The 54,688-nt window shown below is 72.1% G+C and carries 53 protein-coding genes (1 of these 53 cut by a window edge); 18 read left to right on the forward strand and 35 right to left on the reverse strand.

The features are described from left to right. Nucleotides 1-451: 451 nt before the first annotated feature. From ACGFQ9_RS36500 to ACGFQ9_RS36515, 4 genes are all read right to left on the reverse strand, one after another. Nucleotides 452-1,102, reverse strand: a complete 651-nt coding sequence (locus ACGFQ9_RS36500) for a hypothetical protein (RefSeq protein ID WP_393580022.1) — start codon at nucleotides 1,100-1,102, stop codon at nucleotides 452-454. Between the two features lie 10 nt (nucleotides 1,103-1,112). Next, complete coding sequence (gene mqnC / locus ACGFQ9_RS36505) at nucleotides 1,113-2,312, reverse strand: cyclic dehypoxanthinyl futalosine synthase (protein WP_393580024.1); 1,200 nt, start codon at nucleotides 2,310-2,312, stop codon at nucleotides 1,113-1,115. 63 nt (nucleotides 2,313-2,375) lie between these two features. After that, on the reverse strand, nucleotides 2,376-4,364 hold the full coding sequence (locus ACGFQ9_RS36510) for a serine/threonine-protein kinase (protein WP_393580026.1): 1,989 nt from the start codon (nucleotides 4,362-4,364) through the stop codon (nucleotides 2,376-2,378). 277 nt (nucleotides 4,365-4,641) lie between these two features. Beyond that, the gene (locus ACGFQ9_RS36515; RefSeq protein ID WP_393580027.1) at nucleotides 4,642-5,496 is read right to left on the reverse strand and encodes a menaquinone biosynthetic enzyme MqnA/MqnD family protein; all 855 of its coding nucleotides are present in this window, start codon (nucleotides 5,494-5,496) and stop codon (nucleotides 4,642-4,644) included. 237 nt (nucleotides 5,497-5,733) lie between these two features. On the opposite strand from ACGFQ9_RS36515, the gene ACGFQ9_RS36520 reads away from it, so the two are divergent. Next, nucleotides 5,734-5,937 (forward strand): cold-shock protein, encoded by a 204-nt coding sequence (locus ACGFQ9_RS36520; RefSeq protein WP_027749613.1) that lies wholly within the window; start codon nucleotides 5,734-5,736, stop codon nucleotides 5,935-5,937. Nucleotides 5,938-6,102: 165 nt separating this feature from the next. Here ACGFQ9_RS36520 and ACGFQ9_RS36525 read toward each other — a convergent pair whose 3' ends face one another. Together ACGFQ9_RS36525 and ACGFQ9_RS36530 are read right to left on the reverse strand one after the other, a co-directional pair. Further along, nucleotides 6,103-7,818: a lytic transglycosylase domain-containing protein gene (locus ACGFQ9_RS36525; RefSeq protein ID WP_393580029.1), complete on the reverse strand. Its 1,716-nt coding sequence runs from the start codon at nucleotides 7,816-7,818 to the stop codon at nucleotides 6,103-6,105. A 213-nt stretch (nucleotides 7,819-8,031) separates the two neighbouring features. Beyond that, nucleotides 8,032-9,402, reverse strand: coding sequence for an alpha/beta hydrolase (locus ACGFQ9_RS36530; RefSeq protein WP_393580031.1), 1,371 nt, complete (start codon nucleotides 9,400-9,402; stop codon nucleotides 8,032-8,034). Nucleotides 9,403-9,897: 495 nt separating this feature from the next. On the opposite strand from ACGFQ9_RS36530, the gene ACGFQ9_RS36535 reads away from it, so the two are divergent. Next, nucleotides 9,898-10,569 (forward strand): DUF4097 family beta strand repeat-containing protein, encoded by a 672-nt coding sequence (locus ACGFQ9_RS36535; RefSeq protein ID WP_393580033.1) that lies wholly within the window; start codon nucleotides 9,898-9,900, stop codon nucleotides 10,567-10,569. Nucleotides 10,570-10,625: 56 nt separating this feature from the next. Next, nucleotides 10,626-11,792: a serine hydrolase domain-containing protein gene (locus ACGFQ9_RS36540; protein WP_393580034.1), complete on the forward strand. Its 1,167-nt coding sequence runs from the start codon at nucleotides 10,626-10,628 to the stop codon at nucleotides 11,790-11,792. Between the two features lie 47 nt (nucleotides 11,793-11,839). Here the strand turns inward: ACGFQ9_RS36540 and ACGFQ9_RS36545 are convergent, their stop codons facing one another. After that, entirely contained in the window at nucleotides 11,840-13,678 is a 1,839-nt protein-coding gene (locus ACGFQ9_RS36545; RefSeq protein ID WP_393580035.1) for an AMP-dependent synthetase/ligase, read from the reverse strand. A 291-nt stretch (nucleotides 13,679-13,969) separates the two neighbouring features. Here ACGFQ9_RS36545 and ACGFQ9_RS36550 point away from each other — a divergent pair, with 291 nt between their 5' ends. Genes ACGFQ9_RS36550 through ACGFQ9_RS36560 form a run of 3 tightly spaced genes read left to right on the forward strand, consistent with a single transcriptional unit; the run spans nucleotide 13,970 to nucleotide 16,162 of the window. After that, nucleotides 13,970-14,428: a hypothetical protein gene (locus ACGFQ9_RS36550; RefSeq protein WP_393580036.1), complete on the forward strand. Its 459-nt coding sequence runs from the start codon at nucleotides 13,970-13,972 to the stop codon at nucleotides 14,426-14,428. Further along, nucleotides 14,425-15,825, forward strand: a complete 1,401-nt coding sequence (locus ACGFQ9_RS36555) for a hypothetical protein (RefSeq protein ID WP_393580038.1) — start codon at nucleotides 14,425-14,427, stop codon at nucleotides 15,823-15,825. Before ACGFQ9_RS36550 ends, ACGFQ9_RS36555 begins: the two co-directional genes overlap by 4 nt. A 28-nt stretch (nucleotides 15,826-15,853) precedes the next feature. Further along, complete coding sequence (locus ACGFQ9_RS36560) at nucleotides 15,854-16,162, forward strand: hypothetical protein (RefSeq protein WP_393580039.1); 309 nt, start codon at nucleotides 15,854-15,856, stop codon at nucleotides 16,160-16,162. Nucleotides 16,163-16,234: 72 nt separating this feature from the next. Here ACGFQ9_RS36560 and ACGFQ9_RS36565 read toward each other — a convergent pair whose 3' ends face one another. From ACGFQ9_RS36565 to ACGFQ9_RS36585, 5 genes are all read right to left on the reverse strand, one after another. Continuing rightward, complete coding sequence (locus ACGFQ9_RS36565; protein ID WP_393580041.1) at nucleotides 16,235-17,560, reverse strand: dicarboxylate/amino acid:cation symporter; 1,326 nt, start codon at nucleotides 17,558-17,560, stop codon at nucleotides 16,235-16,237. 418 nt (nucleotides 17,561-17,978) lie between these two features. Continuing rightward, on the reverse strand, nucleotides 17,979-18,290 hold the full coding sequence (locus ACGFQ9_RS36570) for a DUF4229 domain-containing protein (protein ID WP_393580043.1): 312 nt from the start codon (nucleotides 18,288-18,290) through the stop codon (nucleotides 17,979-17,981). Nucleotides 18,291-18,350: 60 nt separating this feature from the next. Continuing rightward, nucleotides 18,351-18,902, reverse strand: a complete 552-nt coding sequence (locus tag ACGFQ9_RS36575) for a GNAT family N-acetyltransferase (RefSeq protein ID WP_393580044.1) — start codon at nucleotides 18,900-18,902, stop codon at nucleotides 18,351-18,353. A gap of 112 nt (nucleotides 18,903-19,014) precedes the next feature. Then, a complete protein-coding gene (gene mqnE / locus ACGFQ9_RS36580) occupies nucleotides 19,015-20,178 on the reverse strand; it encodes an aminofutalosine synthase MqnE (RefSeq protein WP_393580045.1) in 1,164 nt (387 codons plus the stop codon). A gap of 82 nt (nucleotides 20,179-20,260) precedes the next feature. Beyond that, the gene (locus ACGFQ9_RS36585) at nucleotides 20,261-20,716 is read right to left on the reverse strand and encodes an Lrp/AsnC family transcriptional regulator (protein ID WP_393580046.1); all 456 of its coding nucleotides are present in this window, start codon (nucleotides 20,714-20,716) and stop codon (nucleotides 20,261-20,263) included. A gap of 122 nt (nucleotides 20,717-20,838) precedes the next feature. On the opposite strand from ACGFQ9_RS36585, the gene ACGFQ9_RS36590 reads away from it, so the two are divergent. Beyond that, entirely contained in the window at nucleotides 20,839-20,976 is a 138-nt protein-coding gene (locus tag ACGFQ9_RS36590) for a hypothetical protein (protein ID WP_393580174.1), read from the forward strand. Here ACGFQ9_RS36590 and ACGFQ9_RS36595 read toward each other — a convergent pair. Beyond that, nucleotides 20,973-21,641, reverse strand: a complete 669-nt coding sequence (locus ACGFQ9_RS36595; RefSeq protein WP_393580047.1) for a UbiX family flavin prenyltransferase — start codon at nucleotides 21,639-21,641, stop codon at nucleotides 20,973-20,975. The two genes, ACGFQ9_RS36590 and ACGFQ9_RS36595, sit on opposite strands and share 4 nt — an antisense overlap. Before the next feature lie 88 nt (nucleotides 21,642-21,729). Between ACGFQ9_RS36595 and ACGFQ9_RS36600 the strand changes: the two genes are divergently transcribed. Continuing rightward, nucleotides 21,730-22,344, forward strand: a complete 615-nt coding sequence (locus ACGFQ9_RS36600; protein ID WP_393580049.1) for a rhomboid family intramembrane serine protease — start codon at nucleotides 21,730-21,732, stop codon at nucleotides 22,342-22,344. Here ACGFQ9_RS36600 and ACGFQ9_RS36605 read toward each other — a convergent pair. The 4 genes from ACGFQ9_RS36605 to ACGFQ9_RS36620 are packed head-to-tail and all read right to left on the reverse strand — an operon-like array spanning nucleotide 22,341 to nucleotide 25,835. Beyond that, complete coding sequence (locus tag ACGFQ9_RS36605; protein WP_393580051.1) at nucleotides 22,341-22,931, reverse strand: Uma2 family endonuclease; 591 nt, start codon at nucleotides 22,929-22,931, stop codon at nucleotides 22,341-22,343. The genes ACGFQ9_RS36600 and ACGFQ9_RS36605 overlap by 4 nt on opposite strands. A gap of 26 nt (nucleotides 22,932-22,957) precedes the next feature. Next, a complete protein-coding gene (gene mqnP / locus ACGFQ9_RS36610; protein ID WP_393580052.1) occupies nucleotides 22,958-23,887 on the reverse strand; it encodes a menaquinone biosynthesis prenyltransferase MqnP in 930 nt (309 codons plus the stop codon). After that, the gene (locus ACGFQ9_RS36615) at nucleotides 23,887-24,381 is read right to left on the reverse strand and encodes a hypothetical protein (RefSeq protein WP_393580054.1); all 495 of its coding nucleotides are present in this window, start codon (nucleotides 24,379-24,381) and stop codon (nucleotides 23,887-23,889) included. Before ACGFQ9_RS36615 ends, mqnP begins: the two co-directional genes overlap by 1 nt. Beyond that, a complete protein-coding gene (locus ACGFQ9_RS36620; protein WP_393580055.1) occupies nucleotides 24,378-25,835 on the reverse strand; it encodes a menaquinone biosynthesis decarboxylase in 1,458 nt (485 codons plus the stop codon). The genes ACGFQ9_RS36615 and ACGFQ9_RS36620 overlap by 4 nt, the downstream gene beginning before the upstream one ends. 88 nt (nucleotides 25,836-25,923) lie before the next feature. On the opposite strand from ACGFQ9_RS36620, the gene ACGFQ9_RS36625 reads away from it, so the two are divergent. Further along, nucleotides 25,924-26,289, forward strand: a complete 366-nt coding sequence (locus tag ACGFQ9_RS36625) for a PLDc N-terminal domain-containing protein (RefSeq protein ID WP_393580056.1) — start codon at nucleotides 25,924-25,926, stop codon at nucleotides 26,287-26,289. Between the two features lie 15 nt (nucleotides 26,290-26,304). On the opposite strand, the gene ACGFQ9_RS36630 is transcribed toward ACGFQ9_RS36625, so the two are convergent. Further along, on the reverse strand, nucleotides 26,305-27,414 hold the full coding sequence (locus tag ACGFQ9_RS36630) for a hypothetical protein (RefSeq protein WP_393580058.1): 1,110 nt from the start codon (nucleotides 27,412-27,414) through the stop codon (nucleotides 26,305-26,307). Between the two features lie 15 nt (nucleotides 27,415-27,429). Further along, entirely contained in the window at nucleotides 27,430-28,395 is a 966-nt protein-coding gene (locus ACGFQ9_RS36635; RefSeq protein ID WP_393580060.1) for a LysR family transcriptional regulator, read from the reverse strand. A gap of 113 nt (nucleotides 28,396-28,508) precedes the next feature. Between ACGFQ9_RS36635 and ACGFQ9_RS36640 the strand changes: the two genes are divergently transcribed. After that, entirely contained in the window at nucleotides 28,509-29,960 is a 1,452-nt protein-coding gene (locus ACGFQ9_RS36640) for an MFS transporter (RefSeq protein ID WP_393580062.1), read from the forward strand. 10 nt (nucleotides 29,961-29,970) lie between these two features. Here ACGFQ9_RS36640 and ACGFQ9_RS36645 read toward each other — a convergent pair whose 3' ends face one another. Further along, nucleotides 29,971-30,345, reverse strand: coding sequence for a cupin domain-containing protein (locus ACGFQ9_RS36645; RefSeq protein WP_393580063.1), 375 nt, complete (start codon nucleotides 30,343-30,345; stop codon nucleotides 29,971-29,973). A gap of 108 nt (nucleotides 30,346-30,453) precedes the next feature. Here ACGFQ9_RS36645 and ACGFQ9_RS36650 point away from each other — a divergent pair, with 108 nt between their 5' ends. Then, complete coding sequence (locus ACGFQ9_RS36650) at nucleotides 30,454-30,930, forward strand: MarR family winged helix-turn-helix transcriptional regulator (protein ID WP_393580065.1); 477 nt, start codon at nucleotides 30,454-30,456, stop codon at nucleotides 30,928-30,930. A gap of 255 nt (nucleotides 30,931-31,185) precedes the next feature. Here ACGFQ9_RS36650 and ACGFQ9_RS36655 read toward each other — a convergent pair whose 3' ends face one another. From ACGFQ9_RS36655 to hemL, 8 genes are all read right to left on the reverse strand, one after another. After that, complete coding sequence (locus tag ACGFQ9_RS36655; RefSeq protein WP_393580067.1) at nucleotides 31,186-31,692, reverse strand: SRPBCC domain-containing protein; 507 nt, start codon at nucleotides 31,690-31,692, stop codon at nucleotides 31,186-31,188. Nucleotides 31,693-31,717: 25 nt separating this feature from the next. Next, nucleotides 31,718-32,800: a c-type cytochrome biogenesis protein CcsB gene (gene ccsB, locus ACGFQ9_RS36660; protein WP_393580068.1), complete on the reverse strand. Its 1,083-nt coding sequence runs from the start codon at nucleotides 32,798-32,800 to the stop codon at nucleotides 31,718-31,720. Next, nucleotides 32,797-34,596 (reverse strand): cytochrome c biogenesis protein ResB, encoded by a 1,800-nt coding sequence (locus tag ACGFQ9_RS36665; protein ID WP_393580070.1) that lies wholly within the window; start codon nucleotides 34,594-34,596, stop codon nucleotides 32,797-32,799. The genes ccsB and ACGFQ9_RS36665 overlap by 4 nt, the downstream gene beginning before the upstream one ends. A gap of 13 nt (nucleotides 34,597-34,609) precedes the next feature. Continuing rightward, nucleotides 34,610-35,374 (reverse strand): cytochrome c biogenesis CcdA family protein, encoded by a 765-nt coding sequence (locus ACGFQ9_RS36670; RefSeq protein WP_393580166.1) that lies wholly within the window; start codon nucleotides 35,372-35,374, stop codon nucleotides 34,610-34,612. An 18-nt stretch (nucleotides 35,375-35,392) separates the two neighbouring features. After that, the gene (locus tag ACGFQ9_RS36675; protein WP_393580072.1) at nucleotides 35,393-35,983 is read right to left on the reverse strand and encodes a TlpA family protein disulfide reductase; all 591 of its coding nucleotides are present in this window, start codon (nucleotides 35,981-35,983) and stop codon (nucleotides 35,393-35,395) included. Nucleotides 35,984-36,049: 66 nt separating this feature from the next. Then, nucleotides 36,050-37,282: a hypothetical protein gene (locus ACGFQ9_RS36680; RefSeq protein WP_393580073.1), complete on the reverse strand. Its 1,233-nt coding sequence runs from the start codon at nucleotides 37,280-37,282 to the stop codon at nucleotides 36,050-36,052. A gap of 173 nt (nucleotides 37,283-37,455) precedes the next feature. After that, the gene (locus tag ACGFQ9_RS36685; protein WP_393580075.1) at nucleotides 37,456-38,151 is read right to left on the reverse strand and encodes a histidine phosphatase family protein; all 696 of its coding nucleotides are present in this window, start codon (nucleotides 38,149-38,151) and stop codon (nucleotides 37,456-37,458) included. Further along, a complete protein-coding gene (gene hemL, locus ACGFQ9_RS36690) occupies nucleotides 38,148-39,470 on the reverse strand; it encodes a glutamate-1-semialdehyde 2,1-aminomutase (protein WP_393580077.1) in 1,323 nt (440 codons plus the stop codon). Before hemL ends, ACGFQ9_RS36685 begins: the two co-directional genes overlap by 4 nt. A gap of 223 nt (nucleotides 39,471-39,693) precedes the next feature. Between hemL and ACGFQ9_RS36695 the strand changes: the two genes are divergently transcribed. After that, nucleotides 39,694-40,371 (forward strand): hypothetical protein, encoded by a 678-nt coding sequence (locus tag ACGFQ9_RS36695; RefSeq protein ID WP_393580079.1) that lies wholly within the window; start codon nucleotides 39,694-39,696, stop codon nucleotides 40,369-40,371. A 101-nt stretch (nucleotides 40,372-40,472) separates the two neighbouring features. Here ACGFQ9_RS36695 and ACGFQ9_RS36700 read toward each other — a convergent pair whose 3' ends face one another. From ACGFQ9_RS36700 to ACGFQ9_RS36715, 4 genes are all read right to left on the reverse strand, one after another. Then, nucleotides 40,473-41,537, reverse strand: a complete 1,065-nt coding sequence (locus ACGFQ9_RS36700; RefSeq protein WP_393580080.1) for a hypothetical protein — start codon at nucleotides 41,535-41,537, stop codon at nucleotides 40,473-40,475. A gap of 284 nt (nucleotides 41,538-41,821) precedes the next feature. Further along, complete coding sequence (locus ACGFQ9_RS36705) at nucleotides 41,822-43,285, reverse strand: hypothetical protein (protein WP_393580082.1); 1,464 nt, start codon at nucleotides 43,283-43,285, stop codon at nucleotides 41,822-41,824. Between the two features lie 267 nt (nucleotides 43,286-43,552). Next, nucleotides 43,553-45,685, reverse strand: coding sequence for a hypothetical protein (locus tag ACGFQ9_RS36710; protein WP_393580083.1), 2,133 nt, complete (start codon nucleotides 45,683-45,685; stop codon nucleotides 43,553-43,555). Between the two features lie 219 nt (nucleotides 45,686-45,904). Continuing rightward, on the reverse strand, nucleotides 45,905-46,801 hold the full coding sequence (locus ACGFQ9_RS36715) for an NADP-dependent oxidoreductase (protein WP_393580168.1): 897 nt from the start codon (nucleotides 46,799-46,801) through the stop codon (nucleotides 45,905-45,907). A gap of 172 nt (nucleotides 46,802-46,973) precedes the next feature. Here ACGFQ9_RS36715 and ACGFQ9_RS36720 point away from each other — a divergent pair, with 172 nt between their 5' ends. The 3 genes from ACGFQ9_RS36720 to ACGFQ9_RS36730 all read left to right on the forward strand — a co-directional run bounded on the left by ACGFQ9_RS36720 (nucleotide 46,974) and on the right by ACGFQ9_RS36730 (nucleotide 50,313). Then, a complete protein-coding gene (locus ACGFQ9_RS36720) occupies nucleotides 46,974-47,408 on the forward strand; it encodes a winged helix-turn-helix transcriptional regulator (RefSeq protein WP_393580085.1) in 435 nt (144 codons plus the stop codon). A 64-nt stretch (nucleotides 47,409-47,472) separates the two neighbouring features. Further along, nucleotides 47,473-48,225, forward strand: a complete 753-nt coding sequence (locus ACGFQ9_RS36725) for a Mut7-C RNAse domain-containing protein (RefSeq protein ID WP_393580087.1) — start codon at nucleotides 47,473-47,475, stop codon at nucleotides 48,223-48,225. 606 nt (nucleotides 48,226-48,831) lie between these two features. Beyond that, a complete protein-coding gene (locus tag ACGFQ9_RS36730; protein WP_393580089.1) occupies nucleotides 48,832-50,313 on the forward strand; it encodes an FAD-dependent monooxygenase in 1,482 nt (493 codons plus the stop codon). Between the two features lie 36 nt (nucleotides 50,314-50,349). On the opposite strand, the gene ACGFQ9_RS36735 is transcribed toward ACGFQ9_RS36730, so the two are convergent. Further along, nucleotides 50,350-50,868 carry a hypothetical protein gene (locus tag ACGFQ9_RS36735; RefSeq protein ID WP_393580091.1) on the reverse strand — a complete coding sequence of 173 codons (519 nt, stop codon included), beginning with the start codon at nucleotides 50,866-50,868 and terminating at the stop codon, nucleotides 50,350-50,352. Between the two features lie 139 nt (nucleotides 50,869-51,007). Between ACGFQ9_RS36735 and ACGFQ9_RS36740 the strand changes: the two genes are divergently transcribed. Next, the gene (locus tag ACGFQ9_RS36740; protein ID WP_393580092.1) at nucleotides 51,008-51,343 is read left to right on the forward strand and encodes a YnfA family protein; all 336 of its coding nucleotides are present in this window, start codon (nucleotides 51,008-51,010) and stop codon (nucleotides 51,341-51,343) included. Nucleotides 51,344-51,441: 98 nt separating this feature from the next. Beyond that, nucleotides 51,442-52,203 (forward strand): SDR family NAD(P)-dependent oxidoreductase, encoded by a 762-nt coding sequence (locus ACGFQ9_RS36745; protein WP_393580094.1) that lies wholly within the window; start codon nucleotides 51,442-51,444, stop codon nucleotides 52,201-52,203. Nucleotides 52,204-52,261: 58 nt separating this feature from the next. Here ACGFQ9_RS36745 and ACGFQ9_RS36750 read toward each other — a convergent pair whose 3' ends face one another. Continuing rightward, the gene (locus tag ACGFQ9_RS36750; protein WP_393580096.1) at nucleotides 52,262-52,936 is read right to left on the reverse strand and encodes a polysaccharide deacetylase family protein; all 675 of its coding nucleotides are present in this window, start codon (nucleotides 52,934-52,936) and stop codon (nucleotides 52,262-52,264) included. 160 nt (nucleotides 52,937-53,096) lie between these two features. Here ACGFQ9_RS36750 and ACGFQ9_RS36755 point away from each other — a divergent pair, with 160 nt between their 5' ends. Further along, a complete protein-coding gene (locus ACGFQ9_RS36755; RefSeq protein ID WP_393580098.1) occupies nucleotides 53,097-53,687 on the forward strand; it encodes a Uma2 family endonuclease in 591 nt (196 codons plus the stop codon). Between the two features lie 88 nt (nucleotides 53,688-53,775). Here the strand turns inward: ACGFQ9_RS36755 and ACGFQ9_RS36760 are convergent, their stop codons facing one another. After that, on the reverse strand, nucleotides 53,776-54,688 hold the 3' portion of the coding sequence (locus tag ACGFQ9_RS36760) for an RtcB family protein (protein WP_393580099.1). 281 nt of this gene lie beyond the right edge of the window; the window shows 913 of its 1,194 coding nt (coding positions 282-1,194); the start codon falls outside the window, past its right edge; its stop codon occupies nucleotides 53,776-53,778.

Consider the following 54,688-nt stretch of genomic DNA (forward strand, 5'->3'; position numbering starts at 1 on the left):
CGTGTGGGCAGGCGTGCCGCAGGGCGGCACGGGTGGGCACACGGCACACCGGCCCGCGCCGGTTCGCGCAGCGTGTGCCTGCGCCCCGACCCCGCTGACGGGGTCGGACCCCGCTCCGGCGGAGCTCCGCTCCCGGCGGTGCCGGGGCCGGCGAAGCCCCGCCCGGGCACGGGGCAGCGGCTGCGGCCGGGCCCGGCCATCGCTTCGGTGGGGCAGGAGCGTTGCCTGCGTAGCGGCGTTCCGGTGTGCCCACCCGTTCCGCCCTGCGGAACGCCTGCCCACACCTCCGGCGGAGCCGCCCCCCACACCTCGGCGGTGCCGCGTCCCGGCCAGGGCGGGGCAAAGCCCTGCGGAACGCCTGCCCACACCCTCCGCTGAGTCGCGCCCCGGCCAGGGCGGGAAACCTGCCCGCGCCATCGGCTGAGCCGCGGGCAGGGCTCCGCGGAGCGGGTCAGCGGCGGCGGTGGAGGAGGCGGCCGCCGATGACCGTGGCCACGCAGGTCGTCGCGCCCTCGGCCAGGAGGGAGGCTTCGTCGGGGACCGCGAAGGCGGCGAAGCGCGCCGGGGCGCCGGGTTCCAGGCTGCCGTGGTACGCCTCGGCGGCCGCCGTACGGCCCGCGAAGGGGTCCAGCGAGGCGGCGGCGCCCGTGGCCGCGCCCCCCGCCGGCGGGACCACGGTCAGGCCCGAGCGGACCACCGCCGTCCGCACCGCCGGGACGGTGAACCGCCCCGCCACCGCGACCACGCCCCGCGCCAGCAGCTTCTGCGTGCCGCGCCGGGCGCTGTGCCCCCAGCGGGCCTCGGTCAGCTTCAGGTCGTCCAGCGCCGTGCCGGTGATCGGTTCCCCGCCGAGCTCGGTGACCTCGTACGGGTCGTCCGGGTAGTACGTGCGCTCCAGCAGCTCCTCGCCGGACCGCACCAGCATCCCCGGCGTCAGCAGCCCCGGCCAGCGCCGGGCCCGGGCGTGCGGGTAGGCGACGGCCAGGTCCTCGTACGGGCCGACCCGGGAGATCCGGTCGCCTTCGACGAGGACCGCCCCGCCGGCCAGCGGTACGGCGCCGGCCGCGGTCACCAGCAGGTCGGCGGTGTGCAGCGTGAGCATCGGCGGCGGCTCAGTTCGCGGAGATCAGCTTCAGCTCGGGGTGGGCCGTGCCGCCCTCGATGGCGATGGACGAGATGTGCGAGACGACGCGGTGGTCGGCCGGGTCGTTCGCCGGGTCCTCGTGCACCGCGAGGTGCTCGTACGTGGTGGCGCGCTGGGCCGGCACCCGGCCGGCCTTGCGGATCAGGTCGATGATCTCGTGCCGGTTGGAGCGGTGCTTGGCACCGGCGGAGGAGACCACGTTCTCCTCCAGCATGATCGAGCCCAGGTCGTCGGCGCCGTAGTGCAGCGACAGCTGGCCGGCCTCCTTGCCGACGGTCAGCCAGGAGCCCTGGATGTGCGCGACGTTGTCGAGGAAGAGCCGGGCCACCGCGATGATCCGCAGGTACTCGAAGATCGTCGCCTGGGTGCGGCCCTTGAGGTGGTTGTTCTCGGGCTGGTACGTGTACGGGATGAAGGCCCGGAAGCCGCCCGACCGGTCCTGCACGTCACGGATCATGCGGAGGTGCTCGATCCGCTCGGCGTTGGTCTCGCCGGTGCCCATCAGCATGGTGGAGGTGGACTCCACGCCGAGGCCGTGCGCGATCTCCATGATCTCCAGCCAGCGCTCGCCGGACTCCTTGAGCGGAGCGATGGCCTTCCGCGGCCGGGCGGGCAGCAGTTCGGCGCCGGCGCCCGCGAAGGAGTCCAGGCCCGCTGCGTGGATCCGCTGGATCGCCTCCTCCACGCTCACCTTGGAGATCCGGGCCATGTGCTCGACCTCGGACGCGCCGAGGGAGTGGATGACCAGCTGCGGGAACGCCTTCTTGATGGCGGAGAAGTGCTCCTCGTAGTACTCGACGCCGAAGTCGGGGTGGTGGCCGCCCTGGAACATGATCTGGGTGCCGCCGAGCTCCACGGTCTCCGCGCAGCGGCGCAGGATGTCGTCGAGGTCCCGGGTCCAGCCCTTCCTGGTGTCCTTGGGCGCCGCGTAGAAGGCGCAGAACTTGCAGGCCGTCACGCACACGTTGGTGTAGTTGATGTTCCGCTCGATGATGTACGTCGCGATGTGCTCGGTACCCGCGTAGCGGCGGCGGCGCACGGTGTCGGCGGCCGAGCCCAGCGCGTGCAGCGGCGCGTGGCGGTAGAGGTCGAGGGCCTCCTCCGCGGAGATCCGGCCCCCCGCGGCGGCACGGTCGAGGACAGACTGGAGAGCGGCCTGGTCGGTCACCGGTGCGTCACCCTTCGGCGGTGTGTCAAGAGGTCCGGACCGGGCCAGCCTACGCCAGTGCCGTCACAGCACGCGGATGAGGTCTCCCTCCGGGTTCCCGGCAGCCGCGTCACCGGACTTGTAGTGCAGGGTGCCGTTCGGGTTGAGGGTGAAGCGTTCGTCGGCCGAACCGTTCGAGCAGATCCCCGGGGCCGGGTTGGGTCCGCCGGCGGTGTCGAGGACGAGCGAGGTGTCGGTGGCGGAGGCGAGCTTCCAGTCCCCGCTGCAGTCGGTGCCGATCACGTCGAGGACGGACTTGTCCCGGCCGACCACCTCGCCCACCTTGCCCTTGCGGATGGTGATCTCGAAGACGGAGGGGACGCCGAGCCGGGAGGTGGTGACGGTGCCCTTCCAGGTGCCGACGAGTGCCTGGGGCACGTCGGTGCGGGTTCCCGCGGTGGCGCCCGGAGACGGGGAGGAGCTCTGCCCGCCGGTCGGGGAGGTGCTCGGGTCGGGGCGCGACTGGTCGGTCCCGCCCTTGGGCGGAGTGGCGGCCGGGGTGCCGCCGTGGCTGTCGCTCGCGGTGTCCCGGCGGTCCCCTCCGGTGCCGGGCAGCAGCTCCATGCTGTAGAGCCCGCCGGCCAGGGCGGCGAGCACGGCCGCCGCTGCCACCACCACGGTGCAGCTGAACCGCCGGCCGGCGGCCCGGAGCGTCACCCGGCGGCCCTCACCGCCGGCCCCGTCGGCGGCCGTCCCGTACGGACCGCCGGCCGTCCCGCCGCCGGCCCCGGCCGAGGTCTGCGTGGGCGAGCCGTACGGGCCGACCGCGGGGCCGCCGTACGACGGGTCGGGCGTGCCGAAACCGACCCCGGCACCCGATCCGCCGGGGCCGCCCGCCCCGGCCGGGCCCCCGTAGGTCGGGGTGGCCGCGCCGGGGTAGCCGTACCCGGGGGTGGGGGTGGGGCCGGGGGCGGGCACCGCGCCGGCGGCCGCGAGGCCGCCCGGTCCGCCGTGGGACGCGGCGGTGAACGGCACGGGCCCGGAGGCCGGACCGGCGGGGCCGAAGGCCCCCGGGCCGCCGGACTGCCCACCGGACCCTCCGTACGCCGGGGCCGGGGCCGCGGCGCCGGGGCCCCAGGCGGCACCCGCACCGCCCTCATCGGCGCCGGAGACATCAGAACCGTCGGAAGCGTCGAGGTCGAGCAGCCGGACCGCCGCCCGGCTGGCCTCCTCCACCAGCGGCGCGGGCAGCCAGCCCGGCACCGCCAGCGCGTCCTCCAGGGCCGCCGCGACGGCGGCCGGGGCCGGACGGTCGCCCGGCGCCTTGGCCAGGCAGGCCGCGGCCAGCTCCCGCAGTCCGCCCGCCGGGAGCCCGCTCAGGTCCGGCTCCTCGTGCACCACCTTGTAGAGGAGCGTCGCGGAGTTGTCGCCACTGAAAGGCGGCCGCCCGGTCGCCGCGAAGACCATCACCGCGCCCAGCGAGAAGACGTCCGCCGCCCCCGTCACTCCCTTGCCGAGGATCTGCTCCGGCGACATGTAGCCCGGCGAACCGATCGAGACGCCCGTCGAGGTCAGCGAGGCCGTGCCGTCCGTGGCCCGGGCGATCCCGAAGTCGATCAGCCGGGGCCCGTCCAGGGTCAGCAGCACGTTCGAGGGCTTCACGTCCCGGTGCACCAGGCCCAGCCCGTGCACCGCCACCAGCGCCTGCGCCAGCCCCAGGCCGACCGCCCGCACCGCCGCCCCGGGCAGCGGTCCGTGCGAGGCCACCGCCCGGTCCAGCGAGGGGCCGGCCACGTAGCCGGTGGCCACCCACGGCACGGGGGCTTCCGGGTCGGCGTCCAGCACCGGGGCCGTCCACTCGCCGCCGACCCGCCGTGCGGCCGCCACCTCGCGCCGGAACCGCTCGCGGAACTCGTCGTCGGAGGCGAAATGCGGGTGCACGATCTTCACCGCGACCGTCCGGCCGCCCTCGCTGCGGCCCAGGTAGACCCGGCCCATGCCCCCCGCACCGAGTCTGCCCAGCAGCCGGTACGCCCCGATGGTCCGCGGCTCCCCGGGCTCCAGCGGCTGCATGACGTCCCCTCCCCGAAACGACGAACCGGTCGTCCCGCACAGTAGTGCCACCCCGGCGGTCACGCCCGGGTCCCCGGCGGCGCGGCCCAAGCGGAACGACCGCCCCCGGGCACCGGCTCACGCTGCTTCTCCCGGCGGCTCCCCGGAAGGCTGCCCCGCGGAAGGCTGCCCCGTGGAATTCCGCTTCACGCCGCCCCGCGAAACGCCCCACCCCCAGGGCGGCGAAGTCCACGGAACACCGAAAGACAGAATTACATATGAGGAATTAACCCGCAGTTCACGGATTGCGGCTGAGCAGCGCCACCCGGACATCCGACGGGAAGCCCGTCGTCGGCCCGGTCAAACGCGCGAATTCCCTTACCCCGGCGAGCTGATCCGGACCGAATCGGAAGTCGAGCGTGGTGAAGTACCGCTCCAGCAGCTCCGCGTCGAACGCCTCCCAGCGGGCGGCCTGTTCGGCCACCTTGCCGACCTCCTCCAGCGAGAGGTCCCGGGAGGCGAGGAACGCCTCGTGCACCTTCTCGACCACCAGCGGTTCCCGTTCCAGATATTCCCGGCGGGCGGCCCAGACCGCGAAGACGAACGGAAGTCCGGTCCATTCCTTCCACATCTGCCCGAGGTCGTGGACGGTGAGGCCGAGCCGGGGCGCATCGTGCAGCGAGGCGCGCAGTGCGGCGTCCCCGATCAGCACCGCCGCCTCCGCTTCCTGCATCATCAGCCCCAGGTCGGGAGGGCAGCTGTAGTAGTCCGGCCGTACGCCGTACTGCTCGGCCAGCAGCAACTGCGCCAGCCGGACGGACGTACGGGAGGTGGAACCGAGGGCGACGCGTGCGCCGTCGAGCTGCTCCAGGGGAAGCTGCGAAACGATCACGCAGGACATGACCGGGCCGTCGCAGCCGACGGCAAGATCAGGGAATGCGACGAGCTCGTCGGCGTTCTTGAGGAACTCCACGAGGGTGATCGGACCCATGTCCAGGTCCCCGTCGACCAGCAGCCGGCTGAGCTTTTCGGGGGTGTCCTTGGTCAGCTCCAGATCGAGCAGCGTGCCGGTCCGGGCCAGGCCCCAGTAGAGCGGCAGGCAGTTCAGGAACTGAATGTGGCCGACCCGGGGCCGGCTGCGATAGGGGTCCACATCGCGAGACTAGCGGCCGGAGCCTCGTCAGCATCGCTCAGGGTCTCAAACGTCCGGGTGACGTGATCTTTCCCTCTGGTCTCCCGCGGACTGTGCGTGCTAGGCTCGACGCAAGTTGCAGTTTGGTTTCCCTTGCAGTACGAAGCCTGCGGAGCATGTAACCCGCAGGCTTTTGTAGTTTTCAGACTTCTTAGCAGGTTCTGGAGCAGGGCGACCCTTTGGCCCATAGGAGGGCTCATGGCTACCGGAACCGTGAAGTGGTTCAACGCTGAAAAGGGCTTCGGCTTCATCGCCCAGGACGGCGGCGGCCCGGATGTCTTCGTCCACTACTCCGCGATCAACGCGACCGGCTTCCGCTCCCTCGAGGAGAACCAGCAGGTCAACTTCGACGTCACGCAGGGCCCGAAGGGCCCGCAGGCCGAGAACGTCACGCCGGCCTAATCGCCCACCGGCCGGATCGCGGCTGGATCTAGCAGTACCCAAGGGGCCCCGACGCCTCCGTGTAAGCGGAGGCACCGGGGCTCCTGCCTTTTGTCCGCGAGCAGCGGAGAACACGGAAGGGCCGCGAGCAGCGCTCGCGGCCCTTCCGCCGTAACCGTCCCGGGCTCAGCCCTCGTTCGGCGTCCCGCCCGGCGCCTCGTTCGGTGCCTCGCTCGGCGCCTCGTTCGGCTTAACCTTCAGGTCGAGGATCAGTTCGAGGCCCTCGGCGGTGGTCACCCGGAGGTGGTACGTCACCGGCTCCTTCGGGGTGAGGCCCTTCGTCAGGATCCACGGCAGGGTGACCTGGCCGTCCTGGTCCGTGGCGGGCAGTTCCAGGGTGCGGAGCTGCTTGCCGTCCTTGCCCTCGAAGTACGGGCCCTTCGCGTCCTCCGCGACCGGCACCCACTCGCCCTTGTCGTTCTTCTTGACCATGGCGGCGGTCAGCACGGACCCGGCGACCGGCTTGCCGTCGGCCCCCGTGACGAGCAGCTTCTGCTCGTGGAAGCTGGCGCCCGCGAGCACCTCCAGCGGCGTGTCACCCACCCGGGTGATCGCCGGCTTCTCGGTCACCTTGCCGTCGAAGGTCACCGAGAACACCCGGGTGCCGTAGAGCTTGGCCTTCAGGGTGTACGTGCCGGCCTCCGGGCCCGCCTTGATCTTCGGCACGGCGGCGAAGCCCTCGCCGTCGGTCTGGACGACGATGTGGTTCTTGCCCTCCTTGGCGAAGACCGTGCCGCCGGTGGTGTCACCCTTCTCGATCTCGAAGACCACGACCTGACGAACGGCGGGCTTGCCGTCGCTCAGGACCGCCTTGACCTTCGAGGACGGCTGGAAGACCGCGCCGGCCTCGGCCGACAGGGTGGCGTCACCGACCACCTCCAGGCCGCGCACGGTGGCCGGCGGCGGCTTGGGCTTGGACGGCTTCGTCGGCGGCTTCGGCTTGGCCGGCTTGACCGGCGGCTTGGGCTTCGACGGCTCCGTGTGGACCGGAGGCGTGTACGGCGGGGCCGGCTGCTGCGGGTGCGGCAGCGGGGCGGTCGGCGGCTGGGTCGGGTAGTTGCCGGCGGGCGGGTTCGGCACGCTGCCGGCGCCGCCCTGGTACTGCTTCATCCAGCTGAGCACGGTGTTCACGTACTCGCGCGACCTGTTGTAGCTGAGGATCGCCTTGTCGAGGCTCTCCGGGTTCGACAGGTTCTTGTCGCCCGCGCACAGGTACAGGCCCGCGCCGAGCGCCGCGTCGAAGATGTTGTTCGGGTCCCGCTTGCCGTCGGCGTTGCCGTCGGCACCCCAGGTCGCCCAGGTGGACGGGATGAACTGCAGCGGGCCGACGGCCCGGTCGTACTCCTTGTCGGCGTCCCAGTCGCCCTTGTCGGTGTCCCGGATCTCGGCGAAGCCGTTGCCGTCCAGGCGGGGGCCGCGGATCGGCTTGGTCGTGTAGCCGTCCTCCTTCAGCCCGTACCCGGAAGCGTGCACCGACTCGACCCGGCCGATGCCGGCGAGCAGCTGCCACGGCAGCTTGCAGTTGGGCAGCGCGGCGGCGACGGCGGTCTCCGCCCGCTGGTACGCCTCCAGCGCGGTCGCCGGAATGCCGACACCCCCCTGCCCGGTCCCGGGCGGGCTGCCGGCGCCCGGCTTCGCCGGGTCGGCGACCAGGTCGGGCAGGTCCAGGCGTGCGTTGCCGCGGTCTTTCGCCTGCGGGCTGTCCGGCGTGGGCTCGGACTCACCGGCGTCGGCGACCGGGGCGTTGGTGACGACGGCTGCCGTGGTCAGGCTGGCTGCGAGCGCGGCCGTGCAGAGCACCTTGCGTGATGTGCTGACGAAGTGTCGGTGAAGAGGCTTCACAGTGCGGCGATCCCCCCAAGACGAGCTGTGAATATCCCCTGTTTATCAGGTGGTCGGCCGCGACTCGCCGTCCCCCCGGCAGATTGTGGCGCACCTTTCGCCAACTCTTCCCGCACCGAACACCCGAGCCCGCCCTCACCGCCCACACCCCTGCCCGCAATGCCCGTTGAGGGAGGCTATGCCCCTCGCCCCTCGCCGTCCCCGGTGGGGTGGTCAGCCATCCGCGGGGCAGGAGCGGGTGCCGTGCGGGAGTTCGCCGTCGAGGAGGAAGGCGTTCACCCGGCCGCGTACGCACGCGGAGGCCGTGTACCCGGTGTGCCCGTCGCCCTTGTAGTCCAGGATCACCGCCGCGGGGCCGAGCCGCCGCGCGGTCTCCTCGGTCCAGCGGTAGGGGGTGGCCGGGTCGCCCCGGGTGCCGACCAGCAGCATGCGCGGGATGCCCGGAGGCCGGTCGATCCTCCGCAGGAAGTCGCTGCCGCGCGGCCGCCCGTAGCAGGACAGTACGGTCATCAGCTGGGCCGGGCCGAAGACCGGTGAGGCCTTCCGGAACGCGTCCTCCAGTTCCAGGGTCTCCCGCCACAGGGCCTCCGGGCCGGTCCCGGCATCGCCCCGGTCGGGGTCGTCCGCGCAGTTGACGGCGGCGAGAGCGGCCAGTCCGTTGTCCCGGGGCACGCCGTCTTCGGGCGGCGCGGGGCTCTCCTCGCCGCCTCCCACGAGGTCCAGCAGACCGCCCGGGTCGCGGTAGCTCTCGGCCATCCGCAAACCGCGGGCCAGGCCGGGCCAGTTGTCCTTGGAGTACAGGGCGACCGCGATCGCGGCGACCGCGTCCTGGCCGGTGAAGTACCAGCCGTGGCCGTCCGGCAGCGGGTCCCGGTCGAGCCGGGCCACCAGGGCGGCCACCTTCCCCTTCGCGCTGCGGGTGTTGTTCCCGTACACGCAGTCGTCCTGCCGGGCGCACCAGGCGAGGAAGTTGTCGAGGGCCTGCTGCTGGCCTCCGGCCGAGGCGAGGGCCTGCTCGGCGAGCGGTTCGGCGATCGTGTCGACCCCGTCGAGGGCCATCCGGCCGGTCTGCCGCGGGAATTGGGCGGCGTACGCGACGCCGATCCGGGTGCCGTACGAGAAGCCGAGGTAGTGGAGCTTCCGTTCGCCGAGGGCCCGGCGCAGGAGGTCCAGGTCGCGCGCCACGTGGACGGTGCCCATGTAGCCGAGGACCGGCCCGGAGTGGCGTACGCAGCGTTCGGCGACGGCCCGCAGGCCGGCGAGCTGCGCGGCGGGGTCGTCGGCGTCGGGCCCGTCCGGCGCGCCTGACGTATCCGACGCGTCCGGTTCATCGGGCTCCAGGGAGCCGCCGCAGCTGACCGGCGCGCTGTGTCCGACCCCGCGCGGGTCGAAGGCGACGAGGTCGTACTCCTCGCGGAGGTCGGCGAACTCCTGCCCGTGCGCGGCGAGGGTCTCGACGCCGGGCGCGCCCGGCCCGCCGAAGTTCAGTACGAGGGATCCGAGCCGCTCGCGGCCGGTGGCGGGCAGCGTGGCGACGGCCAGCCCGAGGCTGCCGGCCTCCGGGCGGGTGTGATCGAGCGGCACGGTCAGGGTCCCGCACCGCATGTCCGCGGGCGCCGGCGACACGGGGCACTCCCCCCACCGGATGCCCGGGTCGCCGGCGGGCTCGGGGACGGCCGCCCCCGTCCCCCCGGTCAGCAGCGCACAGCACACGGCGACGGCGGCGGCACCCGCCACCCGACCCCGGACTCGGGCCCGGACTCGGCACCGGGCCCGGCCCCGCGGCCGCCCGGCGGAACGAAAGAGGTACACGGCACCTCCCGCAGGCACCCCCCGCTCCTCCGACCCACCATAGGCGCCGCCCGCCACCCCCGCAGCTTCGCGTTCACCCTCATTCCATTGCAACGAACAAACCGCTGCTCGTTGCATTACCCACAGGAACGTTGCAACGAAATTGCACGCTTGAACTGCATAGATACCAATCAGACGCAACAAGCACGTTGCGATAACCATGAACGCAACTTAGCGTTTCGCCTGTCGGAAACGCCGACCGCAAGCAACGAGCAGCAGGAGAGAGCCATGCAGCAGTTCGCCACCACCACCGCCGTCTCCGCCGTCCTGGAGATCCCCGCGGGCCGTATCCGGTTCATCGCCGCCGACCGCACCGACACCACGGTCGAGGTCCTGCCGGTCAGCACCGCCAAGAGCGCGGACGTGAAGGCCGCCGAGCGCACCGAGGTCTCCTACGCCGACGGCGTCCTGCGGATCACGGCCCCCGAGGCGGGCAACAAGGCCTTCGGCCAGTCCGGAGCCGTCGAGGTGACCGTCCAGCTGCCCGCCGGCTCCCGCGTCCGGGCCAGGACCGCCGCCGCCGAACTCCGCGGCGTGGGACGCCTGGGCGAGGTCGTCTTCGAGTCCGCCCAGGGCACCGTGAAGCTCGACGAGACCGCCGGCGCCCGCGTCACCCTCCAGTCCGGTGACATCTCCGTCGGCCTCCTGGCCGGCCCCGCGCAGATCACCACCCTCAAGGGCGACCTGAACATCGCCGAGGCCCGCCAGGGCGTCCTCACCCTGCGCACCGAGCACGGCGACATCACCGTCGGCGCGGCCCGTGGCGTCTCGGCCACCCTCGACGCCGGTACCTCCTACGGCCGCATCCTCAACAGCCTCGGCAACACCGACGGCCCGGCCGCCGCCCTCCACATCGACGCCACCACCACCTACGGCAACATCACCGCCCGCAGCGCCTGAAGGCCCGTCCGTCCCGCTCGATCGCCGTTCCCCCACGACCCAAGGAGCACACCGCCATGTCCCTCACGCCGAAGGCCGCTGCCCGGCAGGACCGCCCTGAGCTGCACAAGGCCCTCTTGGAGATCGTCGAGTCCGGTTTCGCCGGCGTACAGCTGCGCGTGAACGACGAGCGGGGCGAATGGACCGGCAGTGCCGGGGTCGCCAGGCTGGGCGAGAGCGCCGAGCCGCCGACGGACGGCCGCTTCCGGATCGGCAGCAACACCAAGACCTTCACCGCGGCCCTGGTGCTGAGCCTGGTGGCCGAGGGCCTGTTCGGGCTGGACGGCCCGGTCGACGACCACCTGCCCGAGTTCGGGCTGGACCGGCGGATCACGGTCCGGATGCTGCTTCAGCACACCAGCGGGCTGTTCAACCACACCGGCGAGTACTACGAGGACGGGACGACCGCGCCGGGGATCCCGTGGCAGGGCCAGGAGTGGGTGGACGACCTGTTCCGCGTCCACCGCCCCGAAGACCTCGTACGGTCGGCGCTGTCCAAGCCCGCACGGTTCGAGCCGGGTACCGGCTGGAGCTACTCCAACACCAACTACGTCCTGGCCAGGCTGCTGGTCGAGAAGGCCGGCGGCCGCCCGTTCGCCGAGGAGATGCGGCAGCGGATCCTGGAGCCGCTCGGCCTGTCGGACACCGTGGTGCCGGACGCCTCGCCGGAGATCGCCGAGCCCCACGCCCACGGCTACTACACCTACCGGGACGACGCCGGCGAGTGGCGGACGGTCGACGTCACCCGCGCGAACCCCTCCTGGATCTCCGCAGCCGGCGACATGATCTCGACCACCCGGGACCTGCACACCTTCTTCTCCGCACTGATGAGCGGCAAGATCGTGCCGGCCCCGCTGCTGGCCGAGATGCGCACACCGCACCCCGAACTCGGATACGGCCTCGGCCTGTTCGTGCAGGAGACGGACTGCGGCGACACGGTCTTCACCCACAACGGCGGCTTCTGGGGCTGGGGAACCCTGATGTACGGCTCGCCCGACGGCCGCACGACCCTGATCGCCTCGCTGACCACCGGCGACGCCCGGCTCGACCACGCCCAGGCCGGGGCGGCGTTCGGGAAGGCGCAGCAGCGGCTCGTCAGCGAGGTGTTCTGCGGTGGGCAGGCCCGGGCGACCGGGTCGGCCGGGACCACCGGGACGACCGGGACGACCGGGACCTCGGACTGAGCACGTACCGACCGGGCCGGTACGCACCGGTGGCCTCCTCCGGCGCGTCAGTCCTCGTACAGGGCGTTGATCTCGTCCTCGTGGTCGCGGGCGATCGCCGCCCGGCGCATCTTCAGGGACGGGGTCAGGTGCCCGCGGGTCTCCGTGAACTGTCCCGGCAGGACGGTGAAGCGCCGGATCGACTCCGACCGCGACACGAGCGTGTTCGCCTGGTCGACGGCCCGCTGGATCTCCTCCAGCAGCTCGGGGTCCTGCACGAGCCGAGTCATCGGCATCCCCTCCTTCCGGCGCATCAGCCGCCAGTGCGCGATCCCGTCCGGCTCCAGGGTGATCAGCGCGGTCACGTAGGGGCGGTTGTCGCCGAAGACCATGCACTGGCCGACCAGCGGGTGGGCCCGCAGCCAGTCCTCCAGCGGCGCGGGGGCGACGTTCTTGCCGCCGGAGGTGATGATCAGGTCCTTCTTCCGGCCGGTGATGGTGAGATAGCCGTCGGCGTCGAGCTCCCCGATGTCGCCGGTGGCCAGCCACTGCCCCGCCGGCATGGGCTGCGGGTCGTTCCAGTACCCGGCGAAGACGTGCCGCCCGTACAGCAGCACCTCGCCGTCGTCGGCGATCCGTACGGCCGTGCCGGGCAGGGGCCGGCCCACCGTCCCCAGGCGCGGCTGCCGCGGCGGGGTGACGGTGCTGGCGCCGGTGGTCTCGGTGAGCCCGTAGCCCTCGAAGACCTCGACGCCGGCCCCGGTGTAGAAGGCGGCGAGGCGCGTCCCGAGCGGGGAGCCGCCGCTGATCACGTAACGGACCCGGCCGCCGAGCGCGTCCCGCATCCGCCGGTAGACCAGCGGATCGTAGAGGGCCCGCGCGGCGCGCGCCCCGAGCCCCGGGGCCTTGCCCCCGTCCGCCCCGCCGAACCGCTGGGCGATCCGGGCGGCGCGGTCGAAGGAGGAGGCGCGGCCCATCTTCTCGGCGGTGGCGCGGGCGGTGTTGTAGACCTTCTCCAGGACGTGGGGGATGGCGAGCAGGAAGGTCGGCCGGAAGGTCGCCAGGTCCGCCAGCAGGTCCTCGCTGTCGATGCTGGGCGCGTGGGCGAGCTTGACCCGGGCGCGCAGGCAGCCGATGGCGACCATCCGGCCGAAGACGTGGGCGAGCGGCAGGAAGAGCAGGGTGGACGCCGGGTCCTTGCTGCCCGCCTTGAAGACGGGGTGCAGCAGCTCGATCGCGTTGTCCACCTCGGCGAAGAAATTGCCGTGGGTGATCACGCAGCCCTTGGGCGCTCCGGTGGTGCCGGAGGTGTAGACGAGCGTGGCGACGGACTCGGGCGTACGGGCCCGGCGGCGCTCGTGCACGAGCGCGTCGGGCAGGTGCGCCCCGGCCCTGGCCAGCTGGCCGAGCGCGCCGGTGTCGAAGGCCCACAGGTTCAGCAGGCCGGGCAGGGCGGCCCGGTCGGCGCTGATCATCCGCGCCTGGTCGGTGTCCTCGACCACGCAGGCGGCGGCCCCGGAGTCCTGGAGGACGTAGCGGGTCTGGAGGGCCGAGGAGGTGGGGTAGACCGGTACGGTCACCAGCCCGGCGGCCCATGCCGCGAAGTCGAGCAGGGTCCACTCGTAGGTGGTGCGGGCCATGATGGCGATCCGGGCGCCTGGCTGCAGCCCTTCGGCGATCAGCCCCTTGGCCACGGCGGTGACCTCGGCGGCGAACTCGGCCGCGGTCACGTCCCGCCAGGAGCCGTCCTCCTGCCTGCGGGCGAGCACGGCCTCGCCGGGTGCCGCACGTTCGTTGTCGTAGGGGATGTCCCCGAGTGATCCGGCCATCGGCACCGGCGCCAGCGCGGGCACCGCCACTTCCCTGACCACCCCGCCGAGCACGGTCTTCACGGGCTCTGCAGCCATGGCATCCACGGCGGTCCTCCTCGTACTTCGAGCACACCCCCGCCGCACACGGGGGTTACCGCCGGTAATCTACGTACCCCCACCCGGCCCTGAACACCCCTCGTACGGCACGTGCACGCCATGCCCCCCGCACGCCCACGGCACGTCCACGCCAGGTCCACGCCCCTGCAACCGCCACCCCGCCGTTTGGCGTGAACACAACTACCGGAACCGGCGACCACCGTCGCGTCCGGGCAGCACCGAACGCGCGGAACCAGGACAGGGTTCCAGGAGCGGGACAGGAACAACAGCATGTCGTTCGAAGCGGAATGGGCACGGCAGAAGGCCGTCGCCCGTACCAGACTGGCGGCGGGTCCGCCCGCCACCCGGCTGAACTCGGCCGGATCCGGAGGGGGTTCCGGGGCAGGGGCGGCCGGGGCGGACAGCCTGGTCGCCGACCGCTCCTCCATCAACGGCAACGCGAACCTGCTCGTCGAGATCGCCGCCCTCCTCCACGAGGGCCGCCCCGACGGCGAAGCCGCCACCATGGCCCGCGCCCCCCGCGCCCACGAGGACGTGGCCGAACAGGTCCTCCGCTTCAGCCGGTTCGCCGACGACCAGTACCAGGACACGGTGGCCCTGTTCGCCGCCCTCGGCACCCGCCTGAGGACCGCCGGCACGCAGTTCGCCGGGGTCGACGACGACACCGCCCGCGCCTTCCTGGACCGGCTGCTGTCGTCCGGGCGCTATGCCGCACCGGAGGACCGGTGACCGACGGACTGGCCTTCCGCAAGGACGTCGAGTTCCTCGCGGAGTGCAATCCTCCGCTCGTCGAGCGCAACGCCCGGGAGTTCCGGCGGCTCCGCGACCTGCTCGTCGAGGCCGGCGCGCCCGCCCGCCGCGCCGAGACCGGCACCGAATGGCACAGCGCGCACAGCGGCGCCTACACCGGGCGCCTCTCCGAGACCCGCAAGCTCGTCGAGCAGCTGGCGGAGGGCTTCGACAAGGCGGCGAGCGCCCTGCACGCCTACGCGCTGGCGCTGGCCACCGCCAAGGCGCACTACGCCGACGGCACGGACGCCGAGCGGAAACTCGCCGCGCTCATCGCCACCAAGGGCACGGCCGTCACCCGCACCGCACAGCGGGCCGAGCCCATGCGCCAGTGGGAGGACATGCGGGCCACCACCGGCTTCCTCGACGGCCTGGCCGAACTCACCATGGACGTCGACGACATCCGCGAACGGGCCGACGCGCTGCACGACACCGCCGGCGGGTTCTTCCACCGGGCCAGGACCACCGAGTCCGAGGCCCGCGCGGTGTGCACGCACGCCATGAAGCAGGCGTACGAGCTGCTGCCGGAGTTCGAGGTGAAGGGATCGGGCGCGCGCCCCGACCTCCCCTCGGCGATGGCCGACCTGCGCCGCGAGACCGAGGAGGCCCGTACGAACCCGCTCACCCGCCTGCCCGGCAGCGGCCCGAAGTCCGGGGTGACCGGCCCGGTCGGCATGGACACCCTGGTCTCGCCCCGCCTGGAGGACATCCGGACCCGGGTGGCGGGACTTCCCGAGGCCGAGGACACCTTCTGGCTGCCGCCCTCGGGCGACGGGGAGAAGGCCGAGTGGATCTCCCGGAACAAGGAGGTGCTGCGGGCCGCGGCCCGGCACTCGGGGGTGCCCGAGGAGCTGGTCGCCGGGATCGCGTGGAAGGAGATCGCGGGCAGCCCGGGCCTCGTGGACAACGGCGTGGACTTCTTCCGCCGGTCCGCGGACGCCCCCTGGGGCCTGAGCCCGATCACGGCCCGGAACCTTCCGGGACGGCTGGGCGGCGAGGTGGACGAGACCTCCTTCGGGCCGATCGCCATCCAGCTGCGGCGGGGCGCGGAGGTGCTCGGCTACGACCCGGAGCACATGACGGAGCAGCAGCAGCGGGTGGTGCAGTCGGCGCTGCAGGACCCGAAGCAGAACGCCTTCGTCGCGGCCGGCTTCCTGGCGCAGATCAAGGCGGAGACCGGCCTGGCCGACGTACCCGCCGACCGGCTGACCCCGGACCAGATGCAGGAGATCGCCGCCCGCTACAACGGCGGCCCGTACTGGGAATCGAAGAAGGCCCAGGACTACGGCGATGATTTCCGCGACAACCTCGGCAAGGTACGGGAGGCCATGCGATGACGGAGCCGGTGAGGGAGGGGGTGCGCTGATGCCACGCGAGAACATCGACCTGCCCGAGGACCAGGGCTGCCTGCGCTGGGTCCTCGGCGTCCCCCTCACCCTCCTCTACGCGCCCGCCGTCTACTTCCTCGTCCTCGCCCTGATCGCCGACCCGGGCCCCCGCGACCACCCGTTCCGGGAGGACGTACAGGCCCTGGGCGTGGTGTCGGCGGTGCTGTGCGGGCTCGGCCTGCTGATCACCCTCACCCCGGTCTTCCGCCGCACCATGGGCCGCTGGTGGTACGCCCTCCCCCTGCTGCTCGCGGCGGTCGCCCTACTCCGCGCGCAAACGGTCTGAGTACACGCACCGCGGCCCCCGCCGGATGGTGGCGGGGGCCGCGGTGCGTGCGCGCTAGGCGACGCCGGGGGGTCAGGCCGCGGCGGCGGCCGGGGCGGCCTGCGGGGAGACCTCGTCCAGCGGGGAGGCGGAGGCGGAGGCGTAGGCCTCCTTGTCCAGGATGCCCTCCCGGGCGGAGACCACGACGGGCACGAGGGCTTGGCCGGCGACGTTGGTGGCCGTCCTGATCATGTCCAGGATCGGGTCGATGGCCATCAGCAGGCCGACGCCGGCGAGCGGGAGGCCCAGCGTGGACAGGGTCAGGGTGAGCATGACCGTGGCGCCGGTGAGGCCGGCGGTGGCGGCGGAGCCGACCACCGAGACGAAGGCGATGAGCAGGTACTCCTTGATGCCCAGCTGCACGTCGAAGATGTTCGCGATGAAGATCGCGGCGAGCGCCGGGTAGATCGCGGCGCAGCCGTCCATCTTGGTGGTGGCGCCGAACGGCACGGCGAAGGAGGCGTACTCCTTCGGGACGCCGAGGCGCTCGGTGACCTTCTGGGTGACCGGCATGGTGCCGACCGAGGAGCGGGAGACGAAGGCCAGCTGGATGGCGGGCCAGGCGCCCTTGTAGAACTGCAGCGGGTTGACCTTGGCGACGGTGGCGAGCAGCAGGGGGTAGACACCGAACATCACGAGCGCCGAGCCGATGTAGACGTCGGCGGTGAAGGTGGCGTACTTGCCGATGAGTTCCCAGCCGTACGAGGCGATGGCGGTGCCGATCAGGCCGACGGTGCCGATCGGGGCCAGGCGGATGACCCACCACAGGGCCTTCTGCAGCAGCTCCAGGACGGACTCGGCGAGGTTCAGCACCGGCTGGGCCTTCTCGCCGAGCTGGAGGGCGGCGATGCCGGCGACGGCGGCCATGAAGACGATCTGCAGGACGTTCAGCTCGGTGAAGGGCGTGATGACGTCGGTCGGCACGATGCCGGTCAGGAAGTCGATCCAGGAGCCGGTCCGCTTGGGCTCCTTGCCGTCGGCCGGGGTGAGGCCTGTGCCGGAGCCGGGGTCGGTCAGCAGGCCGATGGCGAGGCCGATGCCCACCGCGATCAGCGAGGTGATCATGAACCAGAGCAGGGTGCGGGAGGCCAGCCGGGCGGCGTTGTTGACCTTCCGGAGATTGGTGATCGACACCAGGATGGCGAAGAAGACCAGCGGGGCCACGGCCAGCTTCAGCAGCTGGACGAAGATGTCGCCGACCTTCTCCAGGGTGGTGGTCAGCCAGCTGACGTCCTGGCTGCGGGCGAGCCAGCCGAGGAGGACGCCGAGCACGAGGCCGGTGACGATCTGGGCCCAGAAGGGGAACTTCAGCGCGGGCCTGGCGGGGGACTTGGGGGGCGTGGTCGCTGTCGCGGACACGGGCACACTCCGGGTTTTGACGCACGGCAAAGCGTGGAGAAGCAAGCGGGGTTTCTGCGAGGTGGTGTTGCGGTGCGGCAGCCAGGAATGCCCGGCCGGGACCGCTGCTGAACGCGGAAGGCGCAGCTATTGCGAACAGCAACAGGCCGCGGACACGCGGCGGCAGAGATCGACGTGCAGGCGCGTCACGAGCAGGGTGCTCATGACCATCGGAGGCGCGGCTGTCGTCAACATGCCGATGACGCTAACACTTCTCCTTTGAGAATCTCAAAGTATCGCTTTGAGCCATGGCGGCCCGGAACGACCGCGGAAAACACCGCTGCCCCAGCGCTGGGGCGGTAGGACCCAGCACCGGGGCAGTTCGGCACGTTTAAGTGTGTGATGAAACCAACAAGCGCCGGACGGCGCGTGGCGACCCTTAAGAACCGGCGCGCGCGGCGTCGTCGGCCGCGTCCTCCTGGCTGCGGTTCTCGGCCAGCTTGCGCTTCGCACCCTCGACCCGTCCGGAGATCTGCTCGGACATCTCCTCGCGCTGCCGGCGGAGCAACACGAAGGACAGCGGCGCGGACAGCAGCAGCGAGAGCAGCACGACCCAGGCGAGATTGGCATCGCCCAGCCCGGCCGGCACCCACCGGAGCCGCACCAGGACGAAGGCGACGAGGAAGCACCCGGCGAAGATGCCGAGCCGCATCGCGGTGTATCGGATGGCTGCGTTCGGCTTGCCTGCCACGCTGACCCCATTTCTTCACATCGGTCCGTGCCCGTCCAGTGAAGCACGCCGGGTTCTGGATCAGTTCAGCGGGAGGAGGAGGGTGATGTCGTCGCGGTCGTCGTCCGGGGCGACGCGGATGGCGGCGGGGACGCGGCCGACCTCCGTGTAGCCGCAGGACTCGTAGAAGCGTTCGAGGCCGAGGCCGCCGCGGCAGTTGAGGCGGATGGCCTCGATGCCGTCGAGGGTGCGGGCCGCGTCGGCGACCGCGGCCATCAGGGCGCGGCCGGCGCCCCGGCCCTGGAGAGCGGGGTGGACCATGACCGTGTAGGCCCACAGCCAGTGCGTCATCAGGCGGTGGGTGTTGAGGGTGAGGAAGGCGGTGGCCACGACGCGGCCGTCCGCGTCGCGGCCGACGACCAGCCGGCTGCCGCCGTCGGCGACCGCGGCGAGCTGCTTGACCAGCTGCGGGCGGATGTCGTCCCGGACGACCGGCGGGACGAAGCCCACGGCGCCGCCCGCGTTGGAGACGTCCGTCCACAGGTCGAGGATGCCCTCGTGGAGGGCGGGGCCGACCGACGGGTCCAGGGTGAAGACGAGGCCAGTGGGCGATGCGGTGGCAGTAAGGGTCATACCCGAAGAGTATCTATTACCTATGCCCGTGTGCCAGTGGATTCGGCACACGAAAACGCCCTGGTCCGGGGTGCGGACCAGGGCGTCGGAGGTCGTACGGCGAAGCGGTGCGTCAGACGCGCATCGGCTGGGGCGACTCCCGCAGCGAGGCGTCCGGGCCCGGGTACTCGCGGATGATCTCGTACCGCGTGTTCCGCTCGACCGGGCGGAAGCCCGCCTCGCGGATCAGCTCCAGGAGGTCGTCCCGGGTGAGCTTGTTCGGGGTGCCGTAGTTGTCGGCGTCGTGCGTGATCTTGTACTCGACCACCGAGCCGTCCATGTCGTCCGCGCCGTGCTGCAGCGCCAGCTGGGCGGTCTGCACTCCGTGCATCACCCAGAAGACCTTGACGTGCTGGACGTTGTCGAAGAGCAGGCGGGAGACCGCGAAGGTCTTCAGCGCCTCGGCACCGGTGGCCATCGTGGTCCGGGCCTGCAACGTGTTGCGGACCTTGCCGTCCTTCAGGTCCACGAAGTCGTGCTGGTACCGCAGCGGGATGAAGACCTGGAAGCCGCCCGTCTCGTCCTGCAGCTCACGCAGCCGCAGCACGTGGTCCACCCGGTGCCGCGGCTCCTCGATGTGGCCGTAGAGCATCGTGCACGGGGTCTTGAGACCCTTCTCGTGCGCGAGCCGGTGGATCCGCGACCAGTCCTCCCAGTGGGTGCGGTGGTCGACGATGTGCTGCCGGACCTCCCAGTCGAAGATCTCCGCGCCGCCGCCGGTCAGCGACTCCAGGCCCGCCTCGATCAGCTCGTCCAGGATGTCGGACGCCGAGAGGCCGGAGATGGTCTCGAAGTGGTGGATCTCGGTGGCCGTGAACGCCTTCAGCGAGACGTGCGGCAGCGCCTTCTTCAGCTCGCTCAGCGAGCGCGGGTAGTAGCGCCACGGCAGGTTGGGGTGCAGGCCGTTGACGATGTGCAGCTCGGTGAGGTTCTCGCTCTCCATGGCCTTGGCCAGGCGGACGGCCTCCTCGATGCGCATGGTGTACGCGTCCTTCTCGCCCGGCTTCCGCTGGAACGAGCAGTACGCGCACGACGCGGTGCACACGTTCGTCATGTTGAGGTGACGGTTGACGTTGAAGTGGACGACGTCGCCGTTCTTCCGCGTGCGCACCTCGTGGGCGAGGCCGCCGAGCCAGGCCAGATCGTCCGACTCGTAGAGGGCGATGCCGTCCTCACGGGTCAGCCGCTCACCGGAGCGGACCTTCTCCTCCAGCTCGCGCTTGAGCCCAGCGTCCATGTGCCGGTCGCCTCCTGATCGATGTCTGCCGGTGCCACCGGGCTTCGATTCACCCGGGGGCACTCCCCGCCCAACCGTACTCTCAGTGCTCCTCGGGGAGCTCTCCGACCCGGTTCTCCCACTTGGTGGAGAGCACGATGGTGGTGCGGGTCCGGGAGACGCCCTTCGTCCCGGACAGCTTCCGGATGATCTTCTCCAGGCCGTCCACGTCGCTCGCGCGCACCTTGAGCATGTAGGAGTCGTCGCCGGCGATGAACCAGCAGTCCTCGATCTCCGCGAGGTCCCGCAGCCGGCGCGCCACGTCCTCGTGGTCGGCGGCGTCGGAGAGGGAGATGCCGATGAGCGCCGTCACGCCCAGGCCGAGGGAGGCCGAGTCGACGGTCGCGCGGTACCCGGTGATGACCCCGGCCGTCTCCAGCCGGTTGATGCGGTCGGTGACGCTGGGGCCGGAGAGGCCCACGAGCCGGCCCAGCTCCGCGTACGAGGCACGTCCGTTTTCCCGGAGTGCCTGGATGAGCTGCCTGTCCACCGCGTCCATGTATCTGGACCCTTCTATTGTTCGGCGATCCTGCAAGATTAGGTATAGAATCAAAGGCGCACAGGGTCAACGCCCTGTGAATCTTTCAACAGATCAATGACGATCTTCAGGAGTGGTTCACCGTGTACACGATCGAGATGGCCTACGCCCAGATGCGGCAGCTCCAGGAGCAGGCCAGCCGATCCCGTGCCCACCAGCAGGTAGTCGCCGCGCGGCGCGCCGAGAAGAGCACCAAGCCGCGCAACGCCAAGAAGCGCTAACCCCCAAGCCGAGAGCTTCCAAGCTCTCCCTCCCATCGGCGGTACAGCCGGTGCGGCACCCCTGCCGCGTCCAGCACCCGCCCCGCGACGAAGTCCACCAGATCCTGGATGTGCGTCGCACCCGCGTAGAACGCCGGAGAGGCGGGCAGCACCACGGCTCCCGCCTCGTCCAGCGCCACCAGATGCTTCAGCGTCTGACCGTTCAGCGGGGTCTCCCGCACCGCGACCACAAGTCGGCGCCGCTCCTTGAGCGTCACGCTCGCCGCCCGCTGCAGCAGGTCCTTCGACAGTCCGAGCGCCACACCCGCCACACAGGCGGTGGACGCCGGCACGATGAGCATTCCCTTGACGGCGTACGAGCCGCTGCTCGGCCCCGCCGCCAGATCCCCGGCACCCCAGTGCCGCACGTCGCCCACGGCCACGTCGAAGGTGTCGGGTTTTCCGTCGGCCCCCCGGGCCAGCCACTGCGCGAGGTCCTCGCGCCAGTGCGCGTCCCGGAAGGCGATGCCGGTCTCGTCCAGCAGGGTGAGCCGCGAGGCCCGGCTGACCACCAGGTCCACGCTCTCCCCGGCCGCCAACAGCCCCCGCAGCACCGCCGCCGCGTACGGCGTCCCCGACGCCCCGGAAACCCCGACCACCCACGGGGTGCGCTTGCCGTCAGTCATGACACCGAGACTATCCGGCCACCTCGGCCGGGCACTCGCCAAGGTCTGCCGTACGTTTCCCCTTCGGAACACTCACCAGGGGGCCGCGATGAACCCGACCGACAACCGCAGCGGGGCCATGACCGACGGCGAGCGCGCCAGGACGGCGGGCCTGCTGATGGCCGGCTGGGTGGCACTGCTGTGGCTGCTCGAAGCCGTGGACACCGCCACCGGGCACTCCCTCGACACGTACGGCATCACCGCGCGGGACACCGGCGACCTGCCCTCCGTACTCTCCGCGCCGTTCATCCACTTCGGCTGGGACCACGTCGCCGCGAACACCCTGCCGCTGCTGGCCCTCGGCTTCCTCACCGCGCTGGGCGGGCTGCGCCGCTTCTTCCTCGTCTGCGCGGTGATCATCGTCGCGGACGGGCTGGGGGTGTGGCTGTTCTCCCCGGCCGACAGCAACACCGCCGGCGCCTCGGGACTCGTCTTCGGCCTGTTCGGCTATCTGGTGGTCCGCGGCTTCGTGGAGCGCCGCCCGACCGGGATCGTCGTCGGCCTGCTGGTCGCCGCGATCTGGGGCGGCGCCATCCTGTCCGGCATCGGCCCCTCGGACTCCTCGGTCAGCTGGCAGGGCCACCTCATCGGCCTCCTGGCCGGCGCGGCCACGGCCTTCCTGCTCCCGAAGGCGCCGGCGGGGCGGGCGGGGGTGTACGGCTAGGTGCGGACGGCCGTGCCGGGGTCCACGGGGAGTTCGGCGGTGTCGATGACGAGCGTTCCGATGCCGGTGTCGATTTTGACCTGGTTTCCGTAGGGAATGGTGTCCCGCCCCACGTACCCGTCCGGCCCGGGGTTCCACAGCGTCACGCAGTGCCCCTTGTAGGGGTCAAAGATCAGGTAGTGCGGGATGCCGCGCCGGGCGTACGCCCGGTTCTTGACCTCGTAGTCATTGCGGACGCTGCTCGGGGAGACCACCTCGACGGCGAGCTCGATCAGCTCCGGCGGGTACGCGCTGAGGTTTTTGCGGCGTTCGGCATTCGGAATGACGGCAAGGTCCGGGCAGAGTTCGTTGTCGTCATCGAAGGGCACGGCGACGTCGCTGATCAGACCCCACTCCGCCGAAAGCTGCGCCTTCAAAGCGTTGCGCACTTCGAAGATCGTTTCGTTGTGGTGTGGTTTGACCGGACTCATCATGATGGCGCCCTCGACAATCTCGACCCGGTATCCGGGGAACATGTCCTCGAACCGGCTGAGCTGTGAGTGCAGGCGCTCGGTCTCCGAGACGGTCACGTCGGCCTCCCTGTCCATGCACTCGATGGTAGGCCGCACGGCAACTAAACCGTCAGACCCCGCATGGCGAGATCCAGCAGGGCGCACCCGAACAGGGCAACCCCGATGAAGCCGTTGACCGTGAAGAACGCCCGGTTCAGGCGGGACAGGTCGTGCGGCTTCACGATGGTGTGTTCGTAGACGAACGCGGCCGCGACCACCGCCAGCCCCGTCCAGAACAGCACGCCCGCGTCCGTGGCCACCGCGTACCAGGCCAGCAGGGCCGTGGTGACGACGTGGCAGGCGCGGGCGCCCCACAGGGCGGCCGGGACGCCGAAGCGGGCCGGGACGGACTTCACGCCCTCGGCGCGGTCCGCCGCCACGTCCTGGCAGGCGAAGATCAGGTCGAAGCCGCCGATCCAGACGCCGACGGCGAGGCCGAGGATCACCGCGTCCCAGGACCAGGTCCCGGTCACCGCCAGCCAGGCGCCGATGGGGCCCATCGCCTGGGCCAGACCGAGGATGGCGTGCGGGTAGTTCGTGAACCGCTTGCCGTACGGGTAGACCACCATCGGGATCACGGCCACCGGCGCCAGCGCCAGGCAGAGCGGGTTCAGCAGCGCGGCCGAGCCGAGGAACACCGCGAGCGCGACCCCGGCACCGGTCCACGCGGTCCGCACCGAGACCGCGCCGGTCACCAGCTCGCGGGTGGCGGTGCGCGGGTTCCGGGCGTCGATCTCCCGGTCGATGATCCGGTTCGCGGCCATCGCGAAGGTCCGCAGACCCACCATGCAGACGGTGACCAGCAGCAGCTCCACCCAGTGCACGCTGCCGCTCTCCGTGAACATCGCGGTGAGTGCGGCGATGTAGGCGAAGGGCAGCGCGAAGACCGAGTGCTCGATCATCACCAGGCGCAGGAACGCCTTCACCTTGCCGGCGGCCTGCGGCGCGGCGGGACCCGGCCCGGGGCCGACGACCCCGTCAGCGGTGGTCATCACGCCAGGTCCTCCCGGAAGGCGGCCACGTCCTCGCGGAGCTCCGCGACGGGCAGCGTGCCGAGCTCCACGTCCAGCGGGCCGGTCTCCTGCACCTCCGCAGCCTCCGCCGCCACCTGCGGTACGACCCGCACGGCCAGGGAGACGCGGTCGTCGCCGGCGGTCCGGCCGGTCACCGTGAGCGCGTCCACGGCCAGGCTCAGCTCGAAGTCCTCCCCGCCGTCCAGCGCGGCCAGCAGGGCGTCCGCGAAGGCCGCGGCGTCCGCGTCGGCGAGCTCGGGCAGCTCGAAGCCGCGGCCCTCGCCGTCCGTACGGTCGGCCACGACCTCCCAGACGCCGTGGCCGCCGGCGAACGCCTCCGGGGTGACCCCGGCCTGACGGGCCGCGAGCACCAGCCCGGGATCGGTCGGGTCGAGCTCGGGACGGAGCAGCGCCACACAGGGGGTGTCCGCCCCCAGGAACAGCGCCGGGCCGCCGACGGCGATGGGGCTCACAGTCCGTACTCCTTCCAGCGGCGGTCCACCAGGGCCGCCGTCGCCGGGTCGGACTCCACCATGTCCGGCCAGCCGCCGTCCCGGGTGTAGCCCTCCTCCGGCAGCTTCTTCGTCGCGTCGATGCCCGCCTTGCCGCCCCAGAACTGCTGGTACGAGGCGTGGTCCAGGTGGTCCACCGGGCCCTCGACCACCGTGAGGTCGCGGGAGTAGTCGGTGTTGCCGAGCGCCCGCCAGGACACCTCGTGCAGGTCGTGGACGTCGCAGTCCTTGTCCACCACGATGATCAGCTTGGTCAGCGACATCATGTGCGCGCCCCAGATGGCGTGCATGACCTTCTGGGCGTGCTTGGGGTACTTCTTGTCGATCGAGACGATCGCGCAGTTGTGGAAGCCGCCCGACTCGGGCAGGTGGTAGTCCACGATGTCCGGCACGATGATCTTCAGCAGCGGCAGGAAGAAGCGCTCCGTCGCACGGCCCAGCGGGCCGTCCTCGGTCGGCGGGCGCCCCACCACGATCGACTGCAGCAGAGGCCGCTTCCGCATCGTGATGCAGTCGATCTTCAGCGCGGGGAACGGCTCCTGCGGGGTGTAGAAGCCGGTGTGGTCGCCGAACGGGCCCTCCGGGAGCATCTCCCCCGGCTCCAGCCAGCCCTCGACGACGACCTCCGCGTTGGCGGGGACCTGGAGCGGGACGGTCTTGCAGTCGACCATCTCGATCCGCTTGCCCGCCACGAACCCGGCGAAGAGGTACTCGTCGATGTCGCCCGGCAGCGGCGCCGTGGACGCGTAGGTCACGGCCGGCGGGCAGCCGAAGGCGATGGCCACCGGCAGCCGTTCGCCGCGCGCCGCCGCCACCGCGTAGTGGTTGCGGCTGTCCTTGTGGATCTGCCAGTGCATGCCGATGGTGCGCTTGTCGTGGCGCTGCAGCCGGTACAGGCCCAGGTTCCGCACGCCCGTCTCCGGGTGCTTGGTGTGGGTGAGCCCCAGGTTGAAGAAGGAGCCGCCGTCCTTGGGCCAGGTGAAGAGCGCCGGCAGCCGGTCCAGGTCCACGTCGTCCCCGGTGAGAACGACCTCCTGGACGGGCGCGGAGTCGCCCTTCACCTTCTTCGGCGGGACGTGCACCATCGAGCCGAGCTTGCCGAACGCCTCGCGGACGCCGATGAACCCCTGCGGCAGCTCGGGCTTCAGCAGGCCGCCGATCTTCTCGCTGATCTCGCCGTAGGACTTCAGGCCGAGGGCCTTGAGCAGCCGGCGGTCGGTGCCGAAGACGTTCATCGCCAGGGGCATGTCGGAGCCCTTGACGTTCTCGAACAGGAGGGCCGGGCCGCCGGCCTTGTTCACTCTGTCGACGATCTCCCCGACCTCCAGGTAGGGGTCGACTTCGGCCTTGATGCGCTTGAGGTCGCCCTCCCGCTCCAGAGCCCGGAGCAGCGAGCGGAGATCGTCGTAAGCCATGGGGCAAGTATCCGGCACGGACTACCCTGGAGGCGTCACCGGGGCCCGTAGCGGCCCGCCGCCACTGACTGGGGGTCGGTCCCACACCGTGCTGCGCTATCTGCCGTTCCTGCTGATCATCGCGCTGACCATCTACGCCTTCATCGACTGCCTGAACACCCCGGAGGAAGAGGTCAAGCACCTCCCCAAGGTGGTGTGGGTGATCATCATCCTGCTGTTCTCGATCGTGGGACCGGTGGTCTGGCTGTTCGCGGGCAAGAAGCGGGTGGCCTCCGGCGGCGGGGCCGGGCGGAGCCGCGGCCGCACCCAGTGGGTCGCGCCGGACGACAACCCCGAGTTCCTGAAGTCCCTGCGCGAGGAGCAGGAGAACCGCGACAGGGACAAGCACAGGGACAGCGACACGGGCACGGACAGGGACAGGGACAAGGACAAGGGCGAGAAGGACACGGAGTAGCCGCCCGGCCCCCGGCTACCGGCCGGCCACCCCGGCAGGCCGCGCCTCCGTGAGCGCGCCGACCAGCCACGGCATGTCGCGGCGGCGGACCGCGATGAGCACCTCGCGCTCCCCGTCACGGCACTGGGCGATCCGGTACGAGAGGTCCCGCCCCAGTACATCGGCGCCACCGGGGTCCGTCGCGAGGACGGGGCGGACCCGCTCCAGCACCAGCCCGTCGGGCAGCGGCTTGCGGCGGAAGGATCCGGTCGGGTCGATGCTGAACGCGAGCACCCCCGGGCCGATCACGAGGTGGTCGCCGACACCGTCCTCGTCTCCGAGCAGTACCGCCCGGAAGACGCGCTCGCGCTCGTCCCGGCGCGGCTCCACCTCGTAGGTCTCCGGTTCGCCGCGCCGCCACTTGTACAGGGAGACGGCTCCGGCGACGAGGAGGGCCAGGACGGTGCCGGCCGCGGTCCAGCGCAGCAGGACGGGGAACCGCAGGTCCGAGATCAGCGCGGCGACCAGCACGCTCACACCCAGGATGACCAGTGTCATCAGGGGTACCAGGAACTGCCAGGCCATGGCCCGCCGCGTGCGCCCGGACAGCCACCGCTGCCAGCACTCCATCCACACCATGGCCGGCCCGAAGAGCAGCAGGAACGCGCCCCAGCCGAACGGCACCGCGTACCCGGTGTACGGGTTGTCCACGGTGTGGGCGGTACGGGAGAGGCGAGGGCCGTACTCCACGGACCGGATCTCGCCGCGCCAGGCGACCAGGCGCACCTGCTCGCCCACGGCGGTGGGCGCCTCGGCACGGTGCCACTGCACCTTGACGACCTGCCGCCTGCCGTCCGCGTGCACCACGTCCAGGCTCCGGACCAGGTGCCTGATCCCGGGGTTCCGGTCCCGTTCCACGGTGGCCGTCGTCCGGCTCAGGCACTGTGCCTGCTCCCGCGGGGGGAGGCCGGGGGCGCAGGTGTCGGCCGCCGCGAAGTCTCGGGCCGCCGCCTCGGCAGTCCGTACGGGCACCAGCAGCAGGAAGGCGCCGACGAGCATCGCCGCCACACCGAGACCGATCACCACGGCCGCGGCAAGCCAACTCGGCTTCCCTGCAGACTCCTTGGGGTTCTTTTCGGCAATCACACGCGCAAGAGTGCCTCAGGAGGAAACGTTCCGGACCGGGTTTCGGACGGAGTTTCGGATGTGATGTCGGCCGCGGGCTTCCGGAACGGCTCCCGCCGCGACATCGGCCGCCGCCCGCGCGAGCGCCCGTACCGCCCCCGAGTCGTCGGCGGCCCGCCACACCAGGCCGTAGCCGATCGGCTCGGCGCCGGCCACCGGCAGGTAGGCCACCCCCGGGCGGGCGTGGTACGCCGCCATGTGTTCCGGTGCGAGCAGGGCACCCTCTCCGGCCGCGACCAGCATCAGCGCTTCCTGCACGTGGACGACCTCCGGCCCCCTGCTGATCGGCCGGCCTCCCGGTGTCCGGTCCGGAGCCGACCGTTCTCTCAGGTGGGCGGGCACGTCGCCGCCGGTCGGCAGCAGCCGTACGCCCGCCAGGTCCTCCAGCGTCAGCTCGGTCCGTGCGGCGAGCGGGTCATCGGCCGCCACGGCCAGGACCCGGCGCTCCGTCAGCAGCACCGGTCCGGCCTCCAGGTCGGGCTCACGGACCGGGAACTCGGCGAAGGCGGCGTCGAAGCCGCCGCTCCGGAGCTGCCCGTAGGGATCGGACAGCGGTACCTCGCACACCGTCACCACCAGGTCCGGGTGGGTGGCGCGGAGCGCTCCGGCGGCCCGCAGCACCAGTTCCCCGGAGGTCGGCGTGGGGAAGCCGACGTGCAGCTCACCGCCGACCGCACGGGCGGTGGCCGCGGCACGTTCCAAGGCCTCCCGGATGCCCCGGTGGTGGGGTTCGAGGTCCTCGCGCAGCTGCCGGCCCAGCGCGGTGAGGGACACCCTGCGGCTGGTGCGCCGGAACAGCGGTGCGCCCACGCGCCGTTCCAGGCGGCCGGTCAGCTGGCTGACGCGGGCGCGGGACAGCAGCATCCGTTCGGCGGTCCGGCCGAAGTGCAGCTCTTCGGCCAGGATCAGGAAGCACTCCAGTTCATCGCGATCGGTAAGCACGGCTGAACGAACGTTGCCTTCTTCGGCGTTGTTCCCCCGGGGCCCTCGGACGAGGGTTGGTTGAGCCGGCAACCAACCTTCCTTTCCTCCCCTTCCCCTGTCTGAGGGTTCTCATGAATGCGAACGACACGATCCGCGGGCGCCAGTGGGGTGTCCTGCTCGTCCTCTGCGGCGCGATCTTCCTGGAGGGCATCGACGTCGCCATGCTGAACGTGGCCCTGCCGTCCATCCGGGCGGACCTGGGCCTGTCCACCGGCGACCTCCAGTGGGTGATGAGCGCCTACGTGCTCGGCTACGGCGGCTTCATGCTGCTGGGCGGGCGGGCCGCGGACCTCTTCGGCCGCCGGCGGATGTTCCTCGGCTGGCTCACCGTCTTCCTGCTGTTCTCCGGGCTCGGCGGGCTGGCCACCGAGGGCTGGATGCTGATCACCGCCCGGTTCGTCACCGGTGTGGCCGCGGCCTTCATGACCCCGGCCGGTCTCTCGATCATCACCACCGGCTTCACGGAGGGCCCGCAGCGCGACAGGGCCCTGCTCGTGTACTCGGGCACCGCGGCCGGCGGCTTCTCCATCGGCCTGGTCGTCGGCGGGCTGCTGTCCTCGGTGGGCTGGCGCTGGGTGTTCTTCGCCCCGGTGGGGCTGTCCGCGGTGATCCTCCTGGCCGCACTGGCCCTCGTACCGAAGTCCGCGACGCGGCCGGAACGGGCACCGGGTGAGCGGTTCGACCTGGTCGGCGGCCTGACCGTGACCGCCGCGCTCGTGCTGCTGGTGCTCGGGGTGGAGCGGGCCGCGCACGCCCCGGCCGTGACGACCGCCGCCACGCTCGGGGCCGGGCTGGCGCTGCTGCTGGTGTTCGCCGCGGTGGAGCGGCGGGCCCCGGCGCCGCTGGTCCGGCTGTCGGTGCTGCGGTCCGGATCACTGCTGCGCACCAATGCCGCGGCGGTGCTGTTCTCCGGCGCGTTCTTCGGCTTCCAGTTCCTGCTGGTGCTCTACCTGCAGGAACTGCGGGGCTGGTCCAGCGTGCAGACCAGCCTGGCGATGGTCGTCATGGGCATCGACGCGGTGCTCTCCCCGACTCTGGTGCCGAAGCTGGTGGCCCGCTTCGGCAACGCCCGGCTGATCCTGGGAGGGCTGCTGCTCGCCGCGGTGGCCTACGGGCTGTTCCTGCCGCTGGGCGCGGACTGGACCTACGCGGCGATGCTGCCCGGTCTGGTGCTGGTGGGCCTGGTCTTCGCGCTGGTCTACGGCCCGCTGACGATCGTCGCCACGGACGGGGCGGCGGAGGAGGACCAGGGGCTGGCCGGCGGCCTGCTCTACACCTCGTTCCAGTTCGGCGCCGCGCTCGGGCTGTCGGCGGTGACCGCGGTCTCGGGGGCGGTGTCCGGCTCGGCGCTGGACGGCTACCGGGCGGCCCTGTGGGTTCCGTTCATTGCGGTGCTGCTGGCCGCGGCGGTGAGCGCGCCGGGATTGCGGTCCCGGGCGGGCCGGCGGGTGACCGCCGGGGAGCCGGCTGCCCCGGCGGTCAGGCCGTCAACGGATCCTTCGCCGGAGCCCTCCCGGTCCTGAGCCGTGAGGGTCACTGTGCCCAGGGCAGGACGCGGGTGCCCTCGGTCCCCGGGACCGAGGCCACCCCGTCCGCGCGCATGGCGACGTGCGCCTCGAAGGACTCGGCGGCGTGGATCCGGCGCACGACGCCGGAGGGCAGGACCATGGTCTGGCCTGCGGTGACCTTCTCGGTCCGGCCGCCGTCCCAGGTGATCTCCAGCGATCCGGCGGTGACCGTCCAGACCTGCTCGCGGCTGACGGCATGGTCGGGGCCGGTCGAGCCGGCGGCCATGTCGACGCGCCAGGTGCTGAGCTCGGCGCTGCCGCGGCTGGGCGCGGCGAGGCCGGTCATGGTGGCGTTCGGGGAAACGGTGACGTGCTCGGGGGTGGTGGTGATGACGCGCAAGGCGGCGGCTCCTCGGAGCGAGTGAGTGAGTGAATGAGTGAGTGAGTCAAGTTGCTTTACTTGCTGGACGCAGGAGTGAGTAAAGCATGTTGACTTGCCTGTGTCACGATGTTTCGCGTGACGAACCACGACGGCGGGCCCGGTCCCGAGCTGACCTTCCTGCTCGGGCTGGGTTTCCAGATGATGCTGGCCGAGTTCACCCGGCGGGTCGCCGAGGCCGGGTATCCGGACCTGCGGCCGGTGCACGGCATGGCCTTCCAGATCCTCAAGGGCGACGGCACCACGAGCAGCGAGCTCGGCGAACGGCTGGGCATGACCAAGCAGGCGGCCGGGCAGCTGGTCGACGACCTGGAGCGGCGCGGCTATGTGCGGCGGGAGCCGCATCCGGGGGGTGGGCGGCGGAAGCTGGTCGTGCTCACGGAGGCGGCACGGACGCACCTGGCGGTGGCGGGGCGGATCCTCCACGGGCTGGAGGCGGAGGTCGGTGAGCGGGTGGACCTGGGCGCGCTGCGGGCTGAGCTGGGCCGGCTGCTGGGATCGCTGGGCGGGGGCGAGCCTTTGCCGCCGCTGCGGCCCGTCTGGTAGGCCGCCGGGGGGCGGCTCCGGCGGGGCGGGGTACGAACGTTGCGCGGCGGTGTCCCGGTGTGCCCACCCGTCCCGCCCTGCGGGACGCCTGCCCACACCGGGGGTGGGTACGGGCGCCCGCCCACACCGGGAGTGGGTAACGGGCACCTGCCCACACCGGGGGTGGGTAACGAGCACCTGCCCACACCGGGGGTGGGTACGGACCCCCGCCCGCACCGGGGGTGGGTAACGGACGCCTGCCCGTACCGGGGGCGGTCAGTGGGGCTGGAGGTGGGTGGCGTATTCGGTGCGGAGGGTGGTCCAGCGGGTTTTGGTCCAGGCCGGCCAGTACGCCGGGCGGCCCTCCAGGTAGTCCTCCAGCAGCAGGAAGTGCTCGTGCCAGCCGGCCAGGCAGTCCAGGGCGTAGGACTCGTTGCCGTGGAGCTCGTTGGTGAAGCGGATCAGGGTGGAATCGGTGCCCAGCGGCTCCAGGTGGAAGCGCATCCGGCCGTGCACCGGGACGGTGTACTCGACCACCCGCTCCACGTCCCAGGCCGTGACGTGGCCCGAGACCCTGGTGCCCGAGTTCGCCCATTGCAGGGTGACGGCCCCGCCGAGGTGCCGTTCCAGGGTGTCCGCTTCCGCCAGCCAGCCCTGGAGGCCCTCCGGCGTGGTCAGGGCCGGCCACACCGTTTCGTACGCGTGCGCCACGTGCGGCGCGATGTGCAGCAGCCAGTGGTCGCCGTCGCGGCGCTCGCCGGTGCCATGGCTCACGGGAGACATGACACCAGCGTCGCACTCCCGCCGGTCAGATGCCCGCGTACGAGTGCTTGCCGTTGAGCAGGATGTTCACGCCGTAGTAGTTCCAGATCCAGCAGGCGAAGGCGAACAGTGCCAGGTAGGCGGCCTTGCGGCCCTTCCAGCCCGCCGTGGCCCGCGCGTGCAGGTAGCCGGCGTAGGCCACCCAGGTCACGAAGGACCACACCTCCTTGGGGTCCCAGCCCCAGTAGCGGCCCCAGGCGTCGCCCGCCCAGATCGCGCCGGCCACGATGGTGAAGGTCCACAGCGGGAAGACGGCCGCGTTGATCCGGTACGAGAACTTGTCCAGCGAGGCGGCCGAGGGCAGCCGCTCCAGCACCGAGGTGGCGAAGGAGCCGGGCTTGCCGCCGCCCGCGAGCTTGGCCTCGTAGGAGTCGCGGAAGAGGTAGAGCACGGTGCCGGCGGCACCCACGTAGAAGACCGCACCGCAGAAGATCGCGGTGGAGACGTGGATCCACAGCCAGTACGAGTCCAGGGCCGGGACCAGCTGGTCGCTGTCGGTGTACAGCCACTTGGTGGCGATGCCCAGGTCCAGCAGGACGGTGGTGACCAGGATCAGGCCGAGCCAGCGCACGTTCTTCTTGGCCGCCAGCAGCGCCAGGTAGACGCCGACCGCCACCGTGGAGAAGGTGATCGAGAACTCGTACATGTTGCCCCAGGGGGCCCGCTGCACCGACATCGCGCGGGCGACCACACCGGCCGCCTCGATCAGGAAGGCCAGCGCGGTCAGGGAGACCGCGATCCGCCCGTAGAGGTCGCCCTTCTCGGTGTCGCCGGCCGCGCCGGGGCCGTCCGGGACGTCCCGGGTCCCGCTGCCGGACCGGGTGACCACCTTCGGCTTGTCCAGGACCGCCGTACCGCCGCCCTTGGTGCGGACCTGCACCGCGGGCGCCTCCGACGCGGCGCCGCCGGTCAGCGCGGCCGCCGTACGGCCGACCTTGCTGCGGCTGCCGAACACCCACTCGGCGATGTGCGCGAGGAAGGCGAGCGTGTAGACCGCCATCGACGAATAGATCAGGTAATTGCTGATCTGCGCCAGGTTCTCGTTGGCTGCGACTGCGAGCGTCGTCATTCGCGCTCTCCTTCAGGGTCTTCTTCGTCAGTGTCGGCGACGGGGCCGTCGACGGGGTCGGCGGGGGACTTCGGCGCGGTGGGCACCTTGTCGTGGAGCTCGGCGGCCAGCTCCCCGAGCTCCTCCGCGAGCCGCGCGGACTCGCTGCGGCCGAGGCCGGCCATCCGGACGACGGTCACACCGCTCGGGAGCGCCTCCGCCCGGACCCAGATCCGGCGGCGCTGGATGAACAGGGAGGCGGCCAGGCCCAGGATGGCGGCGGCGGCTCCGGCCAGGGCCAGGCCGTTGCCGGGCTGCTGGGACACCTGGAAGGTCGCCCAGCGCTCGATGCCCTCGAACTTCACCGAGCCGGCCCCGTCGGGCAGGGTCATGGTCTCGCCGGGCCGGAGCATCTGCTTGAACAGCTCGCCGTCCGCGCCGAGGAACTTGTTCATCTTGCGGGTGTCGAGCTGGTACACGTTCTGCGGCAGGCCGGAGTCCACGCCGAGGCTGCCGTGGTACGCGCTGAGCGCGAGCACCGGGTAGTCCAGGGCCGGGAACTGGGAGAACATGTTCCCCTTGTTCTGGCCGGCGAAGGTGGGGACGAACCAGGCGGCGAAGCCGAGCTGGGTCTTCTTCCCGTCCTTGTCCCGGTAGCCGTCGGTGACCTTGACCGCGCCGGAGGAGGTCAGGTTGGAGTCCTGCGGCAGCATCGGCACCGCGTCCTTGAAGATCACCTCGCCCTGGCGGTCGGTCACCGAGATGACCGGCGCGTAGCCGTGACCGAGCAGGTAGACCTTGGCGCCGTCGATGTCGAGGGGCTCGTTGACCTCGATCTCGGCCTTCCGGGGCGCGCCGTCGGCGCCCTCGCTGACGGTGACGTACGCCTTGAAGTCGCGCGGCGTGCCCTTCTGCGGGCCGGTCTTCTCGAAGGTCGCGTCGAACCTGTCCAGCTTGAAGCTGAACTTCGGCAGGTCGTCGGTGTCGAAGAGGCTGCCGGACTTGAAGTCGTCGTACTGCGGGAGCACGTTCGAGAAGCTCGTGCCGCGCAGGACCAGCTTGCCGCCCTCGGACTTGAAGAGCTGGCCGGTGGCGAAGGCCACCAGCATCAGGATCAGGGCGATGTGGAAGACCAGGTTGCCGGCCTCACGGAGGTAACCCTTCTCCGCGGCGACGGAGTCCTCGGCGGTGTCGGTGCGGAACCGGCGGCCGGCCAGCAGGGTCTTCGCGTGGGCGAGGACCTGCTCGGGGGCGGCCTCGGTGCGCCAGGTGGTGTACGCGGGCAGCCGGTCCAGGCGCTTCGGCGCGGCCGGCGGGCGGCTGCGGAGCTGGCCGACGAACTGCCAGGTGCGCGGGACGATGCAGCCGATCAGCGAGATGAACAGCAGCAGGTAGATCGCCGAGAACCAGAACGAGGTGTAGACGTCGAAGAGCTGGAGCTTCTCGGCTGCCGGCACCCAGAAGTCGTGGTCCCGCTTCCACTGCTCGACCTTCAGCGGGTCGACCTGGGTCTGCGGGATCAGCGAGCCCGGGATGGAGCCCAGGGAGAGCAGGAGCAGCAGGAGCAGCGCCACCCGCATGGAGGTGAGCTGCCGCCAGAACCAGCGGGCCCAGCCGAACACGCCGATGCCGGAGGGCGCGGCGTCCTCGGCGGGTGCCGTGGAGAGCTGCGCCCCGGCCTCGCCGAGGCCGGCGGCCTCGGTGTCCGCGGCGTCCGCGGTGTCCGCGGTGTCCGCGGTGTCCGCGGTGTCCGCGGTGTCCGCGGTGTCCGCGGTGTCCGCCGGGGCGGCGGCCTTGGTGTTGTCCGTCGTACTCATGTGCCTGTCGTCCTCAGATCCCGACCGTGAAGCCGCTGGCCCAGCCCTGCATTTCCGACACGATGCTGTCCCAGATTCCTGTGACCAGCAGCAGGCCGGTGAGGATCAGCATGGCGCCGCCGATCCGCATCACCCACGCGTAGTGCTTCTTCACCCAGCCGAACGCGCCCAGCGCCTTGCGGAAGGCGATCGCGGTGACGATGAAGGGCAGGCCCAGGCCGATGCAGTACACCGTGGTCAGCGCGGCGCCGCGGACGGCGCTGGCCTCCTGGATGGAGAGCGTGAGCAGGGCGCCGAGGGTGGGTCCGGTGCAGGGGGCCCAGCCGAGCCCGAAGAGCACGCCCAGGAAGGGCGCCCCGACCAGGCCGGCCGCGGGCTTCTTGTGGAAGCGGAACTCCCGCATCGTCAGGCCCGGGATCCAGCCCATGAAGAAGAACCCGAGGAGTATCACCAGGAAGCCCATGACCCGGGAGATGATCTCCCGGTTGCCCGCGAGGGTGTTGCCGAACTGTCCGAACAGCGCTCCGGTGGAGACGAACACGGCGGTGAAGCCGAGCACGAACAGGCTCGCGCCGAGCAGCATCCGGCCGCGCCGGGCCTCGGCCAGGTCGGCGCCGCTGGCCCCGGTGACGTAGGAGAGGTAGCCGGGGACGAGGGGGAGGACGCAGGGCGAGAAGAACGAGACCAGTCCGGCGAGCAGCGCGATGGGCACGGCCAGCAGCAGACCGCCGCTCATGACGGTCTCGTTCACGCCGACGTCCTGGGCGGCGAGGAGCATCACGGGGTCAGTTCTCCGTCACTTCTCGGCGAGCAGCGGGTCGATCATCTTGCGGAGCCGCTTGTCGTCGATCGCGGTGAGGGCGCGGGCGGCGATCTTGCCCTCCTTGTCGAGGACGATCGTGGAGGGGATGGCCGCCGGGTTCAGGTTGCCCTTGGGGAAGCGGAGGATCAGCTTGCCCGAGGGGTCGAAGAGGCTCGGGTAGGTGATCCCGTAGTCCTTCTCGAAGTTGAGCGCGCTCTGCTTGCTGTTGTCGCGGGTGTTGATCCCGACGAAGGCGACGTCCTTGGCCAGCTCTTCGGAGACCTGCTTGAAGTAGGGGGCCTCGGTCCGGCAGGGACCGCACCACGAGCCCCAGACGTTGAGGACGACGACCTTGCCCTTGAGGGTGGAGGTGTCGAGGGTGCCGCCCTCGACGGTCTCGCCGTCGAGTTTGGGAGCGGCCACGCGCTCGCCCCGGGCGACGGTGGAGATCCCGCTCGGTCCGATGACGTAGTTGCCGCCGGCCGAGCCGGTGGTCTTGCCGCCGCCGTCGGTGCACGCCGTGAGGGTGAGGGCGCTCGCGAGGGTCACCGCGGTCAGCAGGATGGGGGCGCGGCCAGTTCTCATGTGAAAAGTTTCGCATGAGCATATCGGGGATCTTCCGCACCCCCCGCGCCTCTGCCGAACCGCAGCTCAGGCCGCTGTCAGGTAGCTCTTCCAGCCGCCGGCCGGGGCCTGGCCGGGCCGGAGCGAACGCATCCTGGCGAGGACAGCCGGGTCCTGTACGTCCAGCCAGTCGACCAACTGCCGGAAGGATACGAGCCTTACATCCTTTTTGTCCGACATGGCCTTGAGGGACTCCTCGACGGCGTCCATGTAGATGCCGCCGTTCCACTCCTCGAAGTGGTTGCCGATGAACAGCGGCGCCCGGTTCGTCTCGTAGGCCCGCCTGAAGCCGTTGAGGTAGGTGCCGGTGGCCTGGGTGCGCCAGGCCGGGTAGTTGGAGGGCACGCCCCGGGTGGTGTTCTTCGACTGGTTGGCGAGGATGTTGTAGTCCATGGACAGGACCTCGAAGGAGTGCCCGGGGAAGGGCAGCGCCTGCAGCGGCAGGTCCCAGACCCCGCCCTTCTTCGCCGGCCACTGCTGCAGCCCGCCCGGCGAGCTCGCGTCGTAGCGCCAGCCGAGCTTCTTGGCGCTGGGCAGCAGGTTGCCCTGGCCGAGCAGGCAGGGGGTGCGGGCCCCGCAGAGCTCCTTCGTGTAGTCGAAGGGCAGCGGCTGGAGGTCGGCGAAGCCGGTGTTCGTCTTCCAGTTGGTGACGAACGACACGGCCTGGTCTATCTCGCCCTGCCAGTCCTCCGCGGTCCAGCGGCCGACGGAGCCGGAGCCGCCGCAGAAATGGCCGTTGAAGTGGGTGCCCACCTCGTGGCCGTCGAGCCAGGCCTGCCGGAGGTTCTGCAGGGTCAGCCGGACGTTCTCGTCCTTGAGGTAACCGATGTCGGAGGCGCCGACCGGGTTCCTCGGCGGCTTGTAGAGGCTCTTCTTCGACTCGGGGAGCAGGTATATCCCGGAGAGGAAGAAGGTCATCGCCGCGTGGTGGTCCCTGGCGAGCTTGAGGAAACGCGGGAAGAGGCCGTTGCCGACCTCCCCCGCGCCGTCCCAGCTGAACACCACGAACTGCGGCGGGGTCTCCCCCGGCTGCAGCGGCACCGGCTTCTCCGGCTGGTTCGGCTGCGGCCCGGTGTCGGCCGTGGAGCCGTCGCCTATGAGCCTGGGCTCGGGGCCGCCGCCCCGCTTCCCGCCCCCGCCGCCACCGGACCGGGACTTCCCGCCGCCACCGCCACCGCATCCCGCGAGGACCGGCGCGGCCGCCGCGCCGAGCCCCAGCCCGAGCAGACCCCTGCGACTGATAGGACTGACCCCGCCCATGTCACCCTCCCCGATGCCGTCACCCGCATCGGGGATTCCCTGGGGACTCGGCGCTTAATGACCCCAAGTCGTAACAGCTGCGCACGGAACAGTCACAGTCGGACAGTCGCCCGCGGCCGGTATCGCGCCACGGGGTACGCGCGCGACACCCGGGGCTCGCGGGACGGGAGCGACTAAGCGCCGAACGCCTTCGACTTCCCCTTCACCGGCTTCGCACCCGCGAGCAGGTGCGCCGGCACCAGGTCCCGGGCCGGCTCGCTGTAGCCCACCGACACCAGCTTGTCCCCCCGGTACGTGAAGGAGGTCAGCGAGGCCAGCGTGCACTGACGGCGCCGCGGGTCGTGCCACAGCCGCCGCTTCTCCGCGAAGCTGCGCACGATCCAGATCGGCAGCTGGTGGCTGACCGCCACCGCCTCGTGCCCGCGCGCCCGGTCGCGCGCCGCGTCCAGCGCGCCCATCATCCGCACGACCTGCTCGACGTACGGCTCGCCCCAGGACGGCTTGAACGGGTTCGTCAGGTGCTTCCAGTTCGCCGGCTTGCGCAGCGCGCCGTCGCCCACCCCGAAGGTCTTGCCCTCGAAGACGTTCTCCGCCTCCAGCAGCCGCTCGTCCGTCGAGAGGTCCAGGCCGTGGCTCTTGGCGATCGGCGCCGCCGTCTCCTGCGCCCGCTCCAGCGGGGAGGAGACGACGTACGTGATGTCCCGGCCCTCCAGGTGCTCGGCGACCCGGTCCGCCATCTGCCGGCCCAGCTCGGAGAGGTGGTAGCCCGGGCGGCGGCCGTACAGCACGCCGTCCGGGTTGTGCACCTCGCCGTGCCGCATCAGGTGGACGACGGTGATCTCACCGGAGCCGCTCGCGGTCCCGCTCATGCCGTCGCCTCCGCGGCGGCCCGGGCGGCGGCGGGCAGCGCCGCGGCGATCCGCTCGACGGCCCGCTCGTCGTGCGCGGTGGACACGAACCAGGACTCGAAGGCCGACGGCGGCAGGTAGACGCCCTGCGCCAGCATCGAGTGGAAGAACGCGTTGAAGCGGAAGCTCTCCTGCTTCTTCGCCTCGTCGTAGTTGCGCACCGCGTCCGGGGTGAAGAACACCGAGAACATGTTGGACGCGGTCTGCAGCCGGTGCGCCACGCCCTCCTTGGCCAGCGCCGCCGTCACCAGGCCCTGGATCTCCCCGGAGACCGCGTTGACCTTGTCGTACGCCGCCTCGTCCAGCAGCCGCAGCTGCGCGAGACCGGCCGCGGTGGCGACCGGGTTACCGGAGAGCGTGCCCGCCTGGTAGACCGGGCCCGCCGGGGCCAGGTACCCCATGACGTCCGCGCGGCCGCCGAACGCCGCCGCCGGGAAGCCGCCGCCCATGACCTTGCCGAAGGTCATCAGGTCGGGCTTGACCCCGTCCACCCCGTACCAGCCGGCGCGGGAGGTGCGGAAGCCGGTCATCACCTCGTCGGAGATGTACAGCGCGCCGTTCTCGCGGCAGAGGTCGGCCAGACCCTGGTTGAAGCCGTCGAGCGGGGTCACCACGCCCATGTTGCCCGGCGCCGCCTCCGTGATCACGCAGGCGATCTCGCCCGGGTGCGCGGCGAAGGCCGCCCGGACCGCGTCCAGGTCGTTGTACGGGAGCACGATCGTGTCGCCGGCCTGGGCGCCGGTCACGCCCGGGGTGTCCGGCAGCGCGAAGGTCGCCAGGCCGGAACCGGCGGCGGCCAGCAGCGCGTCCACGTGACCGTGGTAGCAGCCGGCGAACTTCACGACCTTGGCGCGGCCCGTGAAGCCGCGGGCCAGACGGATGGCGGACATGGTCGCCTCGGTGCCGGAGGACACCAGGCGGACCTGCTCCACGGGCTCGATCCGGGCGACGATCTCCTCGGCGAGCGCGACCTCGCCCTCACCCGGCGTACCGAAGGAGGTGCCGCGGGCGACGGCCGCCTGGACCGCCTCGATCACCTGGGGGTGGGAGTGGCCGAGGATCATCGGCCCCCAGGAGCACACGAGGTCGACGTACTCGCGCCTGTCGGCATCGGTGAGGTACGGACCGGTACCGGACACCATGAACCGGGGCGTACCGCCTACGGCGCGGAAGGCACGGACCGGAGAGTTCACGCCGCCGGGGGTCACGAGGGACGCGCGCTCGAAGAGCGTCTGCGAAACTGGGGCTTCATACGGGTACGGGTAGCTCACACCAGCCATGGTCTCAGAGGCCGCGACAGACTTGCGGGCGGGCGTTTCACCGCTGCGGCGCGGGGGAGGTCACTGCCATGATGATCAGGCTGCGTGGCGGGGACCGCGCGGCCGGGGCAGACGGTTGTGGGGCCGGGGCAGACGGCCACAGGACCGGAACAAGCGGCCACGGGGCCGGGACAGGCGGCCGAGGGGCCGGGACAGGCGCAGGCAAGACCAGTCGGGTGGAGATATGCAACGCGGTGGTGGACCGGGCGAGGGTATGGACGGCCTCGACCCGAAGCGCGCCCGCGAAGCCCGTGAGGCCCGCAAGCGGGGCAAGCACCGCCGCGCCCAGGCGGAGCGGGCGGATGCGGCATCTTCCGCTCAGGAGCCACTGCCGGACATCACTCCGCTGCCCGTACCCGATCAGGGTGCGGACCGCGGCGTCACGGTCGGCGACCGGGGCGGCACGGTAGGGGGCGGCCGCGGCATGGGCGTGACGTACAAGTACTTCGGCGCCCCGGACGGCGCGACGGCGGCCCGGGTGCCGCAGTCGATGCGCCCGGAGGAGCTGGGCGGCGACGAGCTCGGCATGGGCGGCATGTTCACCAAGATCAAGCCGGAGACGGTGGCCGCGATGGTCCTGACCGGCATCGAGGGCATACCCCTGCACAAGGTGCCGCCGCTGGAGCTGGTCGTCCTGCACCCCGACTACGCGGTGGTCAAGCTGCCGATGACGGTGGTGGACCCGCTGCGGGACATCGGCGAGGAGTCGGTGGGAGCGGCGGCCTTCATCTGGTCCACGGTCCCGGACCGGGGCGGCCCGAGCGACGCGTTCAACGTCTACCGCCTGCTCCACGAGTGGCAGGACTTCTCGCAGCGGCTGCACGAGGCGGGGCACCAGCCGTACTGCCTGGTGTGGGGCTGAGCTTTTCCCTGCGGGGTGCCGCAGCCTGAGCATGCCCGTGCCGTGCCCGGGCGGAGCCGGGCACGGCACGGGGCGGCGTTTCACCGAGGGTCAGGGCATGACTACTTCATGCTCTTGGGGCGGTGGTTCGGGTCCATGCCGGGGACCATCGGGGCACCGTTGGACCGGAACAGCGGCGGGTTCTCCGGGAAGGTGACCTCCTCCCAGACCCCGCTGCAGTTCTCGAGCGTGTTGTCGGAATTGTTGATCTCACACGTCGTCTCGAACAGGTCGCTGTCAGTGGTCAGGACCTGGAAGGAGACGAGGTTCGCCTGGGATGCGACCGAGATGGCACAGGCGTTGTCCGGGAAGGTCTCGACTGCACCGAGGTTCTCCCACGTGAACGGGCCGACCTCGGGCTGGAGGCCCCGGACGCCGCCCCATGCCGTGCCGTCGGTCAGCACGGCCTTGACCTCGACCGAGGCGCTGGGGTTGTAGGCGTCGACGTCCTGGCACGGACCGGCCGGGCCGGTGGCGCCGGTGTCACCCTGAGGGCCGGTCGGACCCGTCGGGCCGGTGTCGCCGGTGTCGCCCTGCGGGCCGGTCGGACCCGTCGGGCCGGTGTCACCACCGCCGGGACCGGTCGGGCCCTGCGGACCGGTCGGGCCCGTGTCGCCGGTGTCACCCTGCGGGCCGGTCGGACCGGTCGGGCCGACGCTGCCTTCGCCGCCGGGGCCGGTCGGACCCTGCGGACCCGTCGGACCGGTCGGGCCGGTGTCACCCGTGGCACCGTCCTCGCCGGCCGGACCCGTCGGGCCGGTGTCGCCGGGCGGGCCCTGCGGACCCGTCGGGCCGGTCGGGCCGGTGGCGCCCTTGCCCTTGTCCTTGCACTTGTCGTCGTGCTTGCCGTCGTGGCCGTCACCCGGCTTCTTCGCCTTGCCCGGTCCGTTGGGCCGGTCCGGGCGCTTGCCGTGGTCGTCCTTGCCGTGGTCGTCCTTGCACTCGCCGCCGCCCGACGGGGTGGCCTCGCTGATCACGGCCGCCTTCGCGGACTGCGCCTGGGCGAGCGCGGGGCCGGCCATGCCCGTCATCACGAGGGCCAGCGACGCGAACGCGCCGGACGCAGCCCATGCCTTACGGCGGGTCAGCGGGCCGAGCGAGGACCGGGTCCTGAACTCAGGACTCATGCAGGTGCTCCTTTTCGGGAAACGAACGAGGGGATTCGCCCGAAGACGTCTCGGTTTACCCCGAAATCATTCACCTGCGTCCGTCCCGGCCGGGCCAGGCTCGCGGCAGCTTCAACACAACGGCGCACCCGGAGCGAGCCATGAGGGGTAAGGCCCGGAGTGGCGCCCGCCGCTTGACCCCGGATTGCGCATGGGGCCGTTACGCGCGTGTGCCGCGCCCGGAGGGAACCGAGCACGGCACACGCGATCGGAGGCTGCTCACCCGATCGGCTCGGGTGGGCCGCCTACTTGTTCATGACCTTCCCGGGGGTCTTGGGGGCGGCCTTCTTGTGCAGGGCCTTGGGACGGTGGTTGGGCTCCATCGGCGCCGCGCCGATCGCGGGCTTGACCCGCAGGGTCCCGATCGGCGGCTGGGGTACGGCTGCCGCCCAGACACCGGTGCAGTTCTCGATCGTGTCGGTGCTGTTGTTGTACTCGCAGACCTGCTCGAAGATGTCGCCGTCGTCGGTGAGGACCTGGAACGAGATGCCGTTCGCCTGGGAGGCGACCGAGATGGAACAGGCGCCCTCGGGCAGGGTTCCGCTGAGCGTCGTCCAGTTCCATTCCTGGTCGGAGCCGGCCGAGATGTTCCGGGCTCCGCCCACGACCTGGCCGTTGCTCAGGATCGCCTTGACCTCGGCGGAGGCACTGGGGTTGTAGGCGTCGGCGTCCTGACACGGACCGGGTGCACCGGTGTCACCCGTCGCGCCCTGCGGACCCGTCGGTCCCTGCGGACCCGTCGGGCCGGTGTCACCCGTCGCGCCCGTGTCGCCCTGCGGGCCGGTGGCACCTGCGGGGCCCGTCGGGCCGGTGTCACCCGTCGCGCCCGTGTCACCCGTCGCGCCCGTGTCGCCCTGTGGGCCGGTGGCACCTGCGGGGCCCGTCGGGCCGGTGTCACCCGTGGCACCCTGCGGGCCGGTCGGACCCGTCGGACCCACGCTGCCTTCGCCGCCGGGGCCGGTCGGACCCTGCGGACCCGTCGGGCCGGTGTCACCCGTGGCACCCTGCGGGCCGGTCGGACCCGTCGGACCGACACTGCCCTCACCACCGGGACCGGTCGGACCCTGCGGACCCGTCGGACCGGTGTCACCCGTCGCGCCGTCCGCACCGGCCGGGCCGGTCGGACCCGTCGGGCCGACGCTGCCCGTGCCGCCGGGGCCGGTCGGACCCTGCGGACCCGTCGGACCGGTCGGGCCGGTGTCACCCGTGGCGCCATCCGCACCTGCCGGACCCGTCGGGCCCGTGGCGCCGTCCGCGCCGGCCGGGCCCGTCGGACCGGTGTCTCCGGTGTCACCCTTCGGACCCGTCGGGCCGGTCGGGCCGGTGGCGCCCTTGTCCTTGCACTTGTCGTCGTGCTTGTCGTCGTGACCGTCGCCCGGCTTCATGTACGGGGCGGCCTGCGACGAGCCCGACATGCGGCTCATCAGCTCGTCCAGACCCGGCGGCGGTCCGTCCGGGCCGTCGTGCCAGCCCGGCTCGTCGTGCGGGCGGTCGGGCCGGCCGTGGTCATCCTTGCAGTCCTCGCCGCCCCCCGAGGGGGTGACCTCACTGGCCACGGGGGCCGTCTGCAGGTTCTGCACCTGGGCGACCGCGGGGCTGGCCACGCTCGTCAGCACGAGGGCGAGGGAGGCGAACGTGCTGCCCGCCAGCCAGGCCTTGCGGCGGGGCAGCGGGCCGAGCGCGGACCGCGTCCTGAACTCAGGACTCATGCACATGCTCCTTTACGGAACCGAATGGGGGTGATCCGGTGAAAGACGCTTCAACTTCCGCCGGAATCATTCGGTTTCGTGCACGACCCTTCCCATCAGGCTCGCGGCAACTTCAACACAACGGCCCACCCGGAGCGGTCCAACAGGGGTAAGGCGCGGTGTGGCGCCCCCAACGCGGCCGCGAAATGCGCGTGTGCCGTGCCCGGCGGCTGCGGACACGGCACAGGCGGTCAGACCCGGCTCACCTGACCGGCCCAGGTGGGCCGATCACTTCCCGGCGGGATTCTTGTTCACCGTCCCCTTGGGAGCGGACTTCTTCCCGAGTTCCTTCCGCCGGTGGTTGGGGTCGGCCACGGGCTGCAGCGGGGCGCCGGAGCGCTGGGCCAGCGGCGGCGGGGCCGGCAGTGCCGGGGTGGCCTGCGTCCAGCCGGTGCACATCACGAGGGTGTCGGACGGGCCGTTGTAGGAGCAGGTCGCCTGGTACAGCAGGTTGGTGGTGGTCAGGACCTCGAACTCGACCGCACCCGACTGGGTCGAGACGGCGATGTGGCAGGCGTTCGCCGGGAAGTTCGAGCCCGTGGGGTTCAGCAGCGTCCAGTTCCACGAAGCCGAGTTGCCGCGGGCGCCGCCGATGGCACGGCCGTCGGAGGTCAGGATCGCCTTGACGTGGGTCGAGCCGCTGGGGTTGTAGGAGTCGACGTCCTGGCAGGGGCCGGTCGTGCCGCTGGCGCCGGTGGCACCCTGCGGGCCCGTGGCACCCTGCGGACCGGTCGCACCGGTGGCGCCCGTGGCGCCGGTCGGACCGAGCGGACCGGTCGGACCGGTCGGACCGAGTGGGCCCGTGGGGCCGAGTGGGCCGGTGGGACCCTGCAGTCCGGTCGCGCCTGTCGCACCCTGCGGACCCGTGGCACCCTGCGGACCGGTCGGGCCGGTGTCACCCGTCGCACCGGTGTCGCCCTGCGGACCGGTCGCACCCTGCGGACCCGTGGCACCCTGCGGACCGGTCGCACCGGTGTCGCCCTGCGGGCCCGTCGCACCCTGCGGACCCGTCGCACCGGTGTCGCCCTGCGGACCCGTCGCACCCTGCGGACCCGTCGCACCGGTGTCACCCGTGGTTCCGGTGTCACCCTGCGGACCCGTGGCACCCTGCGGACCAGTCGCACCCTGCGGGCCGGTCGGGCCGATGTCACCCTGCGGACCTGTCGCGCCCTGGGGACCCGTCGCACCGGTGTCGCCCTGCGGACCCGTCGCACCCTGCGGGCCTGTCGCACCGGTGTCACCCGTGGTTCCGGTGTCACCCTGCGGACCCGTGGCACCCTGCGGACCAGTCGCACCGGTGTCACCCGTGGTTCCGGTGTCACCCTGCGGACCCGTGGCACCCTGCGGACCAGTCGCACCCTGGGGACCCGTCGCGCCAGTGTCACCCGTGGTTCCGGTGTCACCCTGCGGACCCGTGGCACCCTGCGGACCGGTCGCGCCAGTGTCGCCTTGCGGGCCCGTCGCACCCTGGGGACCCGTAGGGCCCACGCTGCCCGTGCCGCCGGGGCCGGTCGGACCCTGCGGACCGGTCGCACCGGTGTCACCCTGCGGACCCGTCGCCCCTTGCGGGCCGGTCGCACCGGTGTCACCCGTGGTTCCGGTGTCACCTTGCGGGCCCGTCGCGCCCTGGGGACCCGTAGGGCCAACGCTGCCCGTGCCGCCGGGGCCGGTCGGACCCTGCGGCCCGGTCGGACCCGTGTCGCCTGTGGCGCCCGTGTCACCCTGCGGACCCGTCGGACCCGCCCCGCCCGTATCGCCCTGCGGACCCGTCGGTCCGGTCGGGCCCGTGCTGCCCGTGCCACCGGGGCCCGTCGGACCGACCGGGCCGGTCGGACCGGTGTCCCCGGTGTCCCCCGCCGCCCCAGCGGCACCCGTCGCGCCCGGCGCGCCGTCCGCTCCCGACGGGCCCTGCGGGCCGGTCGGGCCCGTGTCGCCCGTGCCGCCCTGCGGACCGGTCGGGCCCGTGGGGCCCGTGTCGCCCCGCGGACCCGCCGGGCCCGTGGGTCCGGCCTTGCCCTTGCCGTGCTCCTTGCACTTGCCGTGATCGTCGTGGCCGCCGCCCGGCTTGACGTGCGGGACGGCCCGGCCCGGCCGGTCGGGCCTCGCCCCGTCCGGTCCGTGCGGCCGGTCCGGCCGCGGACGGTCGGGACGGCCGTGGCCGTCCCCGCAGTCCTCGCCACCGCCCGTCGGCGTGACCTCGCCGGCAGCCGAGGCCACCATCACGGCCCGGGCCTGGGCGACCGCCGGACCGGCCACGCCCGTGAGGACGAGGGCCAGCGACGCGAACGCACCGGACACCACGACCGCCCTGCGGCGGGGCAGCGGGCCGAGCGGGGATCGGGTCCTGGACTCAGGACTCATGCACGCGCTCCTTCACACGGGACCGAATAAAGACGATTCGGTGTAAATCATTCGAACTTCCACCGGAATCATTCGGTTCTGTCCCGGCGCGCAGCACCGAGGCGCGCAACGGTTTCCAGCGTTCGGCGCAACCCCGGCGGGGCCGTGCGGGCGACGCCCGGCGCGCCTGTCCGCCCCCCGGCCACCCCCGCGTCAGGCCGTTCGGACCGCTCAGACCGCTCAGACCGTCAGGACGACACGGCCCCGCAGGCCGCCCTCCGCCAGCCGGGCGTGCGCCTTGGCCGCGTCGGCCAGTGCGTACGTCTCGCCCGCCCGCAGCGTCAGCGCGCCCTCGTCGACCAGCGCGGCCAGCCGGGCCAGGAGCGCGCCGTCCGCCGCGACCTCCTGGTCCACCACCCGGACCCCGCGGACCGACGCCGGGCCGGCTCCCGGGTGCAGGCCGACGTACGAGCCGCCGTCCCGGACGAACGCCAGCGCCGCCTCCCCGAGCCGCGCCGCGTCCAGGACGCCGTCCACCCGCCCGTCCGGTCCGGAGCCCCGCGGCACGAAGTGCGTCGCACCCAGCCCGCGTACGAGCTCCTCGTCGTCCGCGCCCGCCAGGGCCGTCACCACGAGGCCGGCCCGGGCCGCGAGCTGCACCGCGAAACCGCCGACCACCCCGGCCGCGCCGGTGACCAGCACCGAGTCCCCGGCCTTCAGCTCCAGCAGGTCCAGCGCCCGGGCGGCCGTCAGCCCGCTCAGCGGCAGCACCGCCGCGGAGACATCGTCGGCCGTGGCCGGCGCGGCCGCCAGCGCGTCCGCGTCCAGGACGGCGTACTCGGCCTGCGCGCCCAGCGCCTTCACCGGGCCGTAGTGCAGGGCTATCACCCGCTGCCCGATGGTCCAGCCCCCGACGCCCTCGCCGAGCGCGTCGATCTCCCCGGCGACGTCCCAGCCGAGGCCGAGCTGCTCCCCCTCGCCCCCGAAGACCCCCACCCGGACCGCCACGTCGACCGGGTTGACCGCGGCCGCCCGGACCCGGATCCGGACCTGGCCGGCGGCGGGCTGCGGCACCGGCACCTCGGCGACCCGTACGACCTCCGGGCCGCCGAACCCGTCCACCACCACCGCGCGCATCGTCTCGTTACCCATCGGACCCTCCCTCGGTTCGTCACCGCCGGTTCCGCACCGCCGGTTTGTCACATTCGGCCGTCTCGTCCCGCCGATGACCACTAACCTAGGGAGAGTTACTTTCCTTTCGTAAGGACGCACTTCAAGGTGCGTACCCCACCCGGAGGTGAGGACCCCCATGGCCACGCAGACCGCCGCCGCCCGCCGCGCCGACGCCCGCGCCGCCTACGACGCGTTCCTCCAGGAGTGCCCGACCAGCCACCTCCTCGCCCGGATCAGCGACAAGTGGGTCGGCATCGTCGTCGGCGTCCTGCGGGACAGCGAGTCCGGCAGCCTCCGCTACAGCGACCTCGGCCGCGCCATCCCCGGCGTGAGCCAGAAGATGCTCACCCAGACCCTCCGCTCCCTCGAACGCGACGGCCTGGTGTCCCGCACCGTCACCCCCTCCGTACCGGCCCGCGTCGACTACGCCCTGACCCCGCTCGGCAGCAACCTCGGCTGCCTGCTGTCCGACGTGAAGAGGTGGGCCGAGAACCACTTCGAAGAGGTCCACGCGGCCCGCACCTCCTATGACGAGGCCACGACGGCCGCCGGCGCGGGCGCCGGGGCTTGAGGGCCCGGCCGCCCGGCCCGAAAACCAGGCCCGCCCGCACCCCGGACGATGGCATGCTGGGGCCGTGAACGGTCCCGACATCCACCTCACCCTCGCCCCCGAGCTGCGGCTCTTCGCCCCGCCGGCCCGGCGGTCCGACCGCATCCCGACCCCGACCGACGGCGCCTCCAGCCTCGGCCACGTCGTGGAGTCCTTCGGCGTGCCGCTCACCGAGGTCGGCCGGCTGCTCGTGGACGGGGAGGAAGTGCCCGTCTCCTACGTTCCCCGGGCCGGACAGCACATCGAGGTGCAGGGGGTCACCCGACCCCAGGAGGTCCCCGGCGCCCCGCTCCGCTTCCTGCTCGACGTACACCTCGGCACCCTCGCCCGCCGGCTCCGCCTGCTCGGCGTGGACGCGGCGTACGAGAACGAGGACATCGGCGACCCCGCGCTCGCCACCCGCTCGGCGGCCGAGCGCCGCGTGCTGCTCTCCCGGGACCGCGGGCTGCTGAGGCGCCGCGAGATCTGGGCCGGCGCGTACATCTACAGCGACCGCCCGGACGAACAACTCCGCGACGTACTCGGCCGGTTCGCTCCCAGCCTGGAGCCCTGGACCCGCTGCACCGCCTGCAACGGGCCGCTGCGCTCCGCGGACAAGGCGAGCGTCGGCGACCGCCTGGAGGGCGGCACCCACCGCTCGTACGACGTCTTCGCGCAGTGCTCCGACTGCGAACGCGTCTACTGGCGCGGCGCGCACCACGCGCGGCTGGAGCGGATCGTCTCCGAGGCGGTCGAGGAATTCGGCGGCCTGGGCATCACCCGCCAGCCCACGGCGTAGCCCCGCAGACCGAACCGGCCCCGCCGCCACCGGCCATGCGGCAGGCGCGCCGACCGCACGCCGTGTGGGCAGGCGCGCCGACCCGCACGCCGTGTGGGCAGGCGTGCCGTACCGCACCGCCGTGTGGGCAGGCGGCCTTTCACGCGGCCGTGTGGGCAGGCGTGCCGCAGGGCGGCACGGGTGGGCACACGGCACACCGGCCCGCGCCGGACACACAGCGTGTGCCTGCACCCCGACCCCGCTTCGGGGTCGGACCCCGCTCCGGGCGGAGCACCGCTCCGGGCGGTGCCGGGTCCGGCGGAGCCCCGCCCGGGCCGTAAGGGCAGCGGCTGCGGCCGAGCCCGGCCAAGGCTTCGGCGGGGCGGGAGCGTTGCCTGCGGAGCAGCGTTCCGGTGTGCCCACCCGTTCCGCCCTGCGGAACGCCTGCCCACACCTCCGGCGGAGCCGAGCCCACACCTCAGCCGGGCGCCGCCCACACCCTCGGCGGGGTCGCGTCGGCCGGGCACCGGCAAGAGCTGACACCCCATCAATCCCCGCCGCAGCAATGGCCGAAGCCCGCCCCATCCTCTGGCCCAGCCGCCCAGGCGAATGGCAGACTCGCCGCCCATGACAGCCCACACCCCCGTCGACGCCGACGCAGTCGTCGTGGGCGCCGGCCCCACCGGCCTGCTGCTCGCGGGAGATCTCGCGGCCGCCGGCCTTTCCGTCATCCTCCTCGAACGGCGGCCGCGCACCGCCGCCAACCTCACCCGCGCCTTCGCCGTGCACGCCCGCACGCTCGAACTCCTCGACGCCCGCGGCCTCGCCGACGAACTCACCGAGACCGGCCAACGGGTCGACCAGCTCCGCCTGTTCGGCCGCATCTCCCTCCACCTGGACGCCCTCGCCGACCGCACCCGCTTCCCGTACGTCCTGATCACCCCGCAGTACGAGACCGAACGGCTGCTGGAGCGCCGCGCACTGTCCACAGGTGTGGATATCCGGTACGACACCGAACTCACCTCGCTCCACCAGGACCACGACAGCGTCCTCCTGGAGACCACCCGGCGCGACGGCACGACCGGCCGCCTCTTCGCCCGCTACGTCATCGGCGCCGACGGCCACCGCTCCACCGTCCGCGCCACGCTCGGCCTGCCCTTCCCCGGCCGGGCCGTCGTACGCTCCGTCGTCCTGGCCGACGTACGCCTCGACGACCCGCCCGCCGGCGTCCTCACCGTCAACGGCGCCCGCGACGCCTTCGGCTTCCTCGTCCCCTTCGGCGACGGCTGGTACCGCGCCATCGCCTGGCACCGCGACCACCAGGCCGCCGACGACGACCCCGTCGACCTCGACGAACTCCGCACCACCCTGCGCGCCGCACTCGGCACCGACCACGGCGTGCGCGAGGCCCGCTGGATCTCCCGCTTCCACAGCGACGAACGCCAGGTCCCGCACTACCGCATCGGCCGCGCCTTCCTCGCCGGCGACGCCGCGCACGTCCACTCCCCGGCCGGCGGCCTCGGCATGAACACCGGCCTCCACGACGCCGCGAACCTGTCCTGGAAGCTGGCCGCCGCCGTGCGCGGCAGCGCCCCCGACCCCGAGCTGCTCCTCGACAGCTACCACCGCGAACGCCACCCCGTGGGCCGCCAGGCGCTGCGCAGCAGCGGCGCCCTCATCCGCCTGATCATCGCCGGCACCCCGGCCCTGCGGGCCGCCCGCAGCATCGGCGCCGGCGTGGTGGGACACCTCCCCGCCGCCCAGGAACTCGCGCTCGGCCGGATCACCGGCATCGGCATCGGCTACCCGGCCCCGCCGGGCGGCCACGCGCCGGCCGGCCGGCGTGCGCCCGATGCCGCGCTGGCGGACGGCGGACGGCTCTACGAGGCCCTGCGCGCGGGCGGCTTCGTCCTGGTCACCCCGCCGGGGACGCCCGCCCCGGCCGCCGACCGGCTCCGCCAGGTGCACTGGGCCGCCGCCGGACGGACCGCCTGCGTACTGGTCAGGCCGGACGGCTACGTGGCCTGGTCGGCGTCCGACCCGACGCCCGGGGAACTCGCGGACGGGGTGTCCGCCTGGCTCCTGCCCGACACGAAGGAGCCCCGCTGACCACAGGTCCCGCAGGTCTCCCGCGGGCGCCGGCGGTCAGAAGGCGTAGACGTCACCGGTGTCCAGGGCCAGCACGGCGTGCTCGTTGTTGGCCAGGTTCCGGTCGGTCGCACCGCCGTTCCACCAGGTGTCGACCCGCACGGTGACCTCCGACGGGCGCTCCTGCAGCCGCAGCACCAGCGCGATGTGCCGGCCCCGGCCGTGCAGCGGCAGGGCGCCCGTCTCGCACACCACCACGCGCGGCCCCGACCGCGCGCAGCCCTCGGTGAACGCCTGCTCGGCCGCCAGGTCGGCCGACAGGCGCAGCCGGAGCGTGGCCGCGGGCACCGTGGCGGGCCCCTCGTTCTCCGGGATCAGCAGCACGGCCAGCCGGCTCCCGGTGAGCGAGACCCGCCCGTGGTAAGCCACATCGGCCTCCGGCCCGGCCCCGGCGGCCCCCGGGGGCCCGCCCGCTGCCGCCGCAGCCCCGGCCGGGAGCACCACGGCCGTCACGGCCACCGCCCCGGCCACCACTGCACTGCGTACGGCCCTCCGTACGGTTCGACGAACGCCCACCGTGACCACCTCCACCCGCGGACGCTAACCACCCCACCGGCCCGATCATCGGACCGTCACACGAACGAGGGCACGCCGCTACGCCGTCCGCGCACCCTGCCCGCACATCCGTCCCGGCCGGTATGGAACTGTTTCCGCCATGTTGATCGCCCGCTCCGCCGCCCTGTTCCTGCTCGCCGCCCTCCTGGAGATCGGCGGCGCCTGGCTCGTCTGGCAGGGCGTGCGCGAACACCGCGGCTGGGCCTGGATCGGCGCCGGAGTGATCGCCCTCGGCCTCTACGGCTTCGCCGCCACCCTCCAGCCGCAGGGCGACTTCGCGCGCGTCCTCGCCGCGTACGGCGGCGTCTTCATCGCCGGTTCCCTCGCCTGGGGCGCGGTCGCCGACGGCTACCGCCCCGACCGCTGGGACGTGACCGGCGCCCTGATCTGCCTGGCCGGCGTAGCGGTGATCATGTACATGCCCCGGGGCCGCTGAGGCCGGCACCGCGTGCCTATCCTGGCCGGGACAGACAGGACCGCACACGCATGCGAGGCCCACGAGGCCGCGCAGCACGGGCACCGAGGAGCGAGCACATGAGCACGGCCACCCGCACCGCAGTAGTCACCGGCGCGAGCAGCGGCATCGGCGCGGCCACCGCCCGGCAACTCGCCGCCGCGGGCTACCACGTCGTCCTCACCGCCCGCCGCAAGGACCGCATCGAGGCCATCGCCGAGGAGCTCCGCGCCGCCGGACACTCCGCCGCCGCCCACCCTCTCGACGTCACCGACCGCGCCGCGGTGGACGCCCTCGCCGCGTCCCTGGACCGCTGCGACCTCCTGGTCAACAACGCCGGCGGCGCGATCGGCGCCGAGCCCGTCGCCACCGGCGACCCGGCCGACTGGCGCACCATGTACGAGACCAACGTCATCGGCACCCTCAACGTGACCCAGGCCCTGCTGCCCGCCCTGGACGCCTCCGGCGACGGCACCGTGGTCGTCCTCTCCTCCACCGCCGGCCACTCCACCTACGAGGGCGGCGCCGGCTACGTGGCCGCGAAGAACGGCGCCCGCGTCCTCGCCGAGACCCTCCGCCTGGAGATCGTCGGCCGCCCGGTCCGGGTCATCGAGATCGCCCCCGGCATGGTCAAGACCGAGGAGTTCGCGACCACCCGCTTCCGCGGCGACTCGGACAAGGCCTCCAAGGTCTACGAGGGCGTCGCCGAGCCCCTCACCGCCGACGACGTGGCCGACACGATCACCTGGGCGGTGACCCGCCCCAGCCACGTCAACATCGACCTCCTGGTCGTCCGCCCCCGCGCCCAGGCCTCCAACACGAAGGTCCACCGCGAGCTGTAGGCCGCCGGGCCGGGCCCGTGGGGCGGACCGCCCCCCGGGCCCGGTCCGCGCCACGGGGTCAGACCAGCCCGACCGCCTTCAGGTGCGGCATCAGCGCGGCCGGCTTCAGCCCGGCCGCCTTCGCCGCGTCCAGCGCCCGCCGGAGATCGGCGCCCAGTGTGGGCGTGAAGTGCAGCAGCACCACGTCCCCCGCCTCCAACTCCGGCGTGGGCGGCGGGACGTCACCCCAGGTCGTGAAGTCGTGCGTCCAGGTCACCAGCGCCTTCACCCCGCACGCCTTGGCGGCCAGCCGCACCTCGTCGTTCACCGCTCCGTACGGCGGCCGCAACAGCTTCGGCGCCCGCCCGAAGGTCCGTTCCAGCTGCTCCCCCGCCCCGCACACCTCGGCGTCCTTCCCGGCCGCGTCCAGCGTGGTCAGATCGGGGTGGTTGACGGTGTGGTTCTCCACCGTCGCCCGGCCCTGCCCGGTGAGCCCGGTGAAGTACTGGGTGTCGTACGAGATCGCCCCCGGCAGCAGGAACATCGACACCGGCACCCGCTTCTCGACCAGCGTCCGAGCCACCGCCGGATCGTGGTACCACCCGTCGTCGATGGTGATGAAGACGACCTTCTCCTGCGTCGGCACCTTCGCCACGACCGGCGGCAACCCCACCCCGGCCTGCGCCGGTCCGACCATCCCCAAGCTCAGCGCGCAGGACGCGAGCACGGCAAGAACCACACGTGATCTCCGCATGCGCCACACCTTGGTCTAGACCAAATGAGCGGGTCAACCCTCCCTCGCGAAAAGGGAGTTCACGCTCCGCCCCTTCGGCGCCCGTATGGGTGAACTCGCACAGAATGTCGTCGGCCGCGGATACGCTCACGAAAGCGTGAGCCTCGAAAAGGAGGAAGCTATGGCCGTGATACAGCACGAGACCACGATCGCGGAGGCCGCCGATCGTCTCTCCAAGGAGCTTCCCGGGCACAAAGTGGAGATTCTCCAGGGGAGGCTCATCGTGACACCACCGGCGGACGGGCGGCACGCACGCACGCTGACGCGCCTGACCGTTGCGTTCCACAAGGCGGGCGCCGAAGAGGCGGGCCTCGAATTCCTCCAGGCCATCGGCCTGTGGCTGGGCGCGGGCGGCGATGACTACGCCATCCCCGACTTCTCGCTCGTCGAGGCGGACTTCCTGGACCACAAGGTCCGGAAGAACAGCTTTCACGCCGACGTCTTCCGGATGGTCCTGGAGGTCACCTCCTCGAACTGGGCAGACGACGTCAGCGTCAAGGTCGAGTGCTACGCGCGGGCAGGCGTCCCGGTCTACGTCGTCGCCGACCGACGCCATGACGAGGTCCTCGTCTACACCGAACCCCGCATCGGCAGCGGAACGTACCATCGGCGCAAGACGTACAAGCGCGGTGAATCCGTTCCGCTCCCCGACTCCATCGGCGTCAGCATCGCGCTCCCTGCGGACCAACTCCTCGACAGCGAGGAGAGCTGACCGCACCGAGGCGGACACGCGGAAGGGCCCGCACCGTGAATACGGTCCGGGCCCTTCCGTCCCCCGACGACTTGCGCCCGGGCCGCGATCAGCCCTTCACACAGATGACCTGCTTGAGCTTGGCCACCACCTGCACCAGATCCGTCTGCTGGTGGATGACCTGCTCGATCGACTTGTACGCGCCGGGGATCTCGTCCACGACGCCCGCGTCCTTACGGCACTCCACGCCCCGCGTCTGCTCCGCAAGGTCCCGCGTGGAGAACCGCTTCTTAGCCGCGTTCCGGCTCATCTTCCGGCCCGCGCCGTGCGAGGCCGAGTTGAAGGACTTCTCGTTGCCGAGACCCTTCACGATGTACGAGCCCGTGCCCATCGAGCCGGGGATGATCCCGTACTCGCCGCTGCCGGCCCGGATCGCGCCCTTGCGAGTGACCAGCAGGTCCATCCCGTCGTAGCGCTCTTCCGCCACGTAGTTGTGGTGGCAGTTGATCTCCGGGGCGAAGGAGACCTTCGCCTTGCGGAACTCCCGCCGGACGACCTCCTTGAACAGGCTCATCATCGTCGCCCGGTTGTACTTGGCGTACTCCTGCGCCCAGAAGAGGTCGCTGCGGTAGGCGTCCATCTCCGGGGTGGCCGCGAGGAAGACCGCCAGGTCCCGGTCGACCAGGCCCTGGTTGTGCGAGAGACCCCTGGCGACACCGATGTGGTGCTCGGCGAGCTGGTTACCGATACCGCGCGACCCCGAGTGCAGCATCAGCCAGACCGAACCCGACTCATCGAGACAGAACTCGATGAAATGATTCCCCCCGCCGAGCGTTCCGAGCTGCTTAGTGGCGCGCTCGTGGCGGAATTTGACCGACTCCGCGAGATAGTCGAACCGCGTCCACAGATCGTCGAACGCCGTCGCCGTGAGCCCGTACAGCCGTCCCGGATCCACCGGCTCCTTGTGCATCCCGAAGCCCACCGGGATCGCCCGCTCGATCTGCGAGCGGAGCTTGGACAGG

The organism is Streptomyces sp. NPDC048603, from assembly GCF_043199475.1.
GTDB lineage: Bacteria > Actinomycetota > Actinomycetes > Streptomycetales > Streptomycetaceae > Streptomyces.

What these genes read in the sequence shown, in the direction of transcription:
- ACGFQ9_RS36640 (WP_393580062.1), top strand. Translation starts at nt 28,509, where the DNA reads ATGAATGCGAACGACACGATCCGCGGGCGCCAGTGGGGTGTCCTGCTC.
- ACGFQ9_RS36535 (WP_393580033.1), top strand. Translation starts at nt 9,898, where the DNA reads ATGCAGCAGTTCGCCACCACCACCGCCGTCTCCGCCGTCCTGGAGATC.
- ACGFQ9_RS36605 (WP_393580051.1), bottom strand. Translation starts at nt 22,931, where the DNA reads ATGGACAGGGAGGCCGACGTGACCGTCTCGGAGACCGAGCGCCTGCAC.
- ACGFQ9_RS36665 (WP_393580070.1), bottom strand. Translation starts at nt 34,596, where the DNA reads ATGAGTACGACGGACAACACCAAGGCCGCCGCCCCGGCGGACACCGCG.
- ACGFQ9_RS36685 (WP_393580075.1), bottom strand. Translation starts at nt 38,151, where the DNA reads ATGAGCGGGACCGCGAGCGGCTCCGGTGAGATCACCGTCGTCCACCTG.
- ACGFQ9_RS36540 (WP_393580034.1), top strand. Translation starts at nt 10,626, where the DNA reads ATGTCCCTCACGCCGAAGGCCGCTGCCCGGCAGGACCGCCCTGAGCTG.
- ACGFQ9_RS36595 (WP_393580047.1), bottom strand. Translation starts at nt 21,641, where the DNA reads ATGACTGACGGCAAGCGCACCCCGTGGGTGGTCGGGGTTTCCGGGGCG.
- ACGFQ9_RS36720 (WP_393580085.1), top strand. Translation starts at nt 46,974, where the DNA reads ATGGCCACGCAGACCGCCGCCGCCCGCCGCGCCGACGCCCGCGCCGCC.
- ACGFQ9_RS36585 (WP_393580046.1), bottom strand. Translation starts at nt 20,716, where the DNA reads ATGGACGCGGTGGACAGGCAGCTCATCCAGGCACTCCGGGAAAACGGA.
- ACGFQ9_RS36520 (WP_027749613.1), top strand. Translation starts at nt 5,734, where the DNA reads ATGGCTACCGGAACCGTGAAGTGGTTCAACGCTGAAAAGGGCTTCGGC.
- ACGFQ9_RS36745 (WP_393580094.1), top strand. Translation starts at nt 51,442, where the DNA reads ATGAGCACGGCCACCCGCACCGCAGTAGTCACCGGCGCGAGCAGCGGC.
- ACGFQ9_RS36560 (WP_393580039.1), top strand. Translation starts at nt 15,854, where the DNA reads ATGCCACGCGAGAACATCGACCTGCCCGAGGACCAGGGCTGCCTGCGC.
- ACGFQ9_RS36575 (WP_393580044.1), bottom strand. Translation starts at nt 18,902, where the DNA reads ATGACCCTTACTGCCACCGCATCGCCCACTGGCCTCGTCTTCACCCTG.
- ACGFQ9_RS36740 (WP_393580092.1), top strand. Translation starts at nt 51,008, where the DNA reads ATGTTGATCGCCCGCTCCGCCGCCCTGTTCCTGCTCGCCGCCCTCCTG.
- ACGFQ9_RS36600 (WP_393580049.1), top strand. Translation starts at nt 21,730, where the DNA reads ATGAACCCGACCGACAACCGCAGCGGGGCCATGACCGACGGCGAGCGC.
- mqnE (WP_393580045.1), bottom strand. Translation starts at nt 20,178, where the DNA reads ATGGACGCTGGGCTCAAGCGCGAGCTGGAGGAGAAGGTCCGCTCCGGT.
- ACGFQ9_RS36680 (WP_393580073.1), bottom strand. Translation starts at nt 37,282, where the DNA reads ATGGGCGGGGTCAGTCCTATCAGTCGCAGGGGTCTGCTCGGGCTGGGG.
- ACGFQ9_RS36620 (WP_393580055.1), bottom strand. Translation starts at nt 25,835, where the DNA reads ATGGCTTACGACGATCTCCGCTCGCTGCTCCGGGCTCTGGAGCGGGAG.
- ACGFQ9_RS36675 (WP_393580072.1), bottom strand. Translation starts at nt 35,983, where the DNA reads ATGAGAACTGGCCGCGCCCCCATCCTGCTGACCGCGGTGACCCTCGCG.
- ACGFQ9_RS36710 (WP_393580083.1), bottom strand. Translation starts at nt 45,685, where the DNA reads ATGAGTCCTGAGTCCAGGACCCGATCCCCGCTCGGCCCGCTGCCCCGC.
- ACGFQ9_RS36550 (WP_393580036.1), top strand. Translation starts at nt 13,970, where the DNA reads ATGTCGTTCGAAGCGGAATGGGCACGGCAGAAGGCCGTCGCCCGTACC.
- mqnP (WP_393580052.1), bottom strand. Translation starts at nt 23,887, where the DNA reads ATGACCACCGCTGACGGGGTCGTCGGCCCCGGGCCGGGTCCCGCCGCG.
- ACGFQ9_RS36650 (WP_393580065.1), top strand. Translation starts at nt 30,454, where the DNA reads ATGTTTCGCGTGACGAACCACGACGGCGGGCCCGGTCCCGAGCTGACC.
- ACGFQ9_RS36655 (WP_393580067.1), bottom strand. Translation starts at nt 31,692, where the DNA reads ATGTCTCCCGTGAGCCATGGCACCGGCGAGCGCCGCGACGGCGACCAC.
- ACGFQ9_RS36750 (WP_393580096.1), bottom strand. Translation starts at nt 52,936, where the DNA reads ATGCGGAGATCACGTGTGGTTCTTGCCGTGCTCGCGTCCTGCGCGCTG.
- ACGFQ9_RS36510 (WP_393580026.1), bottom strand. Translation starts at nt 4,364, where the DNA reads ATGCAGCCGCTGGAGCCCGGGGAGCCGCGGACCATCGGGGCGTACCGG.
- hemL (WP_393580077.1), bottom strand. Translation starts at nt 39,470, where the DNA reads ATGGCTGGTGTGAGCTACCCGTACCCGTATGAAGCCCCAGTTTCGCAG.
- ACGFQ9_RS36715 (WP_393580168.1), bottom strand. Translation starts at nt 46,801, where the DNA reads ATGCGCGCGGTGGTGGTGGACGGGTTCGGCGGCCCGGAGGTCGTACGG.
- ACGFQ9_RS36700 (WP_393580080.1), bottom strand. Translation starts at nt 41,537, where the DNA reads ATGAGTCCTGAGTTCAGGACCCGGTCCTCGCTCGGCCCGCTGACCCGC.
- ACGFQ9_RS36545 (WP_393580035.1), bottom strand. Translation starts at nt 13,678, where the DNA reads ATGGCTGCAGAGCCCGTGAAGACCGTGCTCGGCGGGGTGGTCAGGGAA.
- ACGFQ9_RS36695 (WP_393580079.1), top strand. Translation starts at nt 39,694, where the DNA reads ATGCAACGCGGTGGTGGACCGGGCGAGGGTATGGACGGCCTCGACCCG.
- ACGFQ9_RS36500 (WP_393580022.1), bottom strand. Translation starts at nt 1,102, where the DNA reads ATGCTCACGCTGCACACCGCCGACCTGCTGGTGACCGCGGCCGGCGCC.
- ACGFQ9_RS36730 (WP_393580089.1), top strand. Translation starts at nt 48,832, where the DNA reads ATGACAGCCCACACCCCCGTCGACGCCGACGCAGTCGTCGTGGGCGCC.
- ACGFQ9_RS36705 (WP_393580082.1), bottom strand. Translation starts at nt 43,285, where the DNA reads ATGAGTCCTGAGTTCAGGACGCGGTCCGCGCTCGGCCCGCTGCCCCGC.
- ACGFQ9_RS36670 (WP_393580166.1), bottom strand. Translation starts at nt 35,374, where the DNA reads ATGCTCCTCGCCGCCCAGGACGTCGGCGTGAACGAGACCGTCATGAGC.
- ACGFQ9_RS36755 (WP_393580098.1), top strand. Translation starts at nt 53,097, where the DNA reads ATGGCCGTGATACAGCACGAGACCACGATCGCGGAGGCCGCCGATCGT.
- ccsB (WP_393580068.1), bottom strand. Translation starts at nt 32,800, where the DNA reads ATGACGACGCTCGCAGTCGCAGCCAACGAGAACCTGGCGCAGATCAGC.